Source organism: Streptomyces narbonensis (assembly GCF_014649015.1).
Classification (GTDB): domain Bacteria; phylum Actinomycetota; class Actinomycetes; order Streptomycetales; family Streptomycetaceae; genus Streptomyces; species Streptomyces narbonensis.
Map to the genome: position 1 here is coordinate 1 of NZ_BMSF01000001.1, position 57,671 is coordinate 57,671.

42 protein-coding genes, 1 rRNA gene and 1 other RNA gene are annotated in these 57,671 nt (G+C 72.3%); 26 read left to right on the forward strand and 18 right to left on the reverse strand.

Annotated elements, in window-relative coordinates:
- Positions 1–118: 118 nt before the first annotated feature.
- A 5S ribosomal RNA gene (gene rrf, locus IE124_RS00005) occupies positions 119–235 on the forward strand.
- Between the two features lie 107 nt (positions 236–342).
- Here rrf and IE124_RS00010 read toward each other — a convergent pair.
- From IE124_RS00010 to IE124_RS00030, 5 genes are read right to left on the reverse strand one after another with little or no spacing between them, the layout of a single operon-like run.
- Positions 343–1,653, reverse strand: coding sequence for a DUF58 domain-containing protein (locus IE124_RS00010; protein WP_189503450.1), 1,311 nt, complete (start codon positions 1,651–1,653; stop codon positions 343–345).
- A gap of 12 nt (positions 1,654–1,665) precedes the next feature.
- On the reverse strand, positions 1,666–2,649 hold the full coding sequence (locus IE124_RS00015) for an AAA family ATPase (RefSeq protein WP_189503452.1): 984 nt from the start codon (positions 2,647–2,649) through the stop codon (positions 1,666–1,668).
- Positions 2,646–3,851: a DUF4350 domain-containing protein gene (locus IE124_RS00020; RefSeq protein WP_189503454.1), complete on the reverse strand. Its 1,206-nt coding sequence runs from the start codon at positions 3,849–3,851 to the stop codon at positions 2,646–2,648. Before IE124_RS00020 ends, IE124_RS00015 begins: the two co-directional genes overlap by 4 nt.
- Positions 3,848–4,540 (reverse strand): DUF4129 domain-containing protein, encoded by a 693-nt coding sequence (locus IE124_RS00025; RefSeq protein WP_189503455.1) that lies wholly within the window; start codon positions 4,538–4,540, stop codon positions 3,848–3,850. The genes IE124_RS00020 and IE124_RS00025 overlap by 4 nt, the downstream gene beginning before the upstream one ends.
- 4 nt (positions 4,541–4,544) lie before the next feature.
- Positions 4,545–5,759: a DUF7847 domain-containing protein gene (locus tag IE124_RS00030; protein ID WP_189503458.1), complete on the reverse strand. Its 1,215-nt coding sequence runs from the start codon at positions 5,757–5,759 to the stop codon at positions 4,545–4,547.
- A 330-nt stretch (positions 5,760–6,089) separates the two neighbouring features.
- On the opposite strand from IE124_RS00030, the gene mtrA reads away from it, so the two are divergent.
- The 6 genes from mtrA (at position 6,090) to IE124_RS00060 (ending at position 13,600) form a co-directional block, all read left to right on the forward strand.
- Positions 6,090–6,767, forward strand: coding sequence for a two-component system response regulator MtrA (gene mtrA / locus IE124_RS00035; RefSeq protein ID WP_024758631.1), 678 nt, complete (start codon positions 6,090–6,092; stop codon positions 6,765–6,767).
- A 1-nt stretch (position 6,768) separates the two neighbouring features.
- Complete coding sequence (mtrB, locus tag IE124_RS00040; protein ID WP_189503460.1) at positions 6,769–8,781, forward strand: MtrAB system histidine kinase MtrB; 2,013 nt, start codon at positions 6,769–6,771, stop codon at positions 8,779–8,781.
- A 43-nt stretch (positions 8,782–8,824) separates the two neighbouring features.
- Positions 8,825–10,636, forward strand: coding sequence for an LpqB family beta-propeller domain-containing protein (locus IE124_RS00045; protein WP_189503462.1), 1,812 nt, complete (start codon positions 8,825–8,827; stop codon positions 10,634–10,636).
- 190 nt (positions 10,637–10,826) lie between these two features.
- Positions 10,827–11,642, forward strand: coding sequence for a ComF family protein (locus tag IE124_RS00050; protein WP_189503463.1), 816 nt, complete (start codon positions 10,827–10,829; stop codon positions 11,640–11,642).
- Positions 11,643–11,936: 294 nt separating this feature from the next.
- Complete coding sequence (hpf, locus tag IE124_RS00055) at positions 11,937–12,617, forward strand: ribosome hibernation-promoting factor, HPF/YfiA family (RefSeq protein WP_189503465.1); 681 nt, start codon at positions 11,937–11,939, stop codon at positions 12,615–12,617.
- Positions 12,618–12,832: 215 nt separating this feature from the next.
- Complete coding sequence (locus IE124_RS00060; protein WP_150269705.1) at positions 12,833–13,600, forward strand: response regulator; 768 nt, start codon at positions 12,833–12,835, stop codon at positions 13,598–13,600.
- A 37-nt stretch (positions 13,601–13,637) separates the two neighbouring features.
- Here the strand turns inward: IE124_RS00060 and IE124_RS00065 are convergent, their stop codons facing one another.
- Both IE124_RS00065 and IE124_RS00070 read right to left on the reverse strand, forming a co-directional pair.
- Positions 13,638–14,807: a winged helix-turn-helix domain-containing protein gene (locus tag IE124_RS00065; RefSeq protein WP_189503467.1), complete on the reverse strand. Its 1,170-nt coding sequence runs from the start codon at positions 14,805–14,807 to the stop codon at positions 13,638–13,640.
- 30 nt (positions 14,808–14,837) lie between these two features.
- Positions 14,838–15,425, reverse strand: a complete 588-nt coding sequence (locus IE124_RS00070; protein WP_189503469.1) for a GNAT family N-acetyltransferase — start codon at positions 15,423–15,425, stop codon at positions 14,838–14,840.
- Between the two features lie 239 nt (positions 15,426–15,664).
- On the opposite strand from IE124_RS00070, the gene secA reads away from it, so the two are divergent.
- Positions 15,665–18,472 carry a preprotein translocase subunit SecA gene (gene secA / locus IE124_RS00075; RefSeq protein WP_189503471.1) on the forward strand — a complete coding sequence of 936 codons (2,808 nt, stop codon included), beginning with the start codon at positions 15,665–15,667 and terminating at the stop codon, positions 18,470–18,472.
- A gap of 113 nt (positions 18,473–18,585) precedes the next feature.
- On the opposite strand, the gene IE124_RS34575 is transcribed toward secA, so the two are convergent.
- Positions 18,586–19,053 (reverse strand): Rv3235 family protein, encoded by a 468-nt coding sequence (locus IE124_RS34575; protein ID WP_229831981.1) that lies wholly within the window; start codon positions 19,051–19,053, stop codon positions 18,586–18,588.
- 274 nt (positions 19,054–19,327) lie between these two features.
- Between IE124_RS34575 and IE124_RS00085 the strand changes: the two genes are divergently transcribed.
- Positions 19,328–19,825 (forward strand): DUF6912 family protein, encoded by a 498-nt coding sequence (locus IE124_RS00085; RefSeq protein WP_189503473.1) that lies wholly within the window; start codon positions 19,328–19,330, stop codon positions 19,823–19,825.
- A gap of 49 nt (positions 19,826–19,874) precedes the next feature.
- A complete protein-coding gene (locus tag IE124_RS00090; RefSeq protein ID WP_189503475.1) occupies positions 19,875–20,543 on the forward strand; it encodes an HAD family hydrolase in 669 nt (222 codons plus the stop codon).
- Positions 20,544–20,685: 142 nt separating this feature from the next.
- Here the strand turns inward: IE124_RS00090 and IE124_RS00095 are convergent, their stop codons facing one another.
- Positions 20,686–21,240, reverse strand: coding sequence for a DJ-1/PfpI family protein (locus tag IE124_RS00095; RefSeq protein WP_189503477.1), 555 nt, complete (start codon positions 21,238–21,240; stop codon positions 20,686–20,688).
- A gap of 431 nt (positions 21,241–21,671) precedes the next feature.
- Here IE124_RS00095 and IE124_RS00100 point away from each other — a divergent pair, with 431 nt between their 5' ends.
- Positions 21,672–26,639, forward strand: coding sequence for an NAD-glutamate dehydrogenase (locus IE124_RS00100; protein WP_189503479.1), 4,968 nt, complete (start codon positions 21,672–21,674; stop codon positions 26,637–26,639).
- A 100-nt stretch (positions 26,640–26,739) separates the two neighbouring features.
- Here IE124_RS00100 and IE124_RS00105 read toward each other — a convergent pair whose 3' ends face one another.
- From IE124_RS00105 to IE124_RS00115, 3 genes are read right to left on the reverse strand one after another with little or no spacing between them, the layout of a single operon-like run.
- Positions 26,740–28,104: a glycosyltransferase 87 family protein gene (locus IE124_RS00105; protein WP_370468717.1), complete on the reverse strand. Its 1,365-nt coding sequence runs from the start codon at positions 28,102–28,104 to the stop codon at positions 26,740–26,742.
- Positions 28,105–28,134: 30 nt separating this feature from the next.
- Positions 28,135–29,019 carry an ABC transporter ATP-binding protein gene (locus IE124_RS00110; RefSeq protein WP_189503481.1) on the reverse strand — a complete coding sequence of 295 codons (885 nt, stop codon included), beginning with the start codon at positions 29,017–29,019 and terminating at the stop codon, positions 28,135–28,137.
- Positions 29,012–30,004: an ABC transporter permease gene (locus IE124_RS00115; protein ID WP_229831983.1), complete on the reverse strand. Its 993-nt coding sequence runs from the start codon at positions 30,002–30,004 to the stop codon at positions 29,012–29,014. The genes IE124_RS00110 and IE124_RS00115 overlap by 8 nt, the downstream gene beginning before the upstream one ends.
- 139 nt (positions 30,005–30,143) lie before the next feature.
- On the opposite strand from IE124_RS00115, the gene IE124_RS00120 reads away from it, so the two are divergent.
- Positions 30,144–30,743: a TetR/AcrR family transcriptional regulator gene (locus tag IE124_RS00120; protein WP_189503483.1), complete on the forward strand. Its 600-nt coding sequence runs from the start codon at positions 30,144–30,146 to the stop codon at positions 30,741–30,743.
- 151 nt (positions 30,744–30,894) lie between these two features.
- Here the strand turns inward: IE124_RS00120 and IE124_RS00125 are convergent, their stop codons facing one another.
- The 4 genes from IE124_RS00125 to IE124_RS00140 all read right to left on the reverse strand — a co-directional run bounded on the left by IE124_RS00125 (position 30,895) and on the right by IE124_RS00140 (position 38,737).
- Positions 30,895–31,824, reverse strand: a complete 930-nt coding sequence (locus tag IE124_RS00125) for a carbohydrate ABC transporter permease (RefSeq protein WP_189503485.1) — start codon at positions 31,822–31,824, stop codon at positions 30,895–30,897.
- Positions 31,821–33,170: a carbohydrate ABC transporter permease gene (locus tag IE124_RS00130; protein ID WP_229831985.1), complete on the reverse strand. Its 1,350-nt coding sequence runs from the start codon at positions 33,168–33,170 to the stop codon at positions 31,821–31,823. The genes IE124_RS00125 and IE124_RS00130 overlap by 4 nt, the downstream gene beginning before the upstream one ends.
- A 9-nt stretch (positions 33,171–33,179) precedes the next feature.
- Positions 33,180–34,544 (reverse strand): ABC transporter substrate-binding protein, encoded by a 1,365-nt coding sequence (locus IE124_RS00135; protein ID WP_189503488.1) that lies wholly within the window; start codon positions 34,542–34,544, stop codon positions 33,180–33,182.
- Positions 34,545–34,762: 218 nt separating this feature from the next.
- Entirely contained in the window at positions 34,763–38,737 is a 3,975-nt protein-coding gene (locus IE124_RS00140) for an FHA domain-containing protein (RefSeq protein WP_189503490.1), read from the reverse strand.
- Between the two features lie 450 nt (positions 38,738–39,187).
- Here IE124_RS00140 and IE124_RS00145 point away from each other — a divergent pair, with 450 nt between their 5' ends.
- The 4 genes from IE124_RS00145 (at position 39,188) to IE124_RS00160 (ending at position 44,760) form a co-directional block, all read left to right on the forward strand.
- Positions 39,188–40,909, forward strand: a complete 1,722-nt coding sequence (locus IE124_RS00145) for a serine/threonine-protein kinase (protein WP_189503492.1) — start codon at positions 39,188–39,190, stop codon at positions 40,907–40,909.
- Positions 40,910–41,016: 107 nt separating this feature from the next.
- Positions 41,017–42,273 carry a serine/threonine-protein kinase gene (locus IE124_RS00150; protein ID WP_189503494.1) on the forward strand — a complete coding sequence of 419 codons (1,257 nt, stop codon included), beginning with the start codon at positions 41,017–41,019 and terminating at the stop codon, positions 42,271–42,273.
- A gap of 114 nt (positions 42,274–42,387) precedes the next feature.
- Positions 42,388–43,491, forward strand: coding sequence for a peptide chain release factor 2 (gene prfB / locus IE124_RS00155; RefSeq protein WP_189503496.1), 1,104 nt, complete (start codon positions 42,388–42,390; stop codon positions 43,489–43,491).
- Positions 43,492–43,887: 396 nt separating this feature from the next.
- Complete coding sequence (locus tag IE124_RS00160) at positions 43,888–44,760, forward strand: LPXTG cell wall anchor domain-containing protein (protein WP_189503498.1); 873 nt, start codon at positions 43,888–43,890, stop codon at positions 44,758–44,760.
- A gap of 187 nt (positions 44,761–44,947) precedes the next feature.
- On the opposite strand, the gene IE124_RS00165 is transcribed toward IE124_RS00160, so the two are convergent.
- Positions 44,948–45,130, reverse strand: coding sequence for a hypothetical protein (locus IE124_RS00165; RefSeq protein ID WP_055643192.1), 183 nt, complete (start codon positions 45,128–45,130; stop codon positions 44,948–44,950).
- Between the two features lie 235 nt (positions 45,131–45,365).
- On the opposite strand from IE124_RS00165, the gene ftsE reads away from it, so the two are divergent.
- The 5 genes from ftsE (at position 45,366) to ssrA (ending at position 49,285) form a co-directional block, all read left to right on the forward strand.
- Entirely contained in the window at positions 45,366–46,055 is a 690-nt protein-coding gene (gene ftsE, locus IE124_RS00170) for a cell division ATP-binding protein FtsE (RefSeq protein WP_150269743.1), read from the forward strand.
- A 23-nt stretch (positions 46,056–46,078) separates the two neighbouring features.
- Positions 46,079–46,996, forward strand: coding sequence for a permease-like cell division protein FtsX (gene ftsX / locus IE124_RS00175; protein WP_189503499.1), 918 nt, complete (start codon positions 46,079–46,081; stop codon positions 46,994–46,996).
- A gap of 78 nt (positions 46,997–47,074) precedes the next feature.
- Positions 47,075–48,244, forward strand: coding sequence for a S41 family peptidase (locus tag IE124_RS00180; RefSeq protein WP_189503501.1), 1,170 nt, complete (start codon positions 47,075–47,077; stop codon positions 48,242–48,244).
- Positions 48,245–48,262: 18 nt separating this feature from the next.
- A complete protein-coding gene (gene smpB, locus IE124_RS00185) occupies positions 48,263–48,811 on the forward strand; it encodes an SsrA-binding protein SmpB (protein ID WP_229831988.1) in 549 nt (182 codons plus the stop codon).
- A gap of 80 nt (positions 48,812–48,891) precedes the next feature.
- Positions 48,892–49,285, forward strand: a transfer-messenger RNA (tmRNA) gene (gene ssrA / locus IE124_RS00190).
- Between the two features lie 49 nt (positions 49,286–49,334).
- Here the strand turns inward: ssrA and IE124_RS00195 are convergent.
- On the reverse strand, positions 49,335–50,624 hold the full coding sequence (locus IE124_RS00195) for an MFS transporter (protein WP_229831991.1): 1,290 nt from the start codon (positions 50,622–50,624) through the stop codon (positions 49,335–49,337).
- 83 nt (positions 50,625–50,707) lie between these two features.
- On the opposite strand from IE124_RS00195, the gene IE124_RS00200 reads away from it, so the two are divergent.
- The 5 genes from IE124_RS00200 (at position 50,708) to IE124_RS00220 (ending at position 57,446) form a co-directional block, all read left to right on the forward strand.
- The gene (locus IE124_RS00200) at positions 50,708–51,697 is read left to right on the forward strand and encodes a LysR family transcriptional regulator (RefSeq protein ID WP_189503503.1); all 990 of its coding nucleotides are present in this window, start codon (positions 50,708–50,710) and stop codon (positions 51,695–51,697) included.
- A gap of 180 nt (positions 51,698–51,877) precedes the next feature.
- A complete protein-coding gene (locus tag IE124_RS00205) occupies positions 51,878–53,233 on the forward strand; it encodes a nitrate/nitrite transporter (protein ID WP_189503505.1) in 1,356 nt (451 codons plus the stop codon).
- Positions 53,234–53,317: 84 nt separating this feature from the next.
- Positions 53,318–54,457 carry a uroporphyrinogen-III synthase gene (locus IE124_RS00210; RefSeq protein ID WP_189503506.1) on the forward strand — a complete coding sequence of 380 codons (1,140 nt, stop codon included), beginning with the start codon at positions 53,318–53,320 and terminating at the stop codon, positions 54,455–54,457.
- Between the two features lie 31 nt (positions 54,458–54,488).
- Positions 54,489–55,016 (forward strand): GNAT family N-acetyltransferase, encoded by a 528-nt coding sequence (locus IE124_RS00215; RefSeq protein ID WP_189503508.1) that lies wholly within the window; start codon positions 54,489–54,491, stop codon positions 55,014–55,016.
- Positions 55,017–55,106: 90 nt separating this feature from the next.
- Positions 55,107–57,446 (forward strand): HelD family protein, encoded by a 2,340-nt coding sequence (locus tag IE124_RS00220; protein WP_189503510.1) that lies wholly within the window; start codon positions 55,107–55,109, stop codon positions 57,444–57,446.
- The last annotated feature ends 225 nt before the right edge of the window (positions 57,447–57,671 follow it).

The window sequence follows — 57,671 nt, forward strand, 5'->3', positions numbered from 1 at the left end:
ACCGGTACTAATAGGCCGAGGGCTTGTCCTCAGTTGCTCGCGTCCACTGTGTTAGTTCTGAAGTAACGAACACGCCCCCCTCATACGGGTGGTGCGGCGGTTCATATCTTCATAGAGTTTCGGTGGTCATAGCGTTAGGGAAACGCCCGGTTACATTCCGAACCCGGAAGCTAAGCCTTTCAGCGCCGATGGTACTGCAGGGGGGACCCTGTGGGAGAGTAGGACGCCGCCGAACAATCATTGTGGGAAAGCCCCGCACCTTATGGTGCGGGGCTTTTCTGCGTTCACGGGCCGAATTCCCTTCGGAAGGGATTGTCTGGAGACGGGTGTGAAGCCGTGGAGTCAGAGGCGGCCGGCTGCTTTCAGGGCGAGGTAGGCGTCGGCCAGGGCAGGGGCGAGGGTGTCGGGAGAAGCGTCGACGACGGTGACGCCGTGGCGGCGGAGCTGGTCCGCCGTACGGGCTCGCTGAGACTGCGTCTGGGTGGCCGCGGCAGCTTCATAGACGCCCTCGATCGTGCCGCGGGCTCCTGCCATGGCGGTCGTCTGGGGATCGGCGACGGAGGCCAGCAGCACCGTGTGGCGCTGCGTGAGCTGCGGCAGCACCGGGAGGAGGCCCTCGCCGACAGGGGCAGCGTCGAGGGTGGTCAGAAGGACGACCAAGGATCGGCGTGGGGCGCGGGACAGGGCCGTCGCGGCGAGGCCGCGGGCGTCCGTCTCCACGAGCTCCGGTTCGAGCGGGGCGAGGGCGTTGACCGTCGCGGGCAGGACGTCACCCGCGGAGCGCCCCTGGACCTGGGCGCGGAGGCGGCGGTCGTAGGCCACGAGGTCCACGCGGTCGCCGGCACGGGAGGCCAGGGCGGTGAGGAGGAGGGCTGCGTCCATCGCGGCGTCCAGCCGGGGGACGTCGCCGACGCGGCCTGCCGAGGTACGGCCCGTGTCGAGGACGATGAGGATGTGGCGGTCGCGCTCGGGGCGCCAGGTGCGGACGGCGACCGTGGTCTGGCGGGCTGTGGCGCGCCAGTCGATCGAGCGGGTGTCGTCACCGGGGACGTACTCGCGGAGGCTGTCGAACTCGGTGCCTTCGCCGCGGGTCAGCACGCTGGTGCGGCCGTCCATCTCGCGGAGGCGGGCCAGGCGGGACGGCAGGTGCTTGCGGCTGGCGAAGGGCGGTAGGACGCGGACGGTCCAGGGGGCCTCGTGGTTGCCCTGCCGGGCGGCGAGGCCCAGGGGGCCGTACGAGCGGACGGTGATCCGTTCGGCTTGGCGGTCGCCGCGGCGGGTGGGGCGGAGTCTGGTGGTGAGGCGGCGGCGTTCTCCGGCGGGGACCGTGAGCTCCTGGCGGGACGCGGCCTGTTCGGTGCCGGGGAGCCAGCTGCTGGGTGGCCAGGCGTCGCGGAGGTGGGCGCGGAGGCGGCGGCGGGACGGGTTGGTGACCGTGAGCTGGACTTCTGCTGCGTCACCGAGTCGAACGGATGTGTCACCGCTTCGGGTGAATTGGAGCGTTCTCACTGGCGCGGCCAGAGCGTAGTCGCACAGAATTGCTAGTGAGAGGGGCGCGTTCACCGCGAGCATCCCCGCCCAGCTGGGGGCGAGGATGCCGACGGGGAGCGATCCGAGGGCGGCGAGCAGCGCGGTGCGTCCGGTGAGGGCCATGGGGCGCCGTTCTCAGCGGGGGACGGGGACGTGGGCGAGGATCGAGTTGATGACGGAGTCACCGGTGACTCCCTCCATCTCGGCCTCGGGCCGCAGGTGGATGCGATGACGCAGGGTGGGGAGTGCGAGGGCCTTCACATCGTCAGGGGTGACGTAGTCCCGGCCGGTGAGCCAGGCCCAGGCGCGGGCGGTGGAGAGCAGGGCAGTGGCGCCTCGGGGGGAGACCCCGAGCGTGAGCGAGGGGGATTCACGCGTGGCACGACAGATATCGACGACATAGCCGGCGATCTCGGGGGAGACCGCGACCTTGGCCACGGCCGCCCGGGCGGCTTCGAGATCGGCGGGGCCCGCGACCGGGCGGACACCAGCGGCCTTCAGGTCACGGGGGTCGAAGCCCTCGGCGTGCCGGGTGAGGACCTGGATCTCGTCGGTGCGTGAGGGCAGAGGGACCGTCAGCTTCAGCAGGAAGCGGTCCAGTTGGGCCTCGGGGAGAGGGTAGGTGCCCTCGTATTCGACCGGGTTCTGGGTCGCGGCGACCAGGAAGGGTTCGGGGAGGGCGCGCGGGGTGCCGTCGACGGTGACCTGACGCTCCTCCATCGCTTCTAGCAGGGAGGACTGGGTCTTCGGGGGCGTGCGGTTGATCTCGTCGGCGAGCAGCAGGTTGGTGAAGACGGGGCCGGGCTGGAAGGAGAACTCCGCGGTCCGGGCGTCGTAGACGAGAGAGCCGGTGACGTCGCTCGGCATGAGGTCGGGTGTGAACTGGACGCGTTTGGTGTCGAGTTCGAGGGCGGCGGCGAGCGAGCGGACCAGAAGGGTCTTGGCTACTCCGGGAACGCCTTCGAGGAGTACGTGTCCCCGGCAGAGCAGGGCGACGACGAGACCGGTGACGGCGGGGTCCTGGCCGACCACTGCCTTCGCGATCTCTGTGCGCAGGGCCTCCAGGGAGGCGCGGGCGCTGTCCGAGTCCGTAGCGGTCTCGGGGGTTGGGGCGCTCATGAGGTGCGTACCTCTCTTTCGAGGGCGTCGAGTTGGTCCGCCAGGCGGATGAGGGTGGTGTCGTCGGCGGGAGCGGGGCCGAAGAGGAGGGTTCGGGGGTCCGCGGTGGTCTCGGGGAGACGGGCGGAGAGCGCGGGGAGCAGGCGCTCGGGGGAGTGGGCGTCCTGGACGGGGACGCCGAGGAGAGGGGCGATGCGGGTGCGGGTCGCCGTGCGGAGGACGGTGGCGGCGCGGTCGCGGGCGTCCGTCTTGCGGTAGAGGCGGGCGCGGCCCTCGGTGGTTTCGGAGGCGCGGACGGCGACGGGGAGGCGTTCGGTCACCAGAGGGCCGAGGCGGCGGCCGCGCCAGATGGCGACGAGCAGGGCGGCGACGGCGAGTTGGAGTGTGCCCCACAGCCAGCCGGAGGGGATGAGCGCGAGGAAGTTGTCCGTGGTGTCGCCGGCGGGTGCGTCGGTGGTGGCCGAGGTGTCAGCGAGGGAGGGGAGGTACCAGACGAGATGGGTCTGGGAGCCGAGGAGTTGCAGGGCGAGCGCCGCGTTGCCCTGCTGGTCGAGACGGTTGTTGTAGAGGATGTCGGGCGAGCCGAGGAGGACGGTGTCGGCGGTGCCGGTGCCGCTGGGGAGGCGGACCAGGGTCGGCCTGCCGTCGGAGGGGTAGCAGGTGTCGGCCTCGGTGCCGGGGGTGAGGGCGTAGCGCTCGCCGCCGAGTTCGGCGCTGCCGGCGCGGGTGGCGGCGGGCAGGGTGCAGGCGGGGGCGCGGTTCGTCACCGGGGTGTCGGAGGCGCTGGTGACTTCCGGGGCCAGGGTGGGGAGGGAGGCGCGACCGGCGCCGACGAGGACGGTGCGGGCGGGCGATCGGGTCATCGTGGCCCGGAGGGCGGCCTGTTGAGTCTTCGTCAGCAGGTCGGGCGTGGTGACGAGGAGGGTGGTGCTGGTGTCCGTGGCCGCTGTCGCCTCGTCGAGGGAGGTGGCCGTGGTGACCGCGACGCCGTTGTCCCTGAGCAGTTCGGCTACGGCGCGGCTGCCGGTGGGGTCGGCGGAGCGGGGGTCGAGGGCGCCGTGGGATTCGGTGGAGCGGAGCGTCGCGAGAGCGATGCCGCCGATGAGGATCAGGGCGATGACGAGGGCGGCGCCGCGGGCGCGGGTCCAGATCTGGCGGGCGGACAGGGCGGTCGAGGTGGACTCGGCGGCCGGTCGGCTCATGAAGGCGCCCCTGGGGAAGCGGTGTCGAGGGAGGGCCGGGTCCGCTCCAGGGCGGTGTCCAGTTCCTCGATGCGGCGGTACGCGGGCTCGTCGGCGGTGCGGCCGCCGTATGTGACGTCGTCGAAGGTGCGGGCGGCGAGGCGCAGGTCGTCCGCGTGGGAGGGGAGCGAGCGGCCGGCCTCGGCGGCGGCCTCGTCGGCGGTGCGGCCGGGCCGGGGGTCGAGCAGGACGCGCTCCTCGAGGGAGCGGACGATGGCCCGCATCCGCTCCTGGACGGCCTGGTTCCAGTGGCCTGCGGTGGCGTGCCGGGCGGCGGCCGCGCGGTGTTCCTTGGCGGTGCGGGGGCCGTCGGCGAAGAGGGAGTCTCCGGCCGTGGCGGGTGAGCGTTGGGGGGTGCCGAGTCGCCACCACAGGGCGGCGACGAGGGCGATGACGACCAAGGCGATGGCGACGAGGCCGACGACGCCGCCCGGGGTGGCTTCGGAGGCCGCGCTGAAGACGTCGTCGACCCATTCCCAGAAGCGGTCGAGGCCGCGCTGGAGGAGGTTGGGATCGTTCTGGTGGTACATCGGATCGGACAGCTCCCGCTCCGCCGCCTCGCGGGCGGGGATGCGGGAGATGTCCACCGGTACGTCGCCGTCGGCGCGTTGGAGCGTGAGTGGTGCGGTCGTTCCCCCCGGGACCGTCACGGCATCAGCCCCCGACGGTCTCGTCGCCGGGAGTGGGGCCGTAGCCGGGGAGGCCGGCGGCCCGGGCCAGTTCGAGGTCCAGCGCTTCGCGGCGGATGCGCTGGTCCACGTACAGGAGGACCGTGACGCCGGCCGAGATCGGGTAGGTGACGGCGCTGGTGAGGACGCCGCCGATGCCGGTGATGATCAGGAACGGCCACCCGAAGGAGACCGGGGTGCCGGTGAGCAGGCCGGAGAGGCCGTCGCCGTCGACCGCGATGGCGGCGATCGTGAACGGGATCGCGATGATCATGGCGAAGACGAAGATCAGCAGCTGGGTGAGTGCCGTGATGCCGAAGATCCGCCACCACGAGCCCTGAACGAGCTTGGCCGAGCGCTTGAACGACGTCATGACGCCCTGGCGCTCCAGCATCAGGGCGGGGGAGGCGAGGCTGAAGCGGACCATCAGCCAGATCATCGCCACCGTGGCGCCGAGCCCGAGGAGCAGGACCAGGGCCACGCCGGGGGCGCCGCCGGCGAGGACACCGGGCAGCAGGCCGGCCACCATGATGCCGGCGCTCAGGGCCGCCATCAGCAGGGTGAGCCCGATGAGCTGAAGCAGGCGCGGGCGGGCTTCGCGCCAGGCCTCGCCGAGCGAGACGGGGCGGCCCAGGACCGCGCGGCTGACGACGACGGTCAGCAGGGCGGCGCAGACCATGGAGGCCATCAGCGTGACGAGCAGGGCGGGAGCGAGGCCGACCATGGAGTTCTGGGCCGACTCGAGCGACTGCTCCAGCTGCTCGGCGGGGGTCGCATCCGGGCTGATCGCCGGTGTTTTCGGGACGAGATACCGCTCGGCCAGGATGCTGGCGATCTGGGAGATCACCGCGACCGTCACCGAGAAGGACAGCACCGTGCGCCAGTAGGTACGGAGGGTCTTCACCGAGCCGTCGAGGATCTCGCCCATGCCCAGCGGGCGGAGCGGGATCACGCCCGGCTTAGCGGCCGGCGGCTTGCCCCAGTGCGCGTTCGGGGGTGGAGCGCCCCAGTGGGGGCCGGGGGCCGGGGGTGGCGTCTGGCCGGTGGGCGGGGTCCACTGGCCGGCGGGCGGCTGGTCCTTGGACCACTGAGGGGTGGAACCGTTCACGTCGGCGGGAGTGGAGGGCCGGGGGATCCCGGGACCGTCCTGGCCGTCGGAGGGGGCGGATCCGGGCGAGGTCCAGCCCGGAGTGTCGTTCACGGTTCGTCCACCTCGGGGAAATGGTCGCGGTGCCGGTCGGCGAACCGGCTCGGTCACGGCGGCCGACACCGGAGACGGCGGCGGGCCGGGTGCCATCGTGCCACGCGGGGCTCACGTGTGGGCGGGAGCGGCCGTCTCGTTCGTACCTTTGTCCGGACCTTCATTGTCCGGGCGGTAGGCGGCACACTGTGCGAATGCCCGACCAGGACGCGCGATCCGTGCGGCGGCGGGCCGAGAGGAGCCCGATCCACGAGGTCGGGGCCCGGGCTGGGGGAGACGCTGTGGGACAGGTCACGGCAGGTAACGATTGGCTAATGGGATGATGTCGATATGAAGGGACGCGTTCTTGTCGTCGACGACGACACCGCACTGGCCGAGATGCTCGGGATTGTGCTGCGGGGTGAAGGGTTCGATCCGTCGTTCGTCGCGGACGGTGACAAGGCGCTTGCCGCTTTTCGGGAAGCCAAGCCGGACCTGGTGCTGCTGGACCTGATGCTGCCCGGAAGGGACGGCATCGAGGTGTGCCGGCTCATCAGGGCCGAGTCGGGCGTGCCGATCGTCATGCTCACCGCGAAGAGTGACACCGTCGATGTCGTGGTGGGCCTGGAGTCCGGGGCCGACGACTACATCGTCAAGCCGTTCAAGCCGAAGGAGCTCGTCGCCCGTATCCGGGCGCGGCTGCGGAGGTCCGAGGAGCCGGCGCCGGAGCAGCTCACCATCGGTGACCTGGTCATCGACGTGGCCGGGCACTCCGTGAAGCGGGAGGGGCAGTCCATCGCCCTGACCCCGCTCGAGTTCGACCTGCTGGTCGCGCTGGCGCGCAAGCCGTGGCAGGTCTTTACCCGTGAGGTCCTGCTGGAGCAGGTCTGGGGATACCGGCACGCGGCCGACACCCGGCTGGTGAACGTGCACGTCCAGCGGCTGCGCTCGAAGGTCGAGAAGGACCCCGAGCGCCCGGAGATCGTGGTGACCGTCCGTGGCGTCGGTTACAAGGCGGGACCGAGCTGACATGACTACAGGCAGTACTGCTCCGAAGCCCGGGGACCCGGGAGACCGTACGGGGCGGGCTGCCGGACCGGGGCGGGGGGGCCCGCGTTTCGGCCGCCTGCGCGGCGGGCGGCTCCTCGACGGGACACCGGGCGGACCGGTGTTCCGGCTCCTCGCCCGCTGGGTCCGCCGACCGCTGCTGCCCGCTGTGCGGCTGTGGCGTCGGAACATCCAGCTGAGGGTCGTCGCGGGCACCCTGCTGATGTCCCTCGGGGTGGTGTTGCTGCTCGGCCTCGTCGTCATCGGCCAGGTCCGCAACGGGCTGCTCGACGCCAAGGAGAGGGCCGCCCAGAGCCAGGCCGCCGGCGGGTTCTCCGCCGCGCAGGACCGGGCGGCGATCACCTCTTCGGCCCCCGGTCAGCAGGACGGCGGGCGGACCGGCGCGTCCGTGAACTGGCGCTCCACGCTCGTCGAGCAACTGGCCAGTGGCGGCCAGAGCGCCTTCAACGTGGTCGCGCTCTCCCTCGACAGCGGTGACACCGCGAGCCGTGGCGTCCGCGCCTCCGGCGAGGTCGACCCCACCAAGAGCATCCCCGCCGACCTGAGGCTCAACGTCGCCCAGGGCACGAACACCTATCAGAAGTCGACCCGGATCCACTACACCAGCGGCGATCCGTCCGAGGCCGGGCTGGTGATCGGCAAGCGGCTGAACGACGCCGACGGCACCCCGTACGAGCTGTACTACCTCTTCCCGCTGACGCAGGAGGAGGACTCCCTCACCCTCGTCAAGGGCACCCTCGCGACGGCCGGGCTGTTCGTCGTCGTGCTGCTGGGCGCCATCGCCTGGTTCGTGGTCCGGCAGGTCGTGACGCCCGTCCGGATGGCCGCCGGGATCGCCGAGCGGCTCTCGGCGGGCCGCCTCCAGGAACGGATGAAGGTCACCGGCGAGGACGACATCGCGCGCCTCGGCGAGGCCTTCAACAAGATGGCCCAGAACCTCCAGCTGAAGATCCAGCAGCTGGAGGAGCTGTCTCGGATGCAGCGCCGCTTCGTCTCCGACGTCTCGCACGAGCTGCGCACTCCGCTGACCACGGTCCGGATGGCCGCCGACGTCATCCACGAGGCCCGCGTCGACTTCGACCCCGTCACCGGACGGGCCGCCGAACTCCTCGGCGACCAGCTCGACCGTTTCGAGTCGCTGCTCTCCGACCTCCTGGAGATCAGCCGCTTCGACGCGGGAGCGGCGGCCCTGGAGGCCGAGCCGATAGACCTGCGCCAGGTCGTGCGCCGGGTCATCGGCGGCGCCGAACCCCTCGCCGAGCGCAAGGGCACCCGGATCGTCGTCCTCGGCGACGAGCAGCCCGTGGTGGCCGAGGCGGACGCCCGCCGGGTCGAGCGCGTGCTGCGCAACCTCGTCGTCAACGCCGTCGAGCACGGCGAGGGCCGGGACGTGGTGGTGAAGCTCGCCGCCGCCGGGGGGGCCGTCGCCGTCGCCGTCCGCGACTACGGCGTCGGACTCAAGCCGGGCGAGGCGACCCGGGTGTTCAACCGCTTCTGGCGTGCCGATCCGGCCCGCGCGCGCACCACCGGCGGTACGGGCCTCGGCCTGTCGATCGCGGTGGAGGACGCCCGGCTGCACGGCGGCTGGCTGCAGGCCTGGGGCGAGCCCGGCGGCGGTTCGCAGTTCCGGCTGACGCTGCCGAGGACCGCGGACGAGCCGTTGCGCGGATCCCCGATCCCGCTGGAGCCCGAGGACTCGCGGCGCAATCGTGAACAGGCGGCCGTCGGTCGCGTACAGGAGAGTGCGCGCCGCGTGGCGGTTCCGGCGCAGCCCGTCGGGGACAGGCCGTCGCTCCCCGTACCGCCGCGGCTGCCCGCGGCGCCCAGGGCGACCGTCGACCCGACGGCCCTGCCTGGCAGCGGGTCCAGGGTGGTGCCGCGAGCGGCGACGGGCAGTGACAGCGCCGGGGCGAGTGCGGCGACGGCCGGGGGAACCGGGAACGCGGAGCGGGAGGACGGGACACGTGGGCGCTGACTCCCGACAGGGACGTGCGGGGCGGGGCGGGAGCACGCGGGCGATGGTGCTGGCCGCGTGCGGCGGGCTCGTCGTCACCGGGTGCGCGACGATGCCCGACAGCGGTGAGGTGGAGACGGTGAAGGGGGCGAACCTCGGCGACTCGCAGGTGCGGGTCTATGCCGTCGCCCCCCGGGAGAGCGCCGGACCGGACGAGATCGTCGACGGCTTCCTGGAGGCCATGACCAGCGATGACCCCGGTTTCGCCACCGCCAAGAAGTACCTGACGGACCAGGCCGCGAAGGCCTGGAAGCCGGAGCAGAGCATCACCGTGCTCACCACCGCGCCCGACCGTGAGCAGGCCGACCGCAACGCCCACCCGGACAACCAGGGCCGTGCCTACCCGCTCTCCGGCCGCAGGATCGCGACGGTGGACGCCCGCCGCGCCTACGAGCCGCAGAGCCCCGCCCCGTACGTCCAGTCGATCCACGTCGTGCAGCAGCCTTCCGCGGACGGCAAGAGCAAGGAATGGCGCATCGACAGCCTTCCGTCCGGTCTGGTGCTCGGCGAGGCCGATTTCCTGCGCAACTACCGGTCGGTCAACAAGTACTACTTCGCCTCCGGGGAGGACTGGCTCGTGGCCGACCCGGTCTACATCCGGCAGCGGCAGGACCCGGTCACCCGGATGGACCCGGTGACGCAGACCGTCAAGGCACTGCTCGAAGGGCCGACGAACTGGCTGAAGCCGGCTGTCGACTCGCAGTTCCCCTCCGGCACGGAGCTGAAAGCGGGCGTCACCTCGCTGGGGACGGACGACCAGTCCACGCTGAAGGTGCCGCTCAACGCCAAGGCCGAGCTGGTGGGCGGCGAGGCGTGCAGGCGGATGGCGGCGCAGCTGCTCTTCACGATGGGCGACCTGACCTCCGTACGCGTCGAGCAGGTCGAGCTCCTGAAGCCGAACGGGCAGTCGCTGTGCCGCCTGGGCAAGGGGGAGGCGGCGGAGTTCGCGGCGGTCCGCAACACCGTGCCGCAGGAGAACCCGTACTTCCTCGACGAGCACGGCAAGCTGAGGATGCTGGCGGTCCAGGGCAAGGAGACCGAGGACCCGACGCCGGTGCCGGGGCCGTTCGGCAGCGGTACGACCCCGCTGACCTCGGTCGCCGTGGACCGTGGTGAGACCAGGGCCGCCGGGGTCGGGTCGGGCGGACGCGATCTGTTCGTCTCCCCGATCACGACGGAGCAGGACCCGCTGCCTGCGGTGCTGTCGAGCAAGGCGGTCCGTCCCGCGGACCGGCTCTCCGCGCCGAGCTGGGACGGTCGGGGCGACCTCTGGGTCGCCGACCGCAACCCCGCCGCCGCGCACCTGTGGATGGTGCCGGACGGCTCCGGCGAACCCGTCGAGGTCCGTACGCCGTGGCTGGTGGAGGGCACGCGCGTGGAGGCCCTGCGGGTCTCGGCGGACGGCGTGCGGATCGCCCTGCTGGTCAAGCAGGGGGAGCGCACGACCTTGCAGATCGGCCGGATCGAGCGGCAGAAGGCCGGGGCGGAGCCCGCGGTGTCGGTCGTCGACCTGCAGCCGGCCGCGCCGCGCATGGAGTCGGTCACGGCCGTCTCCTGGGCCGGACCGAGCCGGCTGGTCGTCGTCGGCAAGGAGGCGGGCGGCGTCCAGCAGATCCGCTACCTCCAGACGGACGGCTCGACCTCGGCGAGCTCGGTGCTCCCCGGTCTGAACGGGGTGACCTCGGTCGCCGCGCCGAACGGCGACGGGGCGCCGGTGGTCGCGAACTCCGGCAACGACGGCATCGTCCGGCTGGCGCCGGGCACGAACTGGCAGTCGGTGGTCAAGGCCGGCGCTTCGGCGGTCTACCCCGGGTAGCGAGCGGGAGAATCGCCCGGCCGGGGTACGACCTGACGGACTCGGGGTGCCCCGCCGGTGCTCGGCCGGGTTTCCGGTGCGGGGCCGGCGCGCCTCGGTCCGGAACCGGACGCCGGCCCCCTGGGGGCGGCGGGCGGACCGGTTTTCCACAGGGGTGGTCCGCGGCGGCGGGAGCGCGCACAGTGGAGTCATGCGGGGGTGGTGGCGCGAGATCGCCGGACTGGTGCTGCCGGTGGCCTGCGGAGGCTGCGGCAGGCCGCGCACCGTCCTGTGCCCGGGATGCGCGGGCGAGCTGACCGGCTCCGGACCCCGCAGGGTGTGGCCCCTGCCCGAGCCCGCGGGGCTGCCGGCTGTCCATGCCGTCGCGCCCTACGGCGACGCCGTACGGGAACTCCTCCTCGCTCACAAGGAGCGTGGGGCGCTGACGCTCGCCGGACCCCTGGGCGGCGCGCTCGCCGCCGCCGTGACGGCCGCTGCCGGGCCCGCCAAGGGCCCCGCCTCCTCACCCTTGCTCCTCGTACCCATGCCCTCCTCACGGCGCTCCGTGCGGGCACGTGGCCACGATCCGACGCGACGGATCGCGCTGGCGGCGGCCGCCCGGCTGCGGCGCGCGGGACGGGACGCTCGGGTCGTGCCCGTCCTGCGTCAGCGGCGGCACGTGGCGGACCAGGCGGGTCTCGGAGCGAGCGGACGGCTGGCGAACCTCTCGGGGGCGCTGGAGGTCGTGCCGGGCGGCGCACGCCTGCTCGGGACCGGAAGGGTGGTTCTCGTGGACGATCTGATGACGACGGGCGCCTCGCTCGCGGAGGCGGCGCGCGCACTCGGAGCCGTACACCGACCGTTCATTCCTGGATTACCTCAGGCAATGACCGAGAGATCGCAGGAGAGTTCCGCACAGCACGCATTCGAACAGCGGCAGGCGGCTGTGATCGCATCCTCTCCCGCTTCGTTCGAAATAAACCGGAACTCGCCAGGAACTTGGATCGTTGCAGGTGGTGAGAGGTGAGAGCACCCGATCGGAGCTATGTCTCGGTAGCGGGTGCCGACACCCGTCCGAAGGGGCTATGTTCGGTTGTGAGGAATGGCGAATGCCACTGCCTCGCCGAATACATGGTTGCGCCTACAGGACAGGAGTTCAGGGCGAATTAACCTCGAGTCGATGGGGTGGGGATCTTGTCGACTGGGGAGGAGGAGGTGAAAGTCGCCAAGTCCGAGCTCCGGTAACCACCGGAGTCTGGTGCAAAGGGAGATGCCCTGCGGCCAAGGAGCCGACCAGGGCGATCCGGGAACGGAGTTCTGCGTGGACATCGTCGTCAAGGGCCGCAAGACCGAGGTGCCCGAGCGGTTCCGCAAGCACGTGGCCGAGAAGCTGAAGCTGGAGAAGATCCAGAAGCTCGACGGCAAGGTGATCAGCCTCGACGTCGAGGTGTCCAAGGAGCACAACCCGCGGCAGGCCGACCGGTCCGACCGCGTGGAGATCACCCTCCACTCCCGAGGCCCGGTGATCCGGGCCGAAGCTGCGGCAGGCGACCCGTACGCAGCCCTCGACCTCGCCAGCGACAAGCTGGAGGCCCGGCTGCGGAAGCAGCACGACAAGCGATACACCCGCCGTGGCAACGGCAGGCTGTCGGCAGCGGAGGTCGGGGACGTGGTGCCCGGCGCCGCCCAGCTCAACGGAGACGGCCAGCTGGTCGCCGACGAGTCCGAAAAGGTGCCCACCACGATGATGGGCTCGATCGAGGTCCAGGGCGAAGGCCCGCTGGTGGTGCGTGAGAAGACCCACCGGGCCGCCCCCATGACGCTCGACCAGGCGCTCTACGAGATGGAGCTGGTCGGCCACGACTTCTATTTGTTCGTCGACTCGGACAACAAGCAGCCGAGCGTCGTCTACCGGCGACACGCGTACGACTACGGCGTCATCCACCTGGAGAGCGACCCGCTCGCCGAGGGCGGCGGCGCCGGCGGTGCGCTCGGCGGCTGACGGCCCGCCACCGCACCACCCACAAACACCTCAGGTGTCCCTCACGGTGCCCCTGGAGCGCGGTTCGCGCCCCCAGGGGCACCCCCGTGCGCCCATGGGTAACCCCGCGCGCCGCCGGGGCATGAAATCATGTCGTGCACGCCAACCGGTGCTCGTCGAGCAGCGGTTGGAGGACCGGAAACGAATTCAGGCCACGGCCTTCAGGGGGAGGAACGATGGCGGACAGCTTCGGGCCGGTGCTCAGGGGGCGTGAGCCCTTTGGGGCAGTCACTCCGGAGAGCGCGCCGGACGGATCGGATTCGGACAGCGCCGACTGCCGCAAGGAACCCATCCGGGTCCTTGTCGTGGACGACCACGCCCTCTTCCGTCGAGGTCTGGAGATCGTCCTCGCCCAGGAGGAGGACATCCAGGTCGTCGGCGAGGCCGGTGACGGGGCCGAGGCGGTCGACAAGGCCGCCGATCTGCTGCCGGACATCGTCCTGATGGACGTGCGGATGCCCCGGCGCGGCGGCATCGAGGCGTGCACCTCCATCAAGGAAGTGGCCCCCAGCGCGAAGATCATCATGCTGACGATCAGCGACGAGGAGGCCGACCTCTACGACGCGATCAAGGCCGGGGCGACCGGCTACCTCCTCAAGGAGATCTCCACCGACGAGGTCGCCACGGCGATCCGCGCGGTCGCCGACGGGCAGTCGCAGATCAGCCCGTCGATGGCTTCCAAACTCCTCACCGAGTTCAAGTCGATGATCCAGCGCACCGACGAACGCAGGCTCGTGCCCGCGCCCCGGCTGACGGACCGTGAGCTGGAGGTCCTCAAGCTCGTCGCGACCGGCATGAACAACCGGGACATCGCCAAGGAGCTCTTCATCTCCGAGAACACGGTGAAGAACCACGTGCGGAACATCCTGGAGAAGCTCCAGCTCCACTCCCGCATGGAGGCCGTGGTCTACGCGATGCGGGAGAAGATCCTCGAGATCCGCTGAGGTGCCCTGAGATCCACCGGGTCGCGCGCCCCCGGGCTCAGTCCAGGGCGCGCACCAGCTCCGGGGCGAGCTCCGGGAGGTTCATCCGCTCCGGGACCACGGAGACCGCGTCGCAGCCGACCCACTCGGCCGCCTCGCGCAGCGCCCGCGCCACTGCCGGGACGGCCTTGGGGCCGTCCAGGGTGACCTGCCGGGCGACCAGCGTGCCGCCCTCGCGCGCCGGGTCCACCCGGCCGACCAGCCGGCCGCCGGACAGGACCGGCATCGCGAAGTAGCCGTGCACCCGCTTCGGCTTCGGCACGTACGCCTCCAGGCGGTGCGTGAAACCGAAGATCCGCTCCGTACGCGCCCGCTCCCAGATCAGCGAGTCGAAGGGCGAGAGCAGAGTCGTCCGGTGCCGGCCGCGCGGCTCGGAGGCCAGCGCCGCCGGGTCCGCCCACGCGGGCTTCCCCCAGCCCGCCACCGTGACCGGCACGAGCCCCGAGGACTCGACCACCGCGTCGAACTGCTCGCCCTTGATGCGGTGGTAGTCGGCGATGTCCGCGCGCGTGCCCACGCCCAGCGCCTCGCCCGCCTGCCGCACCAGGCGACGCACGCACTCGGCGTCGTCGAGCTCGTCATGGAGCAGCGCCTGCGGGACCGCCCGCTCCGCCAGGTCGTAGACCCGCTTCCAGCCGCGCCGCTCGACCACCACGACCTCGCCGTGCATCAGCGCCCGCTCGACGGCGATCTTCCCGTCGGACCAGTCCCACCACTCGCCCTTGTTCTTCGCGCCGCCCAGCTCCGTCGCGGTCTGAGGGCCCTCGGCCCGCAGCTGGTCGATCACCTTGTCGTACGCCCCGGCCGACAGCTCGTGGTGCCAGTGGGGGCGGTCACGGTAGGCGCGGCGGCGGAAGGCGAAGTGCGGCCACTCCTCGATCGGCAGCACGCACGCGGCGTGCGACCAGTACTCGAAGGCGTGCGCCTCGGTCCAGTAGGCGTCCTCGACCGTCGTACGGCCGACGGCGCCCAGGCGTGCGTACGGGATGAGCTCGTGGGAGCGGGCCAGGACGGAGATCGTGTCGAGCTGGACCTGACCGAGTGCGCGCAGCACGCCGCGGACCCCGGACCTGCGGTCGGGCGCCCCCAGGAACCCCTGGGCGCGCAGGGCGATCCGGCGGGCTTCGTCGGCGGAGAGTTCGGCGGCGGGGCGCGGCGCAGTCGTCATGGAACGCACCCTAGGGCCCGGCACCGACAGTCAGGCCTGGGCGGGCTGTTCGCGGGCCGGGAGGTACGGCAGCGGGCTCGGCAGCCCGAAGTCGGAGGGGAGCAGGGAGCCGACCCAGCAGTCGCGGAGCGTGCCCTTGTTGACGAGGCCGGCGCGCTGGACGCCCTCCACGGTGAAGCCGACGCGCTCGGCCACCGCGCGCGACCCGGTGTTGCCCACCTCCGCGCGCCAGATGAGACGGGTGCAGCCGAGTCCCGTGAACGCCCAGTGGGCCATGGCCCGGACGGCCTCCGTCATGTAGCCGTGGCCCCGGTGGTCCCTGTGCAGCCAGAAGCCGACCTCCCAGATGCCCGAGTCGCGGCTGTGCAGCCCGATCGCGGCGAGCAGGGGGCCGCCGGCCAGCGGTTCGACGGCCAGGGGGTACTCCGAGTCCTCGCGCCAGCCGTCGGGCACCAGGCGGTTCAGGAAGAAGTCCGCGTCCTGCCGCGTGTACGGGTCGGGGACGACCGTCCAGCGCCGGATGTCCGGGTCCTGGCAGCTTTCGTACACCGCGTCGGCATCGCCGGGGACGAAGTTCCGCAGGCGCAGTCGGTCGGTGGTGAGGGTGATCGGCTCCATGCCTGGATTGTGGTGAGCCGCCCGACCGGAAGCGAACACTTTTCGGGTGGGGCGGCACCTTCCGCCCACCTCGTGCGTTCTCTTTGCGGGTGGCCTCGCGGCTCGGGCACTGCGGGCCTCCCTTCGCGAGGGCGGTCTCGCTTACGATGGCCGTTGCGGTGGGGACCACCTGCCGTGCCCGCGCTCGCGTCGATCACAAGACCCAGTGCCAGGCCCGACCGGCAAGGAGACCAGCCTCAGTGTCCGTCTTCAACAAGCTCATGCGTGCAGGCGAAGGCAAGATCCTGCGCAAACTGCACCGCATCGCGGACCAGGTCAACTCCATCGAAGAGGACTTCGTCAACCTCTCCGACGCCGAGTTGCGGGCGCTCACGGATGAGTACAAGCAGCGGTACGCCGACGGCGAGACCCTCGACGACCTCATGCCGGAAGCGTTCGCGACGGTCCGCGAGGCGGCCAAGCGCGTCCTCGGGCAGCGCCACTACGACGTACAGCTCATGGGTGGCGCCGCGCTCCACCTCGGCTACGTCGCCGAGATGAAGACCGGTGAGGGCAAGACCCTCGTCGGCACCCTCCCGGCCTACCTCAACGCGCTCTCCGGCAAGGGCGTGCACCTGATCACGGTGAACGACTACCTGGCCGAGCGCGACTCCGAGCTCATGGGCCGCGTCCACCGGTTCCTGGGACTCCAGGTCGGCTGCATCCTCGCCAACATGACCCCGGCCCAGCGTCGTGAGCAGTACGCCTGCGACATCACGTACGGCACGAACAACGAGTTCGGCTTCGACTACCTCCGCGACAACATGGCGTGGTCCCAGGACGAGCTCGTCCAGCGCGGCCACAACTTCGCCTGTGTCGACGAGGTCGACTCGATCCTCGTCGACGAGGCCCGTACGCCGCTGATCATCTCCGGCCCGGCCGACCAGGCCACCAAGTGGTACGGCGACTTCGCCAAGCTGGTCACCCGCCTCTCCAAGGGCGAGCCCGGCAACCCGCTCAAGGGCATCGAGGAGACCGGCGACTACGAGGTCGACGAGAAGAAGCGCACCGTCGCCATCCACGAGGCGGGCGTCGCCAAGGTCGAGGACTGGCTGGGCATCGACAACCTCTACGAGTCGGTGAACACCCCGCTCGTCGGTTACCTGAACAACGCCATCAAGGCGAAGGAACTGTTCAAGAAGGACAAGGACTACGTCGTCATGGACGGCGAAGTCATGATCGTCGACGAGCACACCGGCCGTATCCTCGCCGGCCGCCGCTACAACGAGGGCATGCACCAGGCGATCGAGGCGAAGGAAGGGGTGGCGATCAAGGACGAGAACCAGACCCTCGCCACGATCACCCTGCAGAACTTCTTCCTCCTGTACTCGAAGCTCTCCGGCATGACCGGTACGGCCATGACCGAGGCCGCCGAGTTCCACCAGATCTACAAGCTGGGCGTCGTCCCGATCCCCACGAACAGGCCGATGATCCGCAAGGACCAGTCCGACCTGATCTACCGGACCGAGATCGCCAAGTTCGCCGCCGTCGTCGACGACATCGCGGAGAAGCACGAGAAGGGTCAGCCGATCCTCGTCGGCACGACCTCCGTCGAGAAGTCGGAGTACCTCTCGCAGCAGCTCTCCAAGCGCGGAGTGCAGCACGAGGTCCTCAACGCCAAGCACCACGACCGCGAGGCCAGCATCGTCGCCCAGGCCGGCCGCCGCGGCGCCGTCACGGTCGCCACGAACATGGCCGGTCGCGGTACGGACATCAAGCTCGGCGGCAACCCGGACGACCTCGCCGAGGCCGAGCTGCGCCAGGCCGGTCTCGACCCGGTCGACCACGTCGAGGAGTGGGCCGCGGCCCTTCCCGGCGCCCTGGAGCGCGCCGGGAAGGCCGTCAAGGCGGAGTTCGAGGAGGTCAAGGAGCTCGGCGGGCTGTACGTCCTCGGCACCGAGCGCCACGAGTCGCGCCGTATCGACAACCAGCTGCGCGGTCGTTCCGGCCGTCAGGGCGACCCCGGCGAGTCCCGCTTCTACCTGTCGCTCGGCGACGACCTGATGCGCCTGTTCAAGGCGCAGATGGTCGAGCGCGTCATGGCCATGGCCAACGTGCCGGACGACGTGCCGATCGAGAACAAGATGGTCACCCGCGCCATCGCCTCCGCGCAGTCGCAGGTCGAGACGCAGAACTTCGAGACGCGTAAGAACGTCCTGAAGTACGACGACGTCCTCAACCGGCAGCGCCAGGTCATCTACGGCGAGCGCCGCCGCGTCCTGGAGGGCGAGGACCTGCACGAGCAGATCCAGCACTTCATGGACGACACGATCGACGACTACATCCGCCAGGAGACCGCCGAGGGCTTCGCGGAGGAGTGGGACCTCGACCGTCTGTGGAACGCCTTCAAGCAGCTCTACCCGGTGAAGGTCACCGTCGAGGAGCTGGAGGACGCGGCCGGGGACCGGGCCGGCATCACCGCCGAGTTCATCGCCAGCTCCGTCAAGGACGACATCCACGAGCAGTACGACGCGCGCGAGAAGCAGCTCGGCTCGGAGATCATGCGTGAGCTGGAGCGGCGCGTGGTCCTGTCGGTCCTGGACCGCAAGTGGCGCGAGCACCTCTACGAGATGGACTACCTCCAGGAGGGCATCGGCCTGCGCGCCATGGCGCAGAAGGACCCGCTGGTCGAGTACCAGCGCGAGGGCTTCGACATGTTCACCGCCATGATGGAGGGCATCAAGGAGGAGTCCGTCGGCTACCTGTTCAACCTGGAGGTCCAGGTCGAGCAGCAGGTCGAGGAGGTCCCGGTGCAGCCGAGCGCTCCCTCGCTCGACAAGACGGACGCCGTCCCCGCGGGGAACGGGCGCCCGGAGATCCGCGCCAAGGGGCTGGACGCGCCGCAGCGGCCGGACCGGCTGCACTTCTCGGCACCGACCGTCGACGGCGACGGCGGGGTCGTCGAGGGCGACTTCGAGTCCGGTGACGACTCCGGCGACGGGATGACGCGGGCGGAGCGTCGCAAGGCGCAGAAGAACGCGAGCGGCGGGCGTCGTCGCAAGAAGTGACGCGTCGGGTGTCGTGGCGGTCGCGGTGACGCGCTGGTCGTGTCCGTGGCCGCCGTGATGCGGTGGTCGTGGTGAGTGAAGGGGTCGGTACCCGATGGGTGCCGGCCCCTTCGTCATGGGTGCCGGGCGGCCACGCCGAGTCCGTCGAGCTCCACGGCGGCGCAGCGCCAGCGCTGGTCGGCGCCGAGCTCCAGGCGGAACGCCATGGCCCGGACGCGGCGGCCGGTGGCGATGCTCGCGAAGGCCTCCATGGCCGTGCGGTGCCGGTCCAGCTGTACGGAGCAGCGGCGCAGGACCGGGCGGGGGCCGAGCGACCGCAAGGGCGTCGCCGGCGCGAGGTGGACGAGCTGCTCGTACGCCTCGCCGACGGTGTGGCCGAGCATCCAGTGGACCGGCCGCTCCCCGCTGAGCACCGCGAGCAGGCGCTCCGCGAAGACGGTGTGCGGGGGGAGCGTGCGGGGCGGTGCCGGGGTCCGGGGGTGGGCGCCCGCGCTGCCGCGAGGCCTCGTACCGGCGGGGCCGACGGGGGCGGTGCGGGGGCGTGGGGTGCGCGGGCGGGTGGTGGCCGTGTAGCTGTCCATGGTGAGCCCCTGTCGTTGCGTAACCGAGTGATACCGGTCGGTAACTTCCGTTGGGGATCTTGTACGGGTGGGGTCCGTGCCCCCGCAAGGAGTCCGCGGCCGTGCGGGAGCCCCCGGGCGGGATCACCTATCAGGGTGACGCGGGGAAAAAGCGGCTCTTCAGGGCCTCGGAGGGGTGCGTCCGCGGTGGACGGGCGGCGCCCTCGGGCCGCCGCCCCGAAGGGGGACTCCGCACGTATCCTGAGGGCCTCTCCGTCTACGAAAGCGGCCAGCCATGCGCGTGTACGTCCCTCTGACCCTCCCCGGTCTCGCACAGGTGCACACGGCGGGCGAGCTGGCGCCCGGACCGGTCGCTGCGTACGCCGTCACGCCCGCGCTGCGCGAGTGGTACGCCTCCGAGGACGTCGAGGAACTGGAGTACGCGGCCCTCGGCCGGGCCGCCGAGGCGTCCCTGCGGCTCATCGCCGGGCACGCCGGGGCGCCCAGGTGCCGCGTCGTCCTCGCGGTCGACGTGGCCGACAAGGACGTGGCCGACTCCGGCTCCGACGGTTCCGTCGGAGAGGTCCGGATCACGGGGCCGGTCCCGCTGGCCAAGGCGGGGGCGGTGCACGCCGACGCGGACGACGCGGTGGCGGACGTCACGGCGGCGGCGGGCGCGCTGGAGGCGGCGGACCGGGGCGACGACGACGCCCGGTCCGTGGTGGACGGGGCCGAGGACCACGAGCTGCTGTGGTTCGGGGTGCAGGAGATCCCCGAGCTGCTGCGGCGGTAGTGGGGCTCGGGCGGGGTTCGTTGTCGGAGGGGGCCGGTACCTTTTCCGCATGGGGAAGCACGACGGCTTGCGCGGCAAGCATCTGGTCTGGGACTGGAACGGGACACTGCTCGACGACATCGGCGCGGTGATCGGAGCGACGAACGCGGCCTTCGCCGAGCTCGGGCTCGACTCGATCACCCTGGAGCAGTACCGCGAGCTGTACACGGTGCCGGTGCCGAAGTTCTACGAGCGGCTGATGGGGCGGCTGCCGACCGACGCGGAGTGGATCGTCATGGACGGGGCCTTCCACCGGCACTACTGGGCGCGGGCCGAGGCCTGCGGGCTGACCGCCGGTGCGGCGGAGCTGCTCGCGGCGCGGCAGGAGTCAGGGCTCACGCAGTCGCTGCTGTCTCTCGCTCCGCACGCGGAGCTGATACCCCTGGTGCGGCGGCACGGGATCGCCGAGCGGTTCGTACGGATGGACGGGCGGATCGACGCGTCGACGGACGGGAAGTCCGGGCACATGGTGCGGCACCTGGCCGCGCTCGCCGTCCCGGCGGACCGGGTGGTCGTGATCGGCGACGCGGCGGACGACGCGGTGGCGGCGGCGCACGTGGGCGCGAAGGCGGTGCTCTACACCGGGGGCTCGCACAGCCGGGCTTCGCTGGAGCGGGTGGGGGTGCCGGTGGTGGACTCGCTCGCGGAGGCGGTGTCCGCGGCGGAGGAGCTGGTCTAGGGGCGGTGCGGTGCGGTGCGGTGCGGTGCGGTGCGGGCCGGTGCGGGTGCGGTGCGGGCCGGTGGGTGTGCGCCCGGCCCCCGGCCTGGCTCGGGGGAACCACCCGCACCGCCCGTGCAACGTCGACGGCGCCCTCGGGGCGTCAGGCCTTCGCTCGGAGGACCTTCAGGAACTCGCGCATCCAGGTCGGGTGGTCCGGCCAGGCTCGGGAGGAGACCAGGAGGCCGTCGACCACGGCCGCGCTGTCCTGGAAGGTGGCGCCGGCAGCCTGCATGTCCAGTTCCAGCGCCGGGTACGCCGTGACCCTGCGGCCCTCCAGGCCGCCGACCGCCGCCGTCAGGAGCGGACCGTGGCAGATCTGGGCCACCGGCTTGTCCGCGTCGAAGAAGGCCTTGAGGATCTTGCGGAGCTCCGGGTCGTTGCGCAGGTACTCCGGCGCCCGGCCGCCCGGGATCACCACCGCCTCGTACGCGCCCGCGTCGACCTCCGAGAAGGCCAGGTCCGCGGGCCAGGTGTAGCCCGGCTTCTCCGTGTACGTGTCGAAGCCCGGCTCGAAGTCGTGGACGACGAAGCGGAGCTGCTTGCGGGCGGGGGCGGCGATGTCGACCTCGTAACCCTCCTCGAGCAGCCGCTGGTAGGGGTACATCACCTCCAGCGACTCCGCCGCGTCCCCGGTCACGATCAGGATCTTCGCCATGGCTCTCCCAGGTCACAGATGGGTCGTTCTGTCGTGCTGTGCCCATGCTTGCGTACACGCTGCCCCCGACGGGCCGCTTTGCCAAGAGGACACGTGTCGCTGTCCATATCGTCAAACTTGGCCCGCTCTTTTGTACGCATACGGCTCATGACGGTTCGGGGTGCAGGAGCGATAGGCTTTTGCCGTGATCAGCGCGATACGCCGTGGGGGCAGCGAAGCCCCCGGCTGCCGCCCGGCCCACGACAGTGGCCGGGCCGACGGCGCGTTCGCCGATCCTCTCCGTCCGGGCGCGCCGCGTTCTGTGGCCGATAACGACCTGGGCATCTCTCATCCGGGCATACCGTCGTTCTCGACCGGAATCACCGCGTCGTGGCGTTGTGCCCTTTCTTCCACCGACGTCACGCAACGGCGCGCGACAGGAGTCAGAGGACATGCAGACCAAGCTGGACGAAGCCAAGGCCGAGCTGCTCGAAAGGGCCGCCCGGGTAGCTGAGCACAGCCCGGTCGGGGGGCGACTTCCGACGGGCCCGGAGGGTGCCGGGGAGCGCCCGGACCGGGACACCGTGCTCGAATACCTCCAGCGCTACTACCTGCACACCGCGCCGGAGGACCTCGGCGACCGGGACCCGGTCGACGTGTTCGGCGCCGCGCTCTCTCACTACCGGCTCGCGGAGAACCGCCCGCAGGGCACCGCGCGCGTGCGCGTCCACACCCCGACGGTCGAGGAGAACGGCTGGACCAGCAGCCACTCCGTCGTCGAGGTCGTCACCGACGACATGCCCTTCCTCGTCGACTCCGTCACCAACGAGCTGTCCCGCCAGGGCCGCGGCATCCACGTCGTGATCCACCCGCAGGTCCTCGTCCGCCGTGACGTCGCCGGAAAGCTCATCGAGGTCCTGGCGGCCCAGATCGAGGGCGAGCTGCCGCACGACGCGCTCACCGAGTCCTGGATCCACGTCGAGATCGACCGCGAGACCGACCGCGCCGACCTCAAGCAGATCACCGCGGACCTGCTCCGCGTCCTGTCCGACGTCCGCGAGACGGTCGAGGACTGGGACAAGATGCGCGATGCCGCCCTGCGGATCGCCGAGGGCCTCCCGGCCGAGCCCACCGCCTCCGACCTTCGCCCCACCGAGGTGGACGAGGCCCGCGAGCTGCTCCGCTGGCTCGCCGACGACCACTTCACCTTCCTCGGCTACCGCGAGTACGAGCTCGTCAACGGCGACGCCCTGTCCGCCGTGCCCGGCACCGGCCTCGGCATCCTGCGCTCCGACCCGCAGCACGCCGGCGACGACGAGGGCCACCACGCCCACCCCGTCTCGCCCTCCTTCAGCCGGCTGCCCGCCGACGCCCGCGCCAAGGCGCGCGAGCACAAACTGCTGATCCTGACGAAGGCCAACAGCCGGGCGACCGTGCACCGCCCCTCGTACCTCGACTACATCGGCGTGAAGAAGTTCGACACCGACGGCAACGTCGTGGGTGAGCGACGCTTCCTCGGACTCTTCTCGTCCGCCGCCTACACCGAGTCCGTCCGCCGCGTCCCCGTCGTCAAGCGCAAGGTCCAGGAGGTCCTCGCGGGCGCCGGCTTCTCGCCGAACAGCCACGACGGCCGCGACCTGCTCCAGATCCTGGAGACCTACCCGCGCGACGAGCTCTTCCAGACCCCGGTCGACCAGCTCCAGTCCATCGTCACCAGCGTCCTGTACCTCCAGGAGCGCCGTCGGCTGCGGCTGTACCTGCGCCAGGACGAGTACGGCCGCTACTACTCGGCCCTCGTCTACCTGCCGCGCGACCGCTACACGACCCGCGTCCGGCTGCGGATCATCGACATCCTGAAGGAGGAGCTCGACGGCACCAGCGTCGACTTCACCGCCTGGAACACCGAGTCGATCCTCTCCCGGCTGCACTTCGTCGTCCGCGTCAAGCCCGGCACCGAGCTCGCCAAGCTGACCGACGCCGACGTCGACCGCATCGAGTCCCGGCTCGTCGACGCCGCCCGCTCCTGGTCCGACGGCTTCGGCGAGGCGCTCAACGCCGAGCTGGGCGAGGAGCGCGCCGCCGAGCTGCTGCGCCGCTACGGCAACGCCTTCCCCGAGGGCTACAAGGCCGACCACTCGCCGCGCGCGGCCGTCGCCGACCTGGTCCACCTGGAGGCCCTCGCCCGCACGGACAAGGACTTCGCGCTCTCCCTCTACGAGCCCGTCGTCGCCGGACCCGGCGAGCGCCGCTTCAAGATCTACAAGACCGGCGACCCGATCTCCCTCTCCGCCGTCCTGCCGGTCCTCAACAGGCTCGGCGTCGAGGTCACCGACGAGCGCCCGTACGAGCTGCGCTGCGCCGACCGCACCCACGCCTGGGTGTACGACTTCGGTCTGCGGATGCCGGTCGCGACCGGCAACGGCGGCGAATACCTCGGCGACGACGCCCGCGAGCGCTTCCAGGAGGCCTTCGCCGCCACCTGGACCGGCGAGGCCGAGAACGACAACTTCAACTCCCTCGTCCTCTCCGCCGGGCTCAACTGGCGCGAGGCGATGGTGCTGCGCGCCTACGCCAAGTACCTGCGCCAGGCCGGCGCGACCTTCAGCCAGGACTACATGGAGGACACCCTCCGTGACAACGTCCACACCACGCGGCTGCTCGTCAACCTCTTCGAGGCCCGGATGGCGCCGGAGCGCCAGCGCGCCGGCACCGAGCTGATCGACGCGCTTCTGGAGGAGCTGGACGCTGCCCTCGACCAGGTCGCGAGCCTGGACGAGGACCGGATCCTGCGGTCCTTCCTCACCGTCATCAAGGCCACGCTGCGGACGAACTTCTTCCAGAAGTCGGCCGACGGCGCTCCGCACTCCTACGTGTCGATGAAGTTCGACCCGCAGGCCATCCCCGACCTGCCCGCGCCCCGCCCGGCCTTCGAGATCTGGGTGTACTCGCCGCGCGTCGAGGGCGTCCACCTGCGCTTCGGCAAGGTCGCCCGAGGCGGTCTGCGCTGGTCCGACCGCCGCGAGGACTTCCGTACGGAGATCCTCGGCCTGGTCAAGGCGCAGATGGTGAAGAACACCGTCATCGTGCCCGTCGGCGCCAAGGGCGGCTTCGTCGCCAAGCAGCTCCCGGACCCGACCGTGGACCGCGACGCCTGGCTCGCCGAGGGCATCGAGAGCTACAGGACCTTCATCTCGGCGCTGCTCGACATCACCGACAACCTCGTCGCGGGCGAAGTCGTGCCGCCGGTCGACGTCGTCCGCCACGACGAGGACGACACCTACCTCGTCGTCGCCGCCGACAAGGGCACCGCGACCTTCTCCGACATCGCCAACGGGGTCGCCGAGTCGTACGGCTTCTGGCTCGGCGACGCCTTCGCCTCCGGAGGCTCCGCCGGCTACGACCACAAGGGCATGGGCATCACCGCCCGCGGCGCCTGGGAGTCGGTCAAGCGCCACTTCCGCGAGCTGGGCCACGACACCCAGACCGAGGACTTCACGGTCGTCGGCGTCGGCGACATGTCCGGTGACGTCTTCGGCAACGGCATGCTGCTCAGCGAGCACATCCGCCTGATCGCCGCGTTCGACCACCGGCACATCTTCATCGACCCCAACCCGGACGCGGCCGTCTCCTACGCCGAGCGCCGCCGCCTCTTCGACCTGCCCCGCTCGTCCTGGGCGGACTACGACACCTCGCTGCTCTCCGCGGGCGGCGGCATCCACCCCCGCAGCGCCAAGTCCATCCCGGTCAACGCGCAGGTCAGGGCCGCCCTCGGCATCGAGGACGGCGTCACCAAGATGACCCCGGCCGAGCTGATGAAGGCCGTGCTCCACGCGCCCGTCGACCTGCTGTGGAACGGCGGCATCGGTACGTACGTCAAGTCCTCGGCCGAGTCCAACGCCGACGTCGGCGACAAGGCCAACGACGCCATCCGCGTCGACGGCCAGGACGTCCGCGCCCAGGTCATCGGCGAGGGCGGCAACCTCGGCGCGACCCAGCTGGGCCGCATCGAGTTCGCCCGCACCGGCGGCCCCGAGGGCATCGGCGGCAAGGTCAACACCGACGCCATCGACAACAGCGCCGGCGTCGACACCTCCGACCACGAGGTCAACATCAAGATCCTGCTCAACGGGCTCGTCGCCGAGGGCGACATGACCGTCAAGCAGCGCAACAAGATCCTCGCGGAGATGACGGACGAGGTCGGCACGCTCGTCCTGCGCAACAACTACGCGCAGAACACGGCCCTCGCCAACGCCGTCGCCCAGTCGCCCTCGCTGCTCCACGCCCACCAGCGCTTCATGCGCCGCCTGGGCCGCGACGGCAGCCTCGACCGCTCCCTGGAGTTCCTGCCCAACGACCGGCAGATCCGCGAGCTGCTCAACAACAGCCGGGGCCTGAGCCAGCCGGAGCTCGCCGTCCTCCTCGCGTACACCAAGATCACGGTGGCCGACGAGCTGATCGGTACCGAGCTCCCGGACGACCCGTACCTGCGCGGGCTGCTCCACGCGTACTTCCCGACGCTGCTGCGCGAGAAGTTCACCGAGGCCGTCGACAACCACGCCCTGCGCCGCGAGATCATCACCACGGTCCTGGTCAACGACACCGTCAACACCGGTGGCTCGACCTTCCTGCACCGCCTCCGCGAGGAGACCGGCGCGTCGATCGAGGAGATCGTCCGCGCGCAGACCGCGGCCCGTGCGGTCTTCCGCCTCGGCCAGGTCTGGGACGCCGTCGAGGCCCTCGACAACCGGGTGCCCGCCGACGTCCAGACCCGGATGCGGCTGCACTCCCGCCGGCTCGTCGAGCGCGGCACCCGCTGGCTGCTCAACAACCGGCCGCAGCCGCTGCAGATCGGCGAAACCATCGAGTTCTTCGCCGACCGGGTGGAGGAGGTCTGGGGCCGTCTGCCGGAGCTGCTGCGCGGCGCGGACCTGGAGTGGTACCAGTCGATCGTGGCCGAGCTGACCGAGGTCGGCGTGCCGGAGGAGCTCGCGCTGCGGGTCGCCGGCTTCTCGTCCGCCTTCCCGATCCTCGACATCGTCGCGATCGCGGACCGGACGGACAAGGAGCCGCTCGCGGTGGCCGAGGTCTACTACGACCTGGCCGACCGGCTGCGGATCACCGACCTCATGGACCGGATCATCGAACTGCCGCGCAGCGACCGGTGGCAGTCGATGGCCCGCGCCTCGATCCGTGAGGACCTCTTCGCGGCGCACTCGGCGCTCACCGCGGACGTCCTGACGGCCGCCAACGGCTCGTCGAGCCCGGAGGAGCGGTTCAAGGCCTGGGAGGAGAAGAACGCGGCGATCCTGGGCCGCGCGAAGACGACCCTGGAGGAGATCCAGGGCTCGGACACCTTCGACCTGGCGAACCTGTCGGTGGCCATGCGGACGATGCGCACGCTGCTGCGTTCGCACAGCTAGTCGTGTGAAGTGGGAAGGGCCCCGCCGGTTCTCCGGCGGGGCCCTTCCCTTGTCATGGATCGCCTCGGGCACCTCGGTGGCCTCAGTCGGAGCAGTCGCCTCAGTCGGTCTCCTCGGGTGGCCCGGTCACCGTCGAGGTCCACAGGCGGCGGGCGGCGAGCAGGGCCGCCGCGAGGAGCAGGGCGTTGCGGACGACCATGACGGCGAGGCCGGAGGGCGCTCCGTCGAGGACCTCCACGTACAGGACGGGGTACGCGAGCGAGCTCAGCGCCGCCGCCGGAAGCAGCAGCAGGGCCGCCGGGCGCATCACCGTCCGGCGCGAGGTCAGGCAGACGGCCGCGAGGCCGAGGAGCCAGACCATGTACTGGGGGCTGATGACCCGGCTCGTGACGGTGAAGAGCAGGACGGCGGCGAAGGCCGCGTCGAGCGGGGTCGCGGGGGTCCAGCGCCGGGCCCGCACGCGCCAGAGCAGCAGCCAGCCGAGGGCGGTGACGGTGAGCAGCAGCGCGAGGTGCCCCAGGCTGGAGGCGTACGGGCCGACGTACTCGAAGGAGCCGTAGCGGAACTCGACCCGGCCGGGCCAGATGCCCGCGGCTCTGGCCAGCGCGAGGGCGGTGCCGCCCAGGGACTCGACCTGGATGCCGCGGTTGCCCTGCATGCGGAGGAAGCCGAACGAGCCGGAGAAGAACAGCGCGAGGGTGGCGACGAGGGCGACCGCGGCGGTGACGGCGGCGGTCCAGGCCTCGCGGGTGGTACGGCCCCGGGGCGTGCCGATCAGGGTCAGCGCCGGCCAGACCTTGACCATGGCGCCGATCCCGGCGAGCGCTCCGCCGAGCTGATGGGCGCCCGTCGAGCGGGCGTTGACGGCGAGCAGGGCGAGGACGGCGAGGGCCGTGGTGTGGACGTCGTACCGCGCGAGGGGGAGGTGCAGGAGGAGCGGGAGGCCGCAGACCCAGTACCAGGCGCCGTGGGTGACGCGCTCGCTGTCGGCGCGGGCGAGGGCGAAGGTGATGGCCGCGTCCGCGAGGAGGGCGAGGACCACGAAGGCCTGGAAGTACGTGAGCGAGGGCAGGAGTCCCGGCGCCATGATCACGAGGCCCGCGCCGGGCGGGTACTGCCAGGTGACGTCGCCGGGCGGGAAGGTGCCGCTCGCGAACTGCCCGTACCAGTGCCGGTAGAGCTCCACCTCGCGGGCGACCCCGCCGATGCCGAGGTCGTCGCGGAGGAGCAGCAGGAGCATGCCGACGCGGGTGAGGAGCCAGACCGCGGCGAGGGCGAGGGTGGGGCCGCGGCCGACCGTCACGAAGGTGGCTGAGGTGAAGGTGTCCGAGTCGAAGGGGGACCCGGTCAGGGAGGGGGGCGGGGGCGCGGTGGGGGAGGCCGGCGCGGTGGGGGACCGGGGCGTGGCGGCTGACGGAGGGTCGGTCCGGGCCCGGCGTGGCGGCTGCGGGTGCTCGTTCGTCATCCCTCCGCACTGTAGTCCGCTATGTCTTGTTTATTCCGCTTTGGTGGCCACTGTGCCGGGTGTGCCCACGGAGCACGTCGCGGTTGCCGTCGCGGGCGCTGTCGGGGGCGCCATCGTGGATGCCGTCGTGGATGCCGTCGCGGTGAACTCCTCGTACGCCGCCACCACCTCCCTCGCCGGGCCGTCCATCCGCAAGGTCCCCGCCTCCAGCCACAGCGCGCGCTCGCAGGTCTCCGTGATGGTGGAGTTCGAGTGGCTGACCAGGAAGACCGTTCCCGCCTCCGCCCGCAGTTCGTCGATCCGCCGTTGACTGCGCCGCCGGAACCGCGCGTCGCCGGTCGACAGGGCCTCGTCGATGAGCAGCACGTCGTGGCTCCTGGCGGCGGCGATGGAGAAGCGCAGCCGGGCGCCCATTCCGGAGGAGTACGTCCGCATGGGGCGGGAGATGGCGTCGTCCTTCTCGTTGATGCCGGAGAACTCGACGATCCTGTCGTAGCGCTCGCGGACCTCGGCGCGGCTCATGCCCATCGCGAGGCCGCCCAGGACCACGTTCCGCTCGCCGGTCAGATCGCCCATCAGGGCCGCGTTGACGCCGAGGAGGGCAGGCCGGCCGTGGGTGTAGACCTGGCCCTTCTCGACGGGCTGGAGGCCCGCGATGGCCTTCAGGAGCGTCGACTTGCCCGATCCGTTCGAACCGATCAGGCCGATCGCCTCGCCCCGGTACGCGGCGAAGCTCACGCCCTTCACGGCGTGGACCCGCCGGCCGGCCGGGCCCGTACGGTCGCGGCGCAGCATCCGGCCGAGGGCGGCGGTGGCGCTGCCCCGGCCGCCGGGGTGTCCGCCGTGGACCGTGTAGGTGATGTGGACGCCGTCGACGACGACGGTGGGGGTGGGGGTCTCCCGGGTGTCAGCCACGGCCGTACGTCTCCTCCGCCTTCCAGAACCAGATGAAGCCGCCCGTGAAAGCGAGCAGGGCCCAGCCGACGGCCAGCGCCCAGACGTGCGGCGGCAGCTGGGCCGCCGTGTAGCTCTCGATCAGCGCGAAACGCAGGAGGTCGATGTAGACCGCCGCCGGGTTGCACTGGAGGGCCAGTGCCACGGCGTCCGGGAAGCGGGCGGCGCTCGCGAGGTTGTGGATCGACCACATGACGCCCGAGGCGTACATCCAGGTGCGCAGCACGAACGGCATCAACTGGCTGATGTCCGGGGTGCGGGCCGCGAGCCGCGCGAGGACGAGGGCCGCGCCGGTGTTGAAGAGGGCCTGACAGAGGAGCGCCGGGACGGCGAGCAGCCAGCTCCAGGTGGGGAACTGGCCGCAGCAGACGAGGATCGCGCCGAGCGCGGTGAGCGAGAACAGGAGCTGCTGGAGCTGCTGGAGCGCGAGCGAGATCGGGAGGCTCGCGCGCGGGAAGTGCAGGGCGCGGACCAGGCCCAGGTTGCCGCTGATCGCGCGGGTGCCGGCCAGGACCGTGTCGGACGTGAAGGTCCACACGAAGATGCCGGTGAGCAGGAACGGGACGTAGTCGGGGACGCCGTCCTTGGCGTTCATGAGGACGCCGAAGATCGCGTAGTACACGGCCGCGTTGAGCAGCGGCGTCATCACCTGCCAGACCTGGCCGAGGCGGGCCTGGCTGTACTGGGCGGTGAGACGGGCGGTCGCGAAGGCGACGATGAAGTCGCGGCGGGACCAGAGCTGTCGGACGTAGACGGGGAGCGTGGGGCGGGCGCCGCTGACGGTCAGACCGTGGCGCAGGGCGAGTGCGCGGAGGTCGGGGGCCGGTGCGGGTGCGCGGGTGAGGCCGGGGTCGGGGGCCCCGGGGGTGGCGGGTGCCTGTGGGGCGGGCTTTCGTGCGGAGGGCGTTGGCGTGCCGGGCACGGGAAGCGTCGGGGTCGTGGTCACGGCGGGCGCTTTCGACGAGGGGTGCGGGCATCGTCGGCGATGGAACGGGTCCGTATCGTCGCTACGTGGAGGTTAGGACGCCTCAACGTCGGAACGCAACCGTATCGTCGCAACGTCGTCGTTGGTTAGGATGCCGTTCATGACCGAACCGACCCCCCGCCGCACCCCCGCCGGAGCCGCCGTACTCCGCGAGGACGTGACCGAGGCGATCCGTGACGCCGTCTTCGAGGAGCTCGCGGCCGTCGGCTTCGCCCGCATGTCCATCGAGGGCATCGCGCGCCGCGCGGGCGTCGGCAAGACCGCCGTCTACCGGCGGTGGAAGTCCAAGCTCGCGCTCGTCCTCGACCTCCTCGGCGCCTTCGCCGCGCAAGGCCTCCCGGTGCCCGCCACCGGTTCCCTGGACGGCGACGTCCGCGCGCTCCTGGAGATGGCCTCGTACGCCCTGCGCCACCCGATCGCCTCGCAGGTCATCCCCGACCTGCTCGTCGAGGCCGCACGGCAGCCGGAGATCGCCGACGCCATCAAGGAGGCGCTGCTCGACGGCCAGCAGGGCGTCATGGCCCGCATCGTCCGCGAGGCCGTCGCCCGCGGTGAACTCCCGGAGGGCACCGACCCGGCCGAGGCCCTCGACCTCGTCGTCGGCCCGCTCTACTGGCGCCTCGTCGTCGTCCGCACACCTCTGCCCGAGGGGTACGTGGACGGGCTCGCGCGCGCGGCGGTGGCGGCGCTGCGCGCCTGAGGCCCCCAGAGCCGCCCCGAGGCCTCCGAGCCGCGAGGTCCCCAGAGTCGCCCCGAGGCCTCCGAGCCGTGAGGTCCCCAGAGTCGCCCCGAGGCCTCCGAGCCGTGAGGTCCCCAGAGTCGCCCCGAGGTCCCCGGAGCCGCCCCGGTGGCTACTTCACCGCGCCCGCCATCACCCCGGACGCGAACTGCCGCTGGAACGCGAAGAACACCGCCAGCGGCACCACCATCGACAGGAACGCCCCCGGCGCCAGCACGTCCACGTTGTTGCCGAACTGCCGGACCTGCTGCTGGAGCGCCACCGTGATCGGCGGCGACTGCGAGTCCGCGAAGATCAGCGCGATCAGCATGTCGTTCCACACCCACAGGAACTGGAAGATCCCCAGCGAGGCGATCGCCGGACCGCCGAGCGGCAGCACCACCCGCGTGAAGAGCCGCACCTCGCCCGCTCCGTCGAGCCGCGCCGCCTCCAGGAGCTCGCGCGGGATCTCCGCGAAGAAGTTCCGCAGCAGGAAGATCGCGAACGGCAGGCCGAACGCCGTGTGGAAGAGGACGACCCCGAGCGTCGTCTCGAAGAGCCCGACCGCGCCGAAGAGCTTCGACACCGGGACCAGCGCCACCTGCACCGGGACCACGAGCAGCGCCACCACCCCCAGGAACCACCAGTCCCGGCCCGGGAACTCCAGCCAGGCGAAGGCGTATCCGGCGAACGAGCCGAGGAGGAGGACGAGGAGCGTGGCCGGGACGGTGATCAGGACGGTGGAGAGGAGCGAACCGGTGATCGTGCCGTTCGCCAGCAGCCGGGTGTAGTTCTCCGTGGTCAACTGGGCCGGTGCCGCGAACACCTCCCACCAGCCGCTCCCCGCGATGTCGGAGGGCGAGCGGAAGGAGGAGAACAGCAGCCCGGCCGTCGGCAGCAGCCAGAACAGGCCGGCCAGGACGAGGAGGACGCGGACCGCGCCGCCGGCCGCGCGCGCCGCGATCCGGGAGGCGCGCGAGCCGCTCGTCGGGGAGGCGGGGGAGGCCTTCGGTGCGGTCGAGGCCTTCGGTGCGGTCGAGGCCCTCGGGGTGAGGGAGGTCATCGGCGGGTCTCCCTTCGGATGCGACGGATGTTGACCGCCATCACCGGCAGCACCAGCAGGAGCAGGACGACGGCGATGGCCGAGCCGACCCCGAGGTCCGCGTCCGTGCCGAAGGACGAGCGGTACAGCTGGAGCGCCAGCACGTTCGCGTCGTCCTGCGCCGAGCCCGGTGCGATGACGAAGACCAGGTCGAAGACCTTGAGCACGTTGATCATCAGGGTGACGAGGACGACCACGAGGACCGGGGCCAGGAGCGGGACCGTGATCCGGCGGAACACCTGCCACTCGTTCGCCCCGTCCACCCGCGCCGCTTCGAGCAGTTCGCGCGGTACGGCCGCGAGCCCGGCGCCGATCAGGACCATCGCGAAGCCGGCCCACATCCACACGTACGCCCCGATCACGGCCGGGGTGACGAGCGAGGGGCCCAGCCACTCCACGCCGTCGTACTGCTCCCGGAAGTTGCTCGCGGGCAGGCGCAGTACGGCTCCATCGGCGCCGGGCAGCGCGAAGGTGCCGTCGGCCGCCGCCGTGGCCGTTGCGACCACCTTCCCGTCCCGCACGGCCTCGATCCGCAGACCGGCGAGGCCAAGCTCGGCGGGGTCGACGACGTTCGGCCGCCCGCCGCCGCCCTTGGTGAAGTCCAGCCAGGCCGTTCCGGTGACCGTGGCCCCGGTGGCCCCGGCGGTCGGCGGCGTGGCCGGGTCGCGGGCCGGGCGGGCCTCCTCGGGCATCCGGCCCGGAGCCACCCCGACGAGCGGGAGACGGACGGGCTCCCCGGCGCGCACCGCCTCCTTGGTGACGTACGCGCCGCCGCCGGCCGCCCTGAGCGGGTGGGCGGGGAGCGGCCGGGCCCGGGGGAAGCCCGAGGCCTCGGCGAAGGTGTCGTGGACGCCGACCCAGACGGCGTTGGCGACCCCCCGGTCCGGGTCCTGTTCGTAGACGAGCCGGAAGATGATCCCGGCGGCGAGCATCGAGATCGCCATCGGCATGAAGACGACCAGCTTGAACGCCGTGCCCCAGCGGACGCGTTCGGTCAGGACCGCGAACAGCAGGCCGAGGACGGTAGCGACGGCGGGGGCGAGAACCAGCCAGATCAGGTTGTTCCGCACGGCGGTGCGGAGCGAGTCGTCGGTGACGAGCGCGAGGTAGTTGTCCAGGCCCACGAAGGAGGAGCCCGAGCGGTCGAAGAGCGAGCGCTGGACGGAGTACCCGATCGGGTAGACGACCAGCGCCCCCAGCAGGAGCAGCGCGGGGAGCAGGAACCCCGCCGCGACCGCCCTGCTCCTCTTCCTGTCCCTGGTGGTGCTCCTGGTGTTCCCGGTGTCGGTGCGGCGGGTCCTCGGCATGCCGGGGCCTCAGCTCTTCGCGGCGGCCCGGTACGCCTTGGCCGCGTCGGCCTCCAGCCGCGCCTGCGCCCCGGCGACGTCCTTCGGGTTCTTCAGGAAGTCCTGGAGCGCCTTCCACTCGCCCTTGCCCGGGGTCCCGCCGAACGACTGCGGCATCTGGTCCGACATGTCGAAGCGGAAGTCGTCCCCCGCGCCGATGAGCGCCTTCGCGATCTCGCGCTGGACGTCGTTCGGATACGCGGCCGGGTCCAGGTTCTTGTTGGGGGAGAGGAAGCCGCCCTCGGCCGCCCAGATCCGCGCCGCGTCCGGGGAGGCCAGGAAGGCGAGCAGCGCCTGCGCGCCCTTGGTGTCCTTCAGCGCCACGGCTGCGTCGCCGGCCGTCACGACGGGAGCGGTTCCGCTGCCGATCACCGGGAACGGGAAGACCTTCGCGTCCGTACCGATCTTCGCCTTCGTCTGGGCGATGTTGACGGCCGCGAAGTCGCCCTCGAAGACCATCGCGCCCTTGGGCTGGTCGCCGCCCGTGAAGGTCTGGGTGACCGAGACCGGGTACTCGGTCTGCAGCGCGCCGCTGGTCCCGCCCGCGAGCAGCGCAGGTTTCCCGAACAGCTCGGCGAGCGTGGTGAGGGCAGCGGCGACGGACGGGTCGGTCCACTTGATCTCGTGCTTCGCCAGCTGGTCGTACTTGGCGGGCCCCGCCTGGGAGAGGTAGACGTTCTCGAACCAGTCGGTGAGGGTCCAGCCGTCCGCGCCGCCGACGGAGACCGGGGTGACGCCGGAGGCCGAGATCGTCTCGGCGGTGGCGAGGAACTCCTTCCACGTCTTCGGCTCGGTCGCGCCCGCGTTCTCGAAGACCGCGGTGTTGTACCAGACCAGGGACTTGTTGGCGGCCTTGAAGTAGACGCCGTACTGGGTGCCGTGGACCGCGCCGAGCCGCTGCCAGCCGGGCGAGTAGTTCGCGGCGAGCTGGGCCTTGGTCTCGGGGCCGACCGGCTTCAGCCACTTCTGGGCAGCGGCCTGCTGGATCGCGCCGACCTGCGGGAGCATCGCCACGTCGGGCGGCGAGCCGCCGGCGATCTTCGTCCCGAGGAAGTTCACGATCGGGTCCTGGGCGGGCACGAACGTGACGGTCGCGCCGGTGCGCTTCTCGAACTCCTTGAGGACCTTGGTGAAGTTCTCCTGCTCCGGGCCCGTCCAGACGGCGGCGACCTCGATCTTCTCGCCCTTGAGGGAGGTGCCGGTGGTGGCGTCCCCCGGTCCTGGGCGTGCCTCGCCGTCGCCGCCCCCGCCGCAGGCCGCGAGAGCCAGTGCGGTGAGCGCCGTGAGCGCCGTCGTGGTCACCGTGGCCTTGCGTGGACGAAGAGTTGTACGCATCGCTGCCCCGTCTCTCCCGTGCGCTTCGCTGTCCCGTGCCGACAGGTCTACGCCGGATGCCGGAGCCCCCGCAATACCGCCTCCCGTGTCACGAGGGCGATCGTGACGCCCTCGTGACGTGCCGTCAGTTGACGGGTCGGCTGCCTTGGCGGCGTCTCGGGGGCTCTCCTGACGGCTCTTTCGGTGGCTGCTCGCCGGCCGACTCGGCGGCTGCTTCGTCAGGCGCGCGTGGCGGGGGCGAGCGGCGGTATCGGCGTCGCCTCGACCGAACGGGCCGCCCGGTCCAGGGCGCTCGCGAGGAGGGCCAGGTCCGTCGGGCCGTTGCCCAGCTCGCGGACCGGGCGACGGGTGGGCGGGTCGCCCATCCGCTCCCACTCCAGCGGGACGACGACCGGACGGAGCGTGGCCGTCCGCGGGATGCGGCCGGTCACGCGGCCCGCCTGGAACGGGGTCACACGGCCGTCCGGATGGCCGAGCCTGCCCCGCCCGGCGGCCGGCACGTCCGGGCCCGCCGCCACCGGGGGCGCGTCGAGCACGATCCGCAGCCGGGCCCCGTGGGCCAGCTCCGTGTCGGCCGTGCGGTCCGGGCGCGACGAGGTCGCGACGAGGTGGACGCCGAGCCGCTCGCCGTGCCGGGCGACGGCCTCCAGGGCCCGTACGACGGACCCGGCGGCCGGGCGGCCGGAGGCTCCGAGCGCGGGGGCGACCAGGGCGTCGAAGTCGTCGACGAGGACGACGAGCCGCGGCAGCGGCCCGGCTCCCGCCGCCCGCGCGGAGCCGGAATCCCCGACGGCGGGCCGCGGAATCCGCGCGCCCGCCTGCTCGGCCGCCCCGGGCTGCTCGCCGGCGGGGTGGGGTACACGTCCGCTCGGGTGGTCGGCGAGGTCGCCGTCGCCCGTGCGGAGGGTCCGGCTGCTCGGCCGGTCGTCCAGCGACCCGGCCTCGCGCCGGGGCAGCCGCCCGCTGGGCGTGTCGGCCAGGAACCCGTCTCCGGCCAGGGCCCGGGCCCGGGAACCGGCCCGGTCACCGACCTCACCGGCACCGGGGTACGGCACCCGCCCGCTCGGGCGGTCACCGAGGTCCCCGGAGCCCGCTCGGGACACGCGCCCGCTGGATCGGCCGTTCAGGTCGTCCGCGCCCGGGTACGGCACCCGCCCGCTCGGGCGGTCACCGAGGTCCCCGGAGCCCGCTCGGGACACGCGTCCGCTGGATCGTCCGTTCAGGTCGTCGGCGCCGGGGCGGAGCGGGTCGGTGTCGTCGCCGACGCGGAGGGTGCGTCCGCTGGGGCGGCCGCCGAGGTCGTCGGCGCCCGGGTACGGCACGCGCGCGCTGGAGCGGCCGTTCACGTCGTCCGCGCCCGAATACGTGATCCTGCCGCTCGGGCGGCCGCCGAGGTCGCCCTCGGGGGTGCGGGTGCCGTACGCGCTCGGCAGGGAGCCGATCGTGCCGTCGCCCGTGCGCAGGGTGCGGCCGCTCGGCCGTTCCGGCACCTCGCCCGGGTCGGACACGCGGACCGTCGCGCGGGCGCCCTGCGGCACCGATTCCGCCGCGCTCGGGGACCGTTGGCCGATGAGCCGGTCGGCGGCGGTGTGCGTGGCACGGGACCCGCGCCGGTCGGCGAAGTGGCCGTCGCCCAGGAGCTCCGCCCGGCGCTTCAGCTCGGCGCCGAGCGCCTGCGCGAACTCCCGCATCCGCACCGGGTCGGAGGCGACGAGGTGCTCGGTGACGTGCGGCAGCTCCGTACAGACCGCGAGGCCTTCGCCGCGGTCGCCGCCCGCCCCGTCCACGAGGAGGAGGCCCAGTCGGTCCGGGCGCCCGCCCGCGGCGAGCGAGGCGGCGATCGAGCGGAGCAGCTCCGTCCGGCCGCTGCCCGCGGGGCCCTCGATCAGCAGGTGCGGGCCCTCCTGGGTGAGGTCCACCGACAGCGGGCCGCGCGGACCCGCGCCGAGCACGGCCGTCCCGTCCCCGGCGGAGGCCCAGCGGGCCAGCAGCGAGGCGGGGGTCGCCCGGGCGAGGCCCAGCTCGTCGAGGAGGCGCGCCGACGGGGGCAGCGCGGCGGCCCGGCCGTGCGGCGCCGCCGCCGTCTCCGTACGCAGCGGGGCGAGGGCCCGGCCGAACCGGTCGGCCCAGGCGACGGAGACCGCGTCGACCACACCGACGGTGCCGTGGCCCGCGACCCTTCCGCCGGAGGTGCGGACCAGGCGCAGCGCCGTCGCCACGTCGCCGCTCAGGAGCGCGGCGGCCCCGCACTCGCGGAAGGCGAGGGAGGCGGTGCAGGCGGCCTCGTAGGTGGCGGCGACGGGTGACTCCGGGGTGGCGGAGGGCGCCTCGGCGAGGCACAGGAGGTGGATGCCCGCCGCCGCTCCGGCGCCCGCGAGTCGCGCGACCGTCTCCCGCAGCGCGGCGGAACCGGGGTCGCCGTCGACGATCACGACCGTCGCCGGCCCCGTGTGGCCCGCGGCCGCCTCGGCGACGGACGCGCGGTCGGCGCTGGGCCAGCCGGGCCCGAGGGGGCCGTCGTCGAGCCGTCGGGTCAGTTCGGTCGTCCGGGCGTGGGCCTGCTCGCGGTCGTACGCCAGGAGCAGGCGGCAGTCCTGGCCGTGGGCCGGGCGGACGTGCGGGAGCCAGCCGAGCCAGCCCCAGGCGCGGCGCCGCTCCTCCAGGGAGCGGTTCCGGTCGGCGCTGATCAGCACGATCTCCAGATCGGCGGGGGAGTGCAGGGCGGCGAGCTGGGCCACGACCGAGCGGGCCAGCCCGGCGAGCCGGTCGGCGGGGCCGGCGAGACCGAGCGAACCGGTCTCGCGCAGTCCGACGGTGACCGGCACCCCGGAGAGCTCGGCGCGCTCGGTCGTGCCGAGCCGGACCACCAGGGACTCGGCGTGGTCCTGGGCCCGCTCCCAGAGGCGGGGGCCCGGGCCGAGGGCGGTCAGCAGGACGGTGGCCGGGTCGGGCCAGGTGTCCGCGACAGGCCCTGGTCCGGGTCCGAGGCCGGAGCCCGCCACGGAGCCGGGCCCGGTGGCCGCGTCCCGTCCGCCGTGGCCCGTGCGGGCACCGCCCAGGGCGTCGGCGGGGGTGCCTGCGTGGGTGTCCGGGGAGGTCCTGGGGCCACCGTCAGGGGCCGGGAGCTCCTCGCGCCCGCCCGTGAGGCGACGGGCCCACGCGCCGAGCCCGCGCTTCCCGCCCGTGCGGCCGGGTGCCGGGGCGGGTGCGGCGCCCTGGGGGCGGGTCCGGCGGGTCCTGCTGTGGGCCTCGGCGTCGGCGTGGTCCGGGGCGGCGCCCTCGGACTCCTCCACGCGCGCGTGGCCGGAGGCGGAGGGGCGGTCGCCGTAGGGCTCGGGGGCGTACGGCTGCGCGTACGGATCCACGTACCCGTCATCGGGCCGGGCGTCCTGGGACGTGCGGTCCGGGGCGGCGGAGAGGTCGTACGAGACACCGCGCGCGCCCCCGTGCGTGGCGTCGGCCGCGGTGCGTCCCGGGGGCCCGGAGGGCGCCGGCGTCCTGGTCGACGGTCCGGCCGTCCCGCGCGCCACGCGCAGGTGGCCCTCACCGTCGGGGGCCGTCGCCACCGCCTCCACACCGCCGGGCTCGTCGCCGGGGCCGGTCAGGCGGAGGGCGGACTCGCCGAGGCGCAGCAGGGAGCCGGGGCGGAGCCGGACCGGGCGGTCGCCGACCGGCACGCCGTCGAGCGTCGTCCCGTTCGTCGAGCCCTGGTCGGAGACCGTCACGCGGCCGTCGTCGCCGACGGTCACGGTGCAGTGCGCGCGCGAGACGTCCGGGTCGTCGAGCGGCACGTCGGCGTCGACGGAGCGGCCGATTCTGATCGGCCCGCCGTGCAGCAGGTGCACCCCGCCCGCGTCCGGTCCCGCGACCACGTGGAGCCGGACGGACGCGGTCTCGCCGACCCGCTCGTCGGGGCCGGGGACCTGGAGCGAGAGGACGGCGCCGTCGACGAGCGGGGGCTCGCCGAGCACACTGCGCCGACCGTCGAGCCGGTCCCCGCCCGCGTAGAGCACGGTCGTGCCCGAGGCGGAGGTGTCGGGGCCCGTGACGGCGGCGGCAAGACCGGAGGCGACGGCGGCGAGCGCCGTCCCGGCGGGGGCCGTGACGAGCACGTCGCAGGCGCGCGCGGCGCCGTGGCCGCCGTGGCTGCCATGGCCCGTGTGCGGCGCGAGGACGGTCAGCCGGATCTGCATCGCCGTCAGCGGTCCCTTCTGCGCGTGATGCCCGGCAGGGGGACCGCCCTGTGTGACTCCCCCCACCCGGCACGGACGCGTCGTCCGGTACAGGTCGGCACGGCGCGGGGGGCTCCCGACCCCACCGATGCGACGTGCTGTAGGCATCCTCGCACCTGCCACCGACAACCCGCCCCCGGGTCGGCCACAAGTGATCTTGAATGGTCGGCTGTGGTCCAAAAAGTGCCTGGTTGGGCATGCCTCAGGAGCATGCCGGGCAACCGTCGCGCCTCGCGGAGCGTCTTCTTCCGGACAAACTCCGGACGATCTCCGCCTGTGGACGACCGGCCTGTGACCCGTTCGGCGGCACTAAAGTGGGTCCGACACCCGGACGGGTCACAACAGAGAACAGGGACCCCGGGGACCATCACGAGACCACCCCAGGACCACGATCAGCAGGGAGCGCGTGACGTGCGGCCTATCGGCAGCAAGTACCTGCTCGAGGAGCCGCTCGGACGCGGCGCCACGGGCACCGTCTGGCGAGCCCGCCAGCGGGAGACGGCGGGCGCCGAGGCGGCCGTGCCCGGCCAGCCCGGCGAGACCGTCGCGATCAAGGTCCTGAAGGAGGAGCTGGCCAACGACGCGGACATCGTGATGCGCTTCCTGCGCGAGCGGTCCGTGCTCCTCCGGCTCACCCATCCGAACATCGTGCGCACCCGCGACCTGGTCGTCGAGGGCGATGTGCTCGCGCTCGTCATGGATCTCGTCGAGGGCCCCGACCTGCACCGGTACATCAGGGAGAGCGGACCGCTCACCCCGGTCGCCGCGTCCCTCCTGACGGCCCAGATCGCCGACGCGCTCGCCGCCAGCCACGCCGACGGCGTCGTCCACCGCGACCTCAAGCCGGCCAACGTCCTGCTCGCCGAGCAGGGCGGCCAGATGCACCCGATGCTCACCGACTTCGGCATCGCGCGGCTCGCGGACTCCCCGGGCCTGACCCGGACGCACGAGTTCGTCGGCACGCCCGCGTACGTGGCGCCCGAGTCCGCCGAGGGGCGCCCGCAGACCTCCGCCGTCGACATCTACGGCGCGGGCATCCTGCTGTACGAGCTGGTCACCGGCCGGCCCCCGTTCGCGGGCGGCACCGCCCTAGAGGTCCTCCACCGGCACCTCAGCGAAGAGCCGCGCCGCCCCTCGACCGTGCCCGGCCCGCTGTGGACGGTCATAGAGCGCTGCCTCAGCAAGGACCCGGAGCGGCGGCCGAGCGCGGTGAACCTCGCGCGCGGTCTGCGCGCGGTCGCCGCCGGCATCGGCGTGCACTCCACGCCCGCCCAGATCGAGGCGGCGGACGGGGTCGGGGCGCTCCTCGCCCCCGACCCGACGCCCGCGCCGGTCCCCGAGACCCCGGGGGTCGACCCGGCCGGGGCCACCCAGGTGCTGCCCAGCACCGGCGCCGGGGCCCCGTCGCACTACGACCCGGCCGCCGCGACCAGCGTGATGCCGACCAGCGGCCCCGCGGGCGTCGCCGACCCGACGGCCGTCATGCCGCCCGTGCCGTCCCAGCCGCCGCAGTCCGAGGACCCGCACCCCTGGCAGAGCCAGCTGCGCGCGGCCCGCGACCGCAACGAGCAGACGCAGGTGCAGTACCTCGACCCGAGCGAGGACCCGCTGCGCCGCCGCCCGCAGCGCCCGCAGCAGCAACCGGGCCAGCAGGGCCAGTACGGCCAGCAGGGCCCGGGCCAGGGCCAGTACGGCCAGCAGGGGCAGCCCGGTCAGTACGGCCAGCAGCGGCCCCCGCAGCACCAACCGCAGCGTCCCGCGCCGCAGCAGTACCAGCAGCAGCACCAGCCACAGCAGTACGCGCCCCCGCCGCCGCCCCAGCAGCAGTACACGCCGCCGCAGCCGCCGCCCCAGGCGCCCGCGCCGCGCGAGCCGCGTCCGCCGCGCCAGCGGAGCGCGAACCCGATGAGGATCCCCGGCCTCGGCTGCCTCAAGGGCTGCCTGTTCACGATCGTCCTGTTCGTGGTCGCGGGCTGGCTCATCTGGGAGCTGACCCCGCTCCAGGGCTGGATCGCCGAGGGCAAGGGCTACTGGGAGGCCATCGGCGACGGCATCTCGAAGGTCACCGACTGGATCTCCACGATCGGCGAGGCCACCGGCTCCGGGGGTACTACCGGCGGTACGGGGCAGTAATACTGCCGATTTATCGACTTCCGAAGGGTGATTTCCCTTCGGAAGTGACGACCAGCGGCTGCGGACGCGTAGCTTTGACGCGAACCGCAGCCGCTGAGGGAGCAGTCTTGGCACGGAACATCGGCAGCCGCTACACCACCCACCAGATCCTCGGGCGGGGCAGCGCCGGAACGGTGTGGCTCGGCGAGGGCCCCGAAGGGCCCGTCGCCGTCAAACTGCTGCGCGAGGACCTGGCCTCCGACCAGGAGCTCGTCGGCCGCTTCGTCCAGGAGCGCACCGCCCTGCTCGGGCTCGACCACCCCCGGGTGGTCAAGGTCCGCGACCTCGTCGTCGACGGCAACGACCTCGCCCTGGTCATGGACCTCGTGCGCGGCACCGACCTGCGCACCCGCCTGGACCGGGAACGGCGGCTCGCCCCCGAGGCCGCCGTCGCGATCACCGCCGACGTCGCCGACGCCCTGGCCGCCGCGCACGCCGCCGGGGTCGTCCACCGCGACGTCAAGCCCGAGAACATCCTGCTCGACATGGAGGGCCCGCTCGGCCCGGCCGGCGCCCACCCCGCCCTCCTCACCGACTTCGGCGTCGCCAAGCTGATCGACACCCCCGGCCGCACCAAGGCCACCCGCATCATCGGCACCCCCGACTACCTCGCCCCCGAGATCGTCGAGGGCCTCCCGCCGCGCGCCGCCGTCGACATCTACGCCCTCGCCACCGTCCTGTACGAGCTGCTCGCCGGCTTCACGCCCTTCGGCGGCGGCCACCCCGGCGCGGTCCTGCGCCGGCACGTCACCGAGACCGTCGTCCCGCTCCCCGGCATCCCCGAGGAGCTGTGGCAGCTGATCGTGCAGTGCCTGGCGAAGGCCCCCGCCTCCCGGCTGCGCGCCTCCGAGCTCGCCGCCCGCCTCAAGGACGTCCTGCCGCTCCTCAAGGGCATCCCGCCGCTGGACGTGGACGAGCCCGACTCGGACCCGGCCGCGGCGGCCGCGCAGGCGTCGGAGCAGTACGAGGAGGACGCGTACGCCACCGGTCCGGGCTCCGGTGAGCCCGGACCGCGCCGCGCCGCCGTCCCGCTCGTGCCCGGCGCCTCCGCCGACTCCAACCGCGACACCCACACCTCCATGCGGGTCCCGGCCCCCGACGAGCTCTCCGGCGGCCCCCTCGGCACCGCCCGGGCTCCCCGCTCGGCGGGCGCCCCGCGCCCCGGCTCGGCCCGTCACAAGGCAGGCGTGGTCCGCAAGCGCAGGATCACCCTCGCCGTCGCGGCGGTCGTGGTCGCCGGAGCGCTCGGCGCCGCCGGCTACCTGGTGGCCTCCGGGGACGAGGACGCGCCGCCGCAGGACTCGAAGCAGTCGTCCCAGCCTTAGGGCCTGCCGGCCGTGGCGGTCCGCCGCCCGTCACGGCAGCCCTCCCGGAGGCCGGGAGATCGGCCGTGACGGGCAAAGGTTCGGCTCCAGGCCCGGAGCCGTTACGCTGGACGCGTGGCAGTCGTCGATGTATCCGAAGAGCTGAAGTCCCTCTCCTCGACCATGGGGTCGATCGAGGCCGTCCTGGACCTCGAGAAGCTGAGGGCCGACATCGCCGTGCTCGAAGAGCAGGCCGCGGCCCCGTCCCTGTGGGACGACCCGGAGGCGGCGCAGAAGATCACGAGCAAGCTTTCGCACCTCCAGGCGGAGGTCCGCAAGGCCGAGACCCTGCGCGGGCGGATCGACGACCTCGGGGTGCTCTTCGAGCTCGCCGAGGAGATGGACGACCCGGACACCCTCGCCGAGGCCGAGACGGAGCTCACCTCCGTCCGCAAGGCCCTCGACGAGATGGAGGTCCGCACGCTCCTCTCCGGCGAGTACGACGAGCGCGAGGCCCTGGTCAACATCCGTGCGGAGGCCGGCGGCGTCGACGCCTCCGACTTCGCCGAGCGGCTCCAGCGCATGTACCTGCGCTGGGCGGAGCGTCACGGCTACGCGACGGAGATCTACGAGACCTCGTACGCGGAAGAGGCCGGCATCAAGTCGACCACCTTCGTGGTGAAGTCGCCTTACGCCTACGGCACGCTCTCCGTCGAGCAGGGCACCCACCGCCTGGTCCGCATCTCGCCCTTCGACAACCAGGGCCGCCGTCAGACGTCCTTCGCGGGCGTCGAGGTCCTCCCGGTCGTGGAGTCCTCCGACCACGTCGAGATCGAAGAGTCCGACCTGCGCGTCGACGTCTACCGCGCCTCGGGCCCCGGCGGCCAGGGCGTCAACACCACCGACTCGGCGGTGCGCATCACGCACCTCCCGACCGGCATCGTGGTCTCCTGCCAGAACGAGCGCTCGCAGATCCAGAACAAGGCGAGCGCGATGAACGTCCTCCAGGCCAAGCTCCTGGAGCGTCAGCGCCAGGAGGAGCGCGCGAGGATGGACGCGCTCAAGGACAGCGGCAGCTCCTGGGGCAACCAGATGCGCTCGTACGTCCTCCACCCGTACCAGATGGTCAAGGACCTCCGGACGGAGTTCGAGGTCGGCAACCCGCAGTCGGTCCTGGACGGCGAGATCGACGGCTTCCTGGAGGCCGGTATCCGCTGGCGCAAGCAGCAGGACAAGTAGCCCTCCCGGCTGACCCGTTCAGCCGTACGAGTCCGGGCCCCGCATCCACTCGGTGCGGGGCCCGGACTCGTTCGTATCGTTGCGGGATTCGCTGACGCAAGCGGAAGCGAGGCCGTCGGGGCGCTTTGTCGACAAGGGAACTGGTCCCGCAGGGCCCGGAGTTACGGGTTTACGTCACAGTTGCATCGTTCGATGCAGGGCACTTATGGATCTTTCGGGCATCGCACGCGCAACGACCTTGACGCTTCATCGGAAACTCGGAAGGGTGGCGTACTGGCATGCGTATTTCTGGGGCGCGTGCGAACGGGGGCCGGCCCAGTCGTGACGCCGCCCCTGCTGCGCGGGGCCCCGAGCGCTGCCCCATGACGAGTTTGAGCTACTGGGGGTAGCAACCAGATGACGAAGAAGACGCGAGTGCGCTTCGCGCGCATCGCCGCCGGCGCGATGATCGCCGCCGGAGCCTCGCTGACCGCGGCCGGTGCCGCCCAGGCCTTCGACACGCCGGACGACCCGCCGCCGACGACCTGCATCCCGGGCACGGTCGGCTGCCCGGACCCGGAGCCGACGGACCCGGTTCCGACGGACGACCCGGACCCGACGGACCCGGTTCCGACGGACGACCCGGACCCGACGGACCCGGTTCCGACGGACGACCCGGACCCGACGGACCCGGTTCCGACGGACGACCCGGACCCGACGGACCCGGTTCCGACGGACGACCCGGACCCGACGGACCCGGTTCCGACGGACGACCCGGACCCGACGGACCCGGTTCCGACCGATGACCCGGACCCGACGGACCCGGTTCCGACGGACGACCCGGACCCGACGAACCCCGGCGGTTCGAACGGCTCCACGGGTAACTCCGGCAGCAACGGCAACTCCGGCAGCACCGGTAACAACAACGGCAACTCCGGCAGCACCGGCGACAATGGTGACTCCGGCAGCACCGGCAGCACGGGCAGCACCGGCACCGAGGAGAACGGCTCCGGCTCGACCGGCTCCGGCTCCACCGGCTCCGGCGACGCCGGCACCTGCACCGTCGACCTCGACGGCGCCGAGTGCGTGGACTCCGGCAACAGCAACACCGACACCAACAACGCCGGCTCGCAGCCCGTGCAGCAGGGTCAGGCGAAGGAGGAGCTCGCCGAGACCGGTGCGGCCGAGACCTCGTTCCTGATCATCGGCGCCGCGACCATGATCGCCGGTGGCATCGGCTTCCGTATGCTGCCGCGTCTCGTCGCCGGTGGCGGCAACGCCGCCGTCTGACGGCACCGCGTGAACGCGTGACCGTGAACGTGAGTGCGTCCACCTGAACACGCGTCCATGACGAAGGGCCGGGGAGAGCGATCTCCCCGGCCCTTCGCTGTGCTTCCGGCTCGTGTGAGGCGTCCGTGCGGCATCCGCCCGACCCGGTCGGGCCGTCCGGGGGCGCCGACGGAGGTGACGACACCCCCTAGGCCGCCTGGACCGCCGCGAGCAGCGCGATCGCGGCCAACAGGGCGATCGCCAGCGTCAGCAGCATCGCGGGGGTCAGGCCCTGAGGGGTCAGACGCTCCCGGTTCGCGCGGCAGACGGGGCAGCGGCCCTCGGCGACCGGGGCCGCGCAGTTGGCGCACACCAGTCGGTCATAGGTCATGCGCTCTCCTCCTCCCGCACAGGGATCCACACCAGGACAACGCCCGGAGGGGCCCGGACGTTCCCCCTACCACTCTGCCAGCTCCGGGGCGTTTCGGCGCGCCCCACCGGATTGCCCGCCTTCCGCCCGAAAGGGCGAAAAGGATAAAGCGCACAAGCCAGGAGCGCGACTGCGCGGGCCTTCCCCGTTCGCGTAAGGTCACGCACACCTACTCCCGGCCGACCGTGGTGCATCCGTGATCCGATTCGACAACGTCTCCAAGTCCTATCCGAAGCAGAACCGCCCCGCGCTCCGGGATGTCTCCCTGGAGATCGAGAAGGGGGAGTTCGTCTTCCTCGTCGGTTCGTCCGGCTCCGGAAAGTCGACTTTCCTGCGGCTGCTCCTGCGTGAGGAGCGCGCCAGCCAAGGCCAGGTGCACGTCCTCGGCAAGGACCTGGCCCGGCTCTCCAACTGGAAGGTGCCGCACATGCGGCGCCAGCTCGGCACCGTCTTCCAGGACTTCCGCCTGCTCCCCAACAAGACCGTCGCCGAGAACGTGGCCTTCGCCCAGGAGGTCATCGGCAAGCCGCGCGGCGAGATCCGCAAGGCCGTGCCGCAGGTGCTCGACCTGGTCGGGCTCGGCGGCAAGGAGGACCGGCGGCCCGGCGAGCTCTCCGGTGGTGAGCAGCAGCGCGTCGCCATCGCGCGCGCCTTCGTCAACCGGCCGATGCTGCTGATCGCCGACGAGCCCACCGGCAACCTCGACCCGCAGACCTCCGTCGGCATCATGAAGCTGCTCGACCGCATCAACAGGACAGGGACCACCGTCGTCATGGCGACCCACGACCAGAACATCGTCGACCAGATGCGCAAGCGCGTCATAGAGCTCGAGCAGGGCCGGCTCGTCCGCGACCAGGCGCGCGGCGTCTACGGATACCAGCACTGAGCAGGTAGGGGACACAACACACCATGCGCGCTCAGTTCGTGCTCTCCGAGATCGGCGTCGGTCTCCGGCGCAATCTCACGATGACCTTCGCCGTCATCATCTCCGTGGCGCTCTCGCTCGCCCTCTTCGGCGGCGCCCTGCTCATGCGCGAGCAGGTCAGCACGATGAAGGACTTCTGGTACGACAAGGTCAACGTCTCCATCTTCCTCTGCAACAAGGCGGACGCGGCCGACGGGACCAAGTGCCCCAAGGGTGCGGTCACTGCGCAGCAGAAGGAGCAGATCAAGTCCGACCTGGAGGACATGACCATCGTCGAGTCCGTCTTCTACGAGTCGACCGACGAGGCGTTCAAGCGGTACAAGGAGGAGTACGGCGACACCGCCATCGCCTCCGTCATCACGCCGGACCAGATGCAGGAGTCGTTCCGGGTCAAGCTCAAGGACCCGGAGAAGTACCAGGTGGTCGCCACGGCCTTCGCCGGCCGTGACGGGATCGAGTCGGTCCAGGACCAGCGGGACACCCTGCAGAACCTCTTCGACCTGATGAACGGCATGAACGTCGCCGCCCTCTGCGTCATGGGCCTGATGCTGGTCATCGCACTGATGCTGATCGTCAACACCGTCCGCGTCTCGGCCTTCAGCCGCCGCCGCGAGACGGGCATCATGAGACTCGTCGGAGCGTCCAGCTTCTACATCCAGATGCCGTTCATCATGGAGGCCGCCTTCGCCGGGCTCCTCGGCGGCGGCGTCGCCTGCGTGCTCCTGCTCGTCGGCCGGTACTTCCTCATCGACCACGGCGTGGCGCTCGCCGAGAAGATGCAGCTGGTCCAATTCATCGGCTGGGACGCCGTCTTCGCCATGCTGCCGCTCATGCTCGCCATCAGTCTGCTCATGCCGGCCGGTGCTGCCTTCATCGCGCTGCGCAAGTACCTGAAGGTGTGAGAAGAGACCCCTGACAGCGAATGGCGTCGTGCGGGCAAAGCCCGTGCGGCGCCATTCCCTTGTCCTAGAGTGGGCGCCATGTCGGCCGGCACCGATCGCCATTTCTGTATCCGGCCCCGCGGAGTGCTCCGTGGGGCCGTTCTGACGTTGGTCTTCACCGGTGTCCTCGCCACCGCCGCCGCCACGGGCTCCCTGCCCCGCCGCGACGCCGCGGGCGCGGAGTCGCCGGACGCCGCCCGTACGGCCACGGTGGACCGCGCCGCCCTGAACCGGGCCGCCGCCGCGGCCATGGCCGACGGGAAGTCGGGCAAGCAGGCCGCCGAGGAGTTCGTCAGCCGCAGCGGTGACCGCTGGGGCGCGGTGTACGACAAGAAGGAGTACGCCGAATTCGAGCAGGCCCTCGACGGCACCTACACGGGCGTCGGCCTCTCCGCCGGCCGGGCCGCCGGGGACAGGGTCCAGGTGACCCGGGTCCAGGCGGGCGGCCCCGCCGAGCGGGCCGGGCTCCGGGCCGGCGACCGGCTCGTCTCCGTCGACGGACGCCCGGTCGGCGGGCTCTCCGTCTCCGAGGTCGTCTCCCTGCTGCGCGGCGACGGCGTCCCCGGGTCGGCCGTCGTCCTCCGGGTCGAGCGCGGCCGGTCCGTCTGGACCGAGACCCTGCTCAGGGCCCGGGTCGCGACGGACCCGGTGACCGTCCGCCGCCTCGACGACGGGGCCGTCCTGATCAAGGTGGTCGCCTTCACCAAGGGCGTGGGCGCGCGCGTACGGGACGCGGTACGGGAGGCACCCACCGGCGCCGGAGTCCTCCTGGACCTGCGGGGCAACTCCGGCGGCCTGGTCGCGGAGGCCGCCGTGGCCGCCTCCGCCTTCCTCGACGGCGGCCTGGTCGCCACCTATGACGTCGAGGGCGAGCAGCGGGCCGTGTACGCGGAGGGGGGCGGCGACACCGGCCGGCCCCTGGTCGCGCTGATCGACGGCGGCACGATGAGCGCGGCCGAGCTGCTCACCGGCGCCCTCCAGGACCGGGGCCGGGCGGTCACGGTCGGCTCGCGGACCTTCGGCAAGGGCTCGGTGCAGATGCCGAGCGCGCTGCCGGACGGTTCCGTCGCGGAGCTGACCGTCGGGCACTACCGCACGCCCGCCGGGCACGCGGTGGACGGCCGGGGCATCACCCCCGACCTGGCGGCGGCGGAGAAGGCCGAGGAGCGGGCCCGTACGGTATTGAGTGGCCTCGGAGGGGGCTCGTAGTGCGAAAATGACCGCACTATGGCAAAGGGACTCGTGAACGTGCAGGGCAAGCCTGCGAAGAAGACGACGGACAAGGCGCCCGAGCGCAAGCTGATCGCGCAGAACAAGAAGGCGCGCCACGACTACCACATCATCGACACCTACGAGTGCGGTGTCGTGCTCATGGGCACCGAGGTGAAGTCGCTGCGGATGGGCCGGGCCTCGCTGGCCGACGGCTTCGTCCAGATCGACAACCACGAGGCGTGGCTGCACAACATCCACGTCCCGGAGTACATGCAGGGCAGCTGGACCAACCACTCGGCGAAGCGCAAGCGCAAGCTGCTCCTGCACCGCGCCGAGATCGACAAGCTGGAGTCGAAGGCCTCGGAGACGGGTCACACGATCGTGCCCCTCGCGCTGTACTTCCTGGGCGGCCGGGTGAAGTGCGAGATCGCGCTCGCCAAGGGCAAGAAGGAGTACGACAAGCGCCAGACGCTCCGCGAGCAGCAGGACACGCGCGAGACCAACCGGGCCATCGCGGCGGCGAAGCGGCGGCAGCGGGCGGCCCAGGCCGCCGAGCGCGGCTAATTCGCTGGCACGGGCGCCCGTCGGTCACGTACGATGGGTCACGCACCCCACAGAGGGTGCGACCTTTGAAAAAACAACATGGGGATGATCGGTTTCGACAGCGGATGTCGAAGCAGTGGGAAGCGTGTCGAGGAAGCGGCAATGATCTCGTAAACCATATGTCGCAACCAATAATCGCCAACACCAAGAGCGATAACTCCCGCTTCGCCCTCGCTGCCTAATTTTAGGTAACGAACAGAAGCCTCTGTGAGGAGCGTCAGCCCGGGGGTGGTCCCGACCCGGATCCTGGCGTCATTTAGGGATCTAAACCTCTAGCCCCGGTCACGGGGGTTGGAGGGAAATCAAACAGTGGCTGAGCCCGTTCCGGACTTGTCTGGGTGATCCGGAGGGCTGAGAAACTCGTACCAGACTGCACACGGAGAAGCCCTGATTCCGCACCGTTGGACGCGGGTTCGATTCCCGCCATCTCCACTCATCCCATGTGGGCAGAGGCCCGGCAGTCTTCACGACTGCCGGGCCTTTGTCATGCCCGGACGCGGGGGCCCTGACCCACGCCGGTCGCCGTGCACAGGGCGAGTGCCAGGGTCGCCGCCGCTATCGGGGCGAGGAAGCCGAAGGCCGGGAAGGGGGCGTGGTCGGCGGCCCAGCCGCCGGTGGCGGAGCCTGCCGCGACGCCGGCGAGGAGCGCGGTCACCGCGAGGGTCATGCCTTCGTTGAGCTGGGACGCGGGTGTCAGACGCTGGACCAGGTTCATGCCCGTGAGCATCGTCGGGGCCGTCGCCATGCCCGCCACCAGCAGGCCGCCCGCGAGCGCGAGCAGCGAGCCGGTCATGGCCGCGAGCAGCGGCATCGCCATCAGGACGGCCAGCGCGGCCAGACAGGTGCGGAGCCGGGCGGTGCGGCGGGCGCGGCCGTAGAGGAGGCCCGCCGCGCAGGAGCCGGCGGCCTGGAGCGCGAGGACGGGGCCGGCGACGGGCCCGTCCACGAACGCCAGGGCCACCACCTCCATGGAGCCGAAGACCGCCCCGGTGGCGAGGAAGACGGTGAGGAGCGGCACCATGCCCCGGGTCCGCAGCGGAGAGCCCGCGGCGGTACGGGGCGCGATCGGCGGCTCGGTCGAGCGCTGCGCCGCGAGGAGCAGGGCGCCGCCGAGCAGGAGGGCCGCGGCCGCGAGGGTGCCGGCCTCCGGGAAGAGCATCGAGCAGAGGAACGCGGCGAGCACCGGGCCCAGCATGAAGCAGAGCTCGTCGACGGCCTGCTCGAAGGCGTTGGCGGTGTGCAGGGCGTCCGGGTCGTCCCGGAGGAGGTGCGCCCAGCGGGCCCGGGACATGCCGCCCATGTTCGGGGCGGTGGCGGTTGCGGCGACGACGAGGCAGAGCGTCCAGGCGGGGGCCTTCTCGTGGACGCAGAGGAGCAGGAGCAGTTGGCCCAGCGCCATGTACGCCGCCGCCGGGACGGCGACGCGGGCCTGGCCGCGCCGGTCGACGAGCCGGGCGATCCAGGGGGCGGCCAGGGCCCCGGAGGCCAGGCCGGTCGCGGTGACCGCACCGGCCAGCGCGTAGGAGTCGTAGCGGCCCGCGATCATGATCACGGCGCTGACGCCGAACATGCCGCTGGGCATCCGGGCGATCAGGTTTCCGGCGGTGAAGGCGCGGGTGCCGGGGAGGGCGAAGAGGCGGAGGTAGGGGTTGCGGGGAAGGGCCCGGGCGGGAGTGGGGCGGTGATCGGCGGTGCCGGGTGCGGCCCGCGGGTGTTCGTCGTAGCGCGGGGCGAGGGCCGGGCCCGCCGGGGTGAGAGTGAGGTCCTGCGGCATGGATCAAGGTTCGCGGCGGTGGTCCCCGCCGGTCCAACACCTGATCGGTGGCCATTCACGCACCTGTGTTGTTAAATGCGGCGGTGACCTCCTCGTACGACACCGACCCCCGCCTTCTGCGCGCCTTCACCGCCGTCGCCGAGGAGCTGCACTTCACCCGGGCCGCCGCCCGTCTCTACCTCGCCCAGCAGGCCCTGAGCCGGGACATCCGGCGCCTGGAGAAGGAGTTGGGCGCCGAACTCTTCGTGCGGACCACCCGGCAGGTCACCCTCACCGCCGACGGTGAACGGCTCCTCCCGTACGCGCGACGGGTGTTGGCCGCCCACGATGAACTCGCCGAGGCCTTCCGCGCCGCGCCCCGCCCTCTCCTCGTCGACCTCAACAGCCCCGGCCTCGGCCCGGAGGAAGTCCTGGCCCGGGCCCGTGAACTCGCCCCGGACCAGGAGCTGATGGCCCGCTATGAGAGCGGTCTCACCGGCGCCGTACGGGAGATCCTCGCCGGCCGGCTCGACGCCTCCTTCGGCCGGTACGGAGGGCTCGACGCCGGGCTGCGGACGCGGCTCGACTCCGTGTTCGTGCGGTACGAGCGGATGGCCGTGATCCTTCCCGACGACCACCCGCTCGCCGACCTGCCCGAGGTGCCGCTCGCCGGGCTCGCCGGGGAACGGATCTACGCGGGCGCGGGGAACGACCGCACGCCCGAGTGGACCGACCTCGCCGCGCGGCTCTTCGCCGGGCGCGGCATCGCGATCGCCCCGCCCGCGCCGCTCGCCGTCGGCAAGGAGGAGTTCGGCCGCATCATGGCCAAGCACCGCACCCCGGTCCTCGCCGTCGTCAGCTTCCCGTCCATGCCGGGCAGCGTGCTGCGCCCGCTCGTCGACCCCGTACCCCTGTCGCCCGTGAGTCTGGTGTGGCGCAAGGGGTTGCGCCATCCCGGCCTCGACGCACTGCGGGCCGCCGTCGCCGAGATCGGTGCCCGGGAGGGCTGGCGGACCCGCCCGGCGGGCTGCTGGCTGCCGGAGGGGGAGCCGGGACTGCCGGAGGGCGCTCCGGGGCCGCTCCTCCGGCCCTGAGCGCCGGAGGGCGGCCCTGAGCGCCGGGGAGGGAGCCAGGAGGCGCCCGGGAGGCGCTCACAGGGACCCCGTACCCCGGGTGAGAGCAAGGTTCCGTCCCCGTCACCTCACGGCACCGGGCTGAAACGCGGCCTCCCTAGCGTCGGTCGCATCAGGGTTCCGACTCCGTGGAGGTGCGTGATGGGTGGCCGATGGATCGAGAAGTGGGAACCGGAGGACGAGACCTTCTGGCGTGAGAAGGGGGAGCGGATCGCCAAGCGGAACCTCCTCTTCTCCGTGATCTCCGAGCACATCGGCTTCTCCATCTGGAGCCTGTGGTCGGTCATGGTCCTCTTCATGGGACCGCAGTACGGCATCGACCCGGCCGGGAAGTTCTTCCTGATCGCGACCGCCACCCTCGTCGGCGCGCTGATCCGGATCCCGTACACCTTCGCCGTGGCCCGCTTCGGCGGCCGCAACTGGACCGTCGTCAGCGCCCTGCTCCTCCTGCTCCCCGCCGGCTTCGCCTTCGCGGTGATGGAGCCCGGCACCTCGTACACGACCTTCGTCCTGGTGGCCGCGCTCACCGGCGTCGGCGGCGGCAACTTCGCCTCCTCCATGACCAACATCAACGCCTTCTTCCCGCTGCGGAAGAAGGGCTGGGCACTCGGCCTCAACGCGGGCGGCGGCAACATCGGCGTCCCCGTCGTCCAGCTCATCGGCCTGCTCGTCATCGGCACCGCCGGGGCGATGCACCCCCGGATCGTGCTCGGCGTCTACCTGCCCCTGATCGTCGCGGCCGCCGTGTGCGCCGCGCTCTTCATGGACAACCTCGCCCCGGTCAAGAACGACACCGGAGCCGCGAAGGAGGCCGTGCGGGCCCGCCACACCTGGATCATGGCCTTCCTGTACATCGGCACCTTCGGCTCCTTCATCGGCTACAGCTTCGCCTTCGGGCTCGTCCTCCAGACCCAGTTCGGACGCACCCCGCTCCAGGCCGCCTCGCTCACCTTCATCGGCCCGCTCCTCGGCTCCCTCATCCGCCCCGTCGGCGGCTCCCTCGCCGACCGGCACGGCGGCGCCCGGATCACCCTGTGGACCTTCGTCGCGATGGCCGCCTCGACCGGAGTGGTGATCTACGCCTCCGTGATCGAGTCCCTCACCGTCTTCCTCGTCGGCTTCATCGGTCTCTTCGTCCTCAGCGGCCTCGGCAACGGCTCCACGTACAAGATGATCCCGGCGATCTTCCTCGCCCAGGGGCACCGCAAGGGCCTTGCCGGGGAAGCGGCCGAGGCCTACGGGCGGCGGCTCTCCGGGGCCTCCATGGGCCTCATCGGCGCCGTCGGCGCGCTCGGCGGACTCGGCATCAACCTCGCCTTCCGCCAGTCCTTCCAGACGGCCGGCACCGGCACCGGGGCCTTCGTCGCCTTCCTCGCCTTCTACGCGGCCTGCATCGTCGTCACCTGGGCGGTATACCTTCGCCGGCCGACCGCCGTGCCCGAGACAGCCGAGGGTGCGGAGGACCAGGAGACCCGGCCCGGATACGCGAAGGTGTGATCCACCGTGTCCGGCGCGGACCGTAACGACCAGGAAATACGCGCGAACCGAGTCCGACACGAGGCCCCGACAGGCTCAGGTCCCATGGACGAGCAAGAACACGGCCCCCTCGCCGGCTTCACCGTCGGCGTCACCGCGGCGCGGCGCGCGGACGAACTCATCGCGCTGCTGCGCCGGCGCGGCGCGGCCGTCGTCCACGGGCCCGCCCTGCGGATCGTGCCCCTCGCGGACGACACCGAACTCCTCGCCGCCACCAAGGAGATCATCGCCCGCGCCCCGGACGTCGTCGTCGCCACCACGGCGATCGGCTTCCGCGGCTGGGTCGAGGCCGCCGACGGCTGGGGGCACGGGGAGGGGCTCCTCGCCGTCCTCCGGGAGGTCGAGCTCCTCGCCCGGGGCCCCAAGGTCAAGGGCGCCGTGCGGGCCGCCGGACTCACCGAGTCCTGGTCGCCCTCCTCGGAGTCCATGGCGGAGGTCCTCGACCGCCTCCTCGCCGAGGGCGTGGCCGGCAAGCGCATCGCCCTCCAGCTGCACGGGGAGCCGCTGCCCGGCTTCGTGGAGGCCATCACGGCCGGCGGCGCCGAGGTCGTCGTCGTCCCCGTCTACCGCTGGATGCCCCCGGAGGACACCGGCCCCCTGGACCGGCTCCTCGACGCGACCCTCGCCCGCACCCTGGACGCGGTCACCTTCACCAGCGCCCCGGCCGCCGTCTCGCTGTTCTCCCGGGCGGAGGAGAGGGGCGTACGGGAGGAACTCGTCGCCGCGCTCCGGCACGACGTCCTCGCGGTGTGCGTGGGCCCCGTGACGGCGCTCCCGCTCCAGGCGGAGGGCATCGACACGTACCAGCCCGAGCGCTTCCGGCTCGGCCCGCTCGTCCAGCTGCTCTGCACGGAGCTCCCGGCCCGCTCCCGGGTCCTCCCGCTCGCCGGCCACCGGGTGGAGGTCCGTGGGCACGCGGTCCTCGTCGACGGCCGCCTGCGTCCGGTCCCGCCCGCCGGGATGGCCCTCCTGGGACTGTTGGCCCGCCGCCCCGGCTGGGTCGTCTCCCGCGCCGACCTGCTGCGGGCGCTGCCCGGTGCCGGCCGCGACGAGCACGCGGTGGAGACGGCGATGGCCCGCCTCCGCACCGCGCTCGGCACCCCGAAGCTGATCCAGACCGTCGTCAAGCGCGGCTACCGGCTGGCCCTGGACCCGGCGGCGGACGACAAGTACGACACCCTTTAGGGGGTACGGGGGCCGGGGTTACGGTACGGACATGAGTGCCGCACCCGTCCGGATCCGCCCCGCCGAACACACCGACGCGCCCACCCTCGCCGACGCCGTGACGCGGATCCGCGCCTACATGAAGCCCTGGGAGCCCTACCGGGAGGAGCGGTACTACACCCCCGAGGGGCAGGCCGAGCGGCTCGCGGACGGCGGGGTGCGGTGGTTCGCCGTCGACGGCGAACGCATCGTCGGCTGCGCCACGCTCGCCGGGATCGCCCTCGGGCCACTGCGCAGCGCCTCCCTCGGCTACTGGGTCGACCCGGAGTACGCCGGGCGCGGCCTGGCCACCGCGCTCACCGAGGCGGCCTGCCGGGGCGCCCACGAGGAACTCGGCCTGCACCGGATCGAAGCCGGGACGCGCCTGGACAACCACGCCTCCCAGCGGGTGCTCGCCAAGAGCGGCTTCACCCCCATCGGCACCGCACCCGGCTTCCTCCACATCGACGGCGAATGGCGCGACCACCACCTCTTCCAGCGGCTCCTCCACGACGACCCGCCGCCCGGCTTTCCGGGATAACGCCTCGTGAACGGTGATCGCGCCTGACACGGCACCCCCCGGTGGCGTACGCTCGACGGCTGCCCAGTGCACGTCAGAAGGGGGCCTTAGGTGGCCGCGCAGGAAGCCGTGGACACGGTCAGGGACCGTGAGATCGGTGTCGAGCAGGAACATCTTGACCGGGTCTACCGCCGGCTGGAGGAGAAGATCCACGAGGCGGAGTTCCTGATGAACGACGCCGCCCAGCGGGGCCAGGTCGGCACGCCCGGCGCCCTCGCCGAGCGCGACGCCCAGGTGTTCCGCGCCGGCATCCACCTCAACAGGCTCAACAACGAGTTCGAGGACTTCCTCTTCGGCCGGATCGACCTGCTGTACGGCAAGGACGGCAAGAAGGGACCCGACGGCGCCTACACCTCCGTCGAGCCCGCCGAGGACGCCGTACGCGCCGACAACACGGCCGACATCGGCGAGACCCTCCACATCGGCCGCATCGGTGTCCTCGACTCCGACTACTCGCCGCTCGTCATCGACTGGCGCGCCCCCGCCGCCGCGCCCTTCTACCGGTCGACGCCCGTCGACCCCGGCCGCGTCGTCCGCCGCCGCGTCATCCGCTCCAAGGGCCGCCGGGTCCTCGGCGTCGAGGACGACCTGATGCGCCCCGAGCTGCGGGCCACCCTCGACGGGCGCGAGCTGCCCGTGATCGGCGACGGCGCTCTGATGGCCGCCCTCGGCCAGGCCCGCAGCCACACCATGCGGGACATCGTCTCCTCCATCCAGGCGGAGCAGGACCTCGTCATCCGCGCGCCCGCCGCCTCCGTCACGTACGTCGAGGGCGGGCCCGGCACCGGCAAGACCGCCGTCGCCCTGCACCGGGCCGCCTACCTGCTCTACCAGGACCGGCGGAGGTACGCGGGCGGCATCCTCATCGTCTCGCCGACCCCGCTCCTCGTCTCGTACACCGAGGGCGTCCTGCCCTCCCTCGGCGAGGAGGGCCAGGTGGCGATCCGTGCCGTCGGCAGCCTCGTCGACGGGGCCGAGGCCACCGCCTACGACGAGCCGGCCGTCGCCCGCGTCAAGGGCTCCTCCCGCATGGTCCACGTGCTGCGGAAGGCCGCCCGCGGCGCCCTGGAGACCCCCGCGCCCCGGCAGCCCGCCGGGGACCAGCTGGAGTTCGGCGAGGAGGCCCCCGCGCCCACCGGGACGCCCACCCGGCTCCGGGTCGTCGCCTTCGGCCGGCGGATCGAGCTGGAGGCCGAGGACCTGCGGCGCATCCGCCACAACGTCCTCGGCGGCACCGCTCCGGTCAACCTGCTGCGCCCGCGCGCCCGCCGGCTGCTCCTCGACGCGCTGTACGCCAAGTCCGGCTCGGCGGGACGGCACAGCGACCCCGAGCTCGCGGCCGAGCTGCGCTCCTCCTTCGACGAGGACGTCTCCACCGAGGACTCCTTCCTCCACTTCCTCGACGCCTGGTGGCCCGAGCTCACCCCCCGTCAGGTGCTCGACGCGATGGCCGACGAGCGGCGGCTCGGCCGCTGGGCCCGCCGCATCCTCAACCCGGGCGAGGTGCGGCGGCTCGCCCGCTCGCTGCGCCGCCGGGAGCTCTCCGTCCACGACGTGGCGCTCCTCGACGAGCTCCACACCCTGCTCGGCGCCCCGGCCCGGCCCCGCAAGAAGCGGGAGTACGACCCGCTGGACCAGCTCTCGGGCCTGGAAGAGCTCATGCCCGTACGCGAGGAGACGCAGCGTGAGCGGGCCGAGCGGCTCGCCGCCGAGCGCACCGAGTACGCGCACGTCATCGTCGACGAGGCGCAGGACCTCACGCCCATGCAGTGGCGGATGGTCGGCCGCCGCGGCCGGCACGCCACCTGGACGGTCGTCGGCGACCCGGCGCAGTCCTCCTGGTCGGACCCGGACGAGGCCGCCGAGGCACGGGACGAGGCCCTCGGTAGCCGGCCGCGGCGCCGCTTCGAGCTGACCGTGAACTACCGGAACCCGGCGGAGATCGCCGAGCTCGCCGCCAAGGTGCTCGCCCTCGCCATGCCGGGCAAGGAATCGCCGCGCGCGGTCCGCTCGACGGGCGTCGAGCCCCGCTTCGTCCCGGTTCATGACAAGGCAGCCTTGGCCGAAACCGTACGGTCCGAGGCGGCGCTGCTCCTGGAGCGGGTCGAGGGCACGGTGGGCGTCGTCGTCGCCATGAACCGGCGTGCGGAGGCCGCGCGCTGGCTTGCCGAGCTGGGGGACCGGGTGGTGGCGCTGGGCTCCCTGGAGGCGAAGGGCCTGGAGTACGACGCGACGGTGGTCGTCTCGCCCGCGGAGATCGCGGACGAGTCCCCGGCCGGTCTGCGGGTGCTGTACGTGGCGCTGACGCGCGCGACGCAGCAGCTCACGGTGGTCGCGGGACCGGGGGACATGCCGGACGAGGCAGGGGTGCCGGACCTGCTGCGGGACTGAGCCGGGCGGGCCGCCGGGCCGGGTCGGGAGGGCCGCCCGGCCGGGTCGGGTGGCCTCCGGGGCTGGGTCGGCGGGGCCGCGGGGCTGGGCCGGGAGGAGGGTCCGGGGGCCGATTTCCGGTCAACCTGTGGCGCTGGAATCACCAGGCAGGGTGGTTTGTTAGCCTTGTCGTGGCACCGGCTCGATCCAAGCCCCCGGGCCCAACCTTCGTCCCTTAGAGGGACC

What these genes read in the sequence shown, in the direction of transcription:
- IE124_RS00010 (WP_189503450.1), bottom strand. Translation starts at nt 1,653, where the DNA reads ATGGCCCTCACCGGACGCACCGCGCTGCTCGCCGCCCTCGGATCGCTC.
- IE124_RS00015 (WP_189503452.1), bottom strand. Translation starts at nt 2,649, where the DNA reads ATGAGCGCCCCAACCCCCGAGACCGCTACGGACTCGGACAGCGCCCGC.
- IE124_RS00020 (WP_189503454.1), bottom strand. Translation starts at nt 3,851, where the DNA reads ATGAGCCGACCGGCCGCCGAGTCCACCTCGACCGCCCTGTCCGCCCGC.
- mtrA (WP_024758631.1), top strand. Translation starts at nt 6,090, where the DNA reads ATGAAGGGACGCGTTCTTGTCGTCGACGACGACACCGCACTGGCCGAG.
- mtrB (WP_189503460.1), top strand. Translation starts at nt 6,769, where the DNA reads ATGACTACAGGCAGTACTGCTCCGAAGCCCGGGGACCCGGGAGACCGT.
- IE124_RS00045 (WP_189503462.1), top strand. Translation starts at nt 8,825, where the DNA reads ATGGTGCTGGCCGCGTGCGGCGGGCTCGTCGTCACCGGGTGCGCGACG.
- IE124_RS00050 (WP_189503463.1), top strand. Translation starts at nt 10,827, where the DNA reads ATGCGGGGGTGGTGGCGCGAGATCGCCGGACTGGTGCTGCCGGTGGCC.
- IE124_RS00060 (WP_150269705.1), top strand. Translation starts at nt 12,833, where the DNA reads ATGGCGGACAGCTTCGGGCCGGTGCTCAGGGGGCGTGAGCCCTTTGGG.
- IE124_RS00065 (WP_189503467.1), bottom strand. Translation starts at nt 14,807, where the DNA reads ATGACGACTGCGCCGCGCCCCGCCGCCGAACTCTCCGCCGACGAAGCC.
- IE124_RS00070 (WP_189503469.1), bottom strand. Translation starts at nt 15,425, where the DNA reads ATGGAGCCGATCACCCTCACCACCGACCGACTGCGCCTGCGGAACTTC.
- IE124_RS34575 (WP_229831981.1), bottom strand. Translation starts at nt 19,053, where the DNA reads ATGGACAGCTACACGGCCACCACCCGCCCGCGCACCCCACGCCCCCGC.
- IE124_RS00085 (WP_189503473.1), top strand. Translation starts at nt 19,328, where the DNA reads ATGCGCGTGTACGTCCCTCTGACCCTCCCCGGTCTCGCACAGGTGCAC.
- IE124_RS00090 (WP_189503475.1), top strand. Translation starts at nt 19,875, where the DNA reads ATGGGGAAGCACGACGGCTTGCGCGGCAAGCATCTGGTCTGGGACTGG.
- IE124_RS00095 (WP_189503477.1), bottom strand. Translation starts at nt 21,240, where the DNA reads ATGGCGAAGATCCTGATCGTGACCGGGGACGCGGCGGAGTCGCTGGAG.
- IE124_RS00100 (WP_189503479.1), top strand. Translation starts at nt 21,672, where the DNA reads ATGCAGACCAAGCTGGACGAAGCCAAGGCCGAGCTGCTCGAAAGGGCC.
- IE124_RS00105 (WP_370468717.1), bottom strand. Translation starts at nt 28,104, where the DNA reads ATGACGAACGAGCACCCGCAGCCGCCACGCCGGGCCCGGACCGACCCT.
- IE124_RS00120 (WP_189503483.1), top strand. Translation starts at nt 30,144, where the DNA reads ATGACCGAACCGACCCCCCGCCGCACCCCCGCCGGAGCCGCCGTACTC.
- IE124_RS00125 (WP_189503485.1), bottom strand. Translation starts at nt 31,824, where the DNA reads ATGACCTCCCTCACCCCGAGGGCCTCGACCGCACCGAAGGCCTCGACC.
- IE124_RS00130 (WP_229831985.1), bottom strand. Translation starts at nt 33,170, where the DNA reads ATGCCGAGGACCCGCCGCACCGACACCGGGAACACCAGGAGCACCACC.
- IE124_RS00135 (WP_189503488.1), bottom strand. Translation starts at nt 34,544, where the DNA reads ATGCGTACAACTCTTCGTCCACGCAAGGCCACGGTGACCACGACGGCG.
- IE124_RS00140 (WP_189503490.1), bottom strand. Translation starts at nt 38,737, where the DNA reads ATGCAGATCCGGCTGACCGTCCTCGCGCCGCACACGGGCCATGGCAGC.
- IE124_RS00160 (WP_189503498.1), top strand. Translation starts at nt 43,888, where the DNA reads ATGACGAAGAAGACGCGAGTGCGCTTCGCGCGCATCGCCGCCGGCGCG.
- IE124_RS00165 (WP_055643192.1), bottom strand. Translation starts at nt 45,130, where the DNA reads ATGACCTATGACCGACTGGTGTGCGCCAACTGCGCGGCCCCGGTCGCC.
- ftsX (WP_189503499.1), top strand. Translation starts at nt 46,079, where the DNA reads ATGCGCGCTCAGTTCGTGCTCTCCGAGATCGGCGTCGGTCTCCGGCGC.
- IE124_RS00180 (WP_189503501.1), top strand. Translation starts at nt 47,075, where the DNA reads ATGTCGGCCGGCACCGATCGCCATTTCTGTATCCGGCCCCGCGGAGTG.
- smpB (WP_229831988.1), top strand. Translation starts at nt 48,263, where the DNA reads ATGGCAAAGGGACTCGTGAACGTGCAGGGCAAGCCTGCGAAGAAGACG.
- IE124_RS00195 (WP_229831991.1), bottom strand. Translation starts at nt 50,624, where the DNA reads ATGCCGCAGGACCTCACTCTCACCCCGGCGGGCCCGGCCCTCGCCCCG.
- IE124_RS00205 (WP_189503505.1), top strand. Translation starts at nt 51,878, where the DNA reads ATGGGTGGCCGATGGATCGAGAAGTGGGAACCGGAGGACGAGACCTTC.
- IE124_RS00210 (WP_189503506.1), top strand. Translation starts at nt 53,318, where the DNA reads ATGGACGAGCAAGAACACGGCCCCCTCGCCGGCTTCACCGTCGGCGTC.
- IE124_RS00215 (WP_189503508.1), top strand. Translation starts at nt 54,489, where the DNA reads ATGAGTGCCGCACCCGTCCGGATCCGCCCCGCCGAACACACCGACGCG.